The organism is Nostoc sp. DedVER02 (genome assembly GCF_034530675.2).
Classification (GTDB): Bacteria; Cyanobacteriota; Cyanobacteriia; order Cyanobacteriales; family Nostocaceae; genus Nostoc.
This window is the reverse complement of record NZ_JAVRCP020000006.1, coordinates 57672-115342: the sequence shown is the minus strand read 5'-3', so window position 1 is coordinate 115342 and position 57671 is coordinate 57672. Positions and strand designations below refer to the sequence as shown.

Genomic DNA, 57671 nt, shown 5'->3' with positions numbered 1-57671 from the left:
AATAATTTCTCTTGAGAGTATTCCACCCCTGCTTGACCACGACGGTCAAGATTCACGTAGCCCACTACGTCAGAAACCAAATCATCTGGCGGATAAAATCGGGAGTATTTTTGAACTAACTCCAAACCATTTAAGCGCAAAGAAGTCACGCGATCGATAATTTCTTCTGGTAGGGCTGGAGCAAGGATAATTCCGCTTCTTTTGCTTTGAAAAGTTTTCACCAAGTCAGCAGTATCTTTTGCCAATATTGGGGCAAGCCGCTCTGCCATCTCTTCATTAGACTTATCAAACAGCTTAGGATGAGCATACAAAGTATATACAGGACGGTCAATAGCCAACAGATTGTTATTACGATCTACCACTGGGCGACGGGGCATAAAAGGTCGCAAATTCACCATTTGCTGGTTTCGTGCCTGCTGAGTTAACTTTGACCCCTTGACAATTTGCAGGTTATACAAGTTGATACCCAACCCCAACCCTGCTGCCATTAATACGCCCCAAACTATAAACAGTCGGGAATTAGTGTTAGATGTTTGGTTTTGAATATTAGAGGCAAGTGCCCCTAAAAATCCTTGTTTAGAACCCTTGTGTTGCCTTTTGAATGCTGAATTCCGAAACTTTCTTGATTTTGTTCTGCTTGGTGACTTCTGCATTGGGTTTGACTCTTAGGGATTAGTATCCCAGTGGCGAGAGCGTTTGCTGTTGCGTTTGAGAACTTGGCGTTATGTTAGACGGTGCTGACTTAGGACTATGAGATGGTGGAGACAAGAAAATCATCCCTTCAGGAGTTGGTGATACTAGCCCTGCTGTTGATTGTTCCGCTTCCTTAGCCATTTTATTTGTCAGGGTGGCGTTGGTTGTCGTTAACATCCGCTCGTGACGTTGGAGGTTTTGCAGTCTGCGATATGACTTACCCCAAAGCTCTTGAGAATATACCGTCCAGCCATAAACGGCAAGTGTCGATGCTACTAACAAGAAAGCTAAAACTGTCGAATAACGATGAAAGGTGTACAAGCGCAACAACCATAAAGGTGCTGTTCCAGAATTAGCTATTTCGGGAAAGCGAAGAAAATCTACCCCCGATCTCTTCTGAATTGCATTGGACTTCTCATTGAGATTTGGCGCTTGTTGTCTACCCAACTTTTTTACCGATTTAGGTATAACTGCCTGATTTGTGGAAGAAGTCGCTAAATTTTTCGAGGAACGCTGTTGTGTTGGAGACGATAGCGGTGTAGCTGGGGTAGCTGGTGTAGCTGGTGTAGAAGCGCTCCTTGCAGCTGACTCCATAGCCTTAGAGCGTCGCCTCCCTAAAGAAAGGATAGAATTTCGCTGGAACCAATTACCTTTTGTAGAAATAGCAGATTTACGAGCAACTACCATAAATTTTTTTAGATGAAAAATACTGTACTTTAGATTGATTTTCTTGATTGTCTGTTTTTGCTAAAGTTATGAATTGTCTTATATGGGCAACAAGTACACATAGATAGACTACACCGTTTTAACTCTTCTAATAGCTAGCTCTACCAATGTTTGCAATCGGTGATTAGCAACTGGACAGCTTGCCCTTTAGGTATCGCACCTAAAGTATGGCAATCTAAGGCAGCAAGATGCAATACTCCATGAAAAAAATAAAATTTTTGCTATGATAGCTCGCTTTACTAGAAAATTTGGTAATTTCTGTTTGTTTTGCTCCTGAGTTAAGAGAAACTAATCAGATCGCTGGATGATAACTAACCTGTAAAAGAATACCCCAAAGGATTGTTTTTTTAAGTGTGTAATCTCCTAACATTTAAAAAAAAGCAATAAATACGGTATCGTATTCAACAGGCGAAAAATTGTTCTAGCCACAATTGGTGAAAGAGGAGTTATGAAAACAAAAATCTTTGGTTTTGCTCTAATGTTAAGTCTCGCTGCAATTCTCGGAGCCTGTGAAGGCGGTGGTAGTGGCGGTGGTACTAGTACTCCATCTGCTACAGGTGAACCAACTGATGCACCTGCTGGGTCTACACCTACTGCAACTACCCCAGCTACTCCTGCAACTACCCCCGCAGCAACTCCCAGTACTACCCCTAGTGCTACTCCTAAATAAGGCATTTTAAGCTTTAGTTTAAATCATGCCCAAAACAGCTTAGTAACAACGCTTATCACCATTAAAAACCTATATTTTTCTGTTGGTGTATCAGAGCGTAGAGTTTGCTCAAATATGAGCTAAATAGGGCAGTAAGTAAAGGGCACTGGTGATGAGGATTACCTCGTCAACCAAGTGTCCGTCTAAAATTCTCGCCTGACTGAACCTTATTCCAAGGAAAAAGGAGTAGAGTCCCTTGTATCTAAGCCATTTAGGGGTGAAATACTTTCCTGATTTAGTATTTGCAATCCCTTAGACTCCTAAATAAGTTTTGAGAGGACAAAATAATTCATTGCGATCGCTGGCAATTGCTCAAGAGCATTCCCTGTAGTCTATTCTGTATTAGAAGAGACATAGTGATATACCTTGATGTTGCCAGATTTTTATTGGAAATAGGGAATAGGGAATGGGGAATGGGGAATGGGGAAACAGATTTTCAGACTGCATTGTAGATGCAGTTCAGGAGATGGGGAGAGTTAAAGCGAGAAAGGCAGTAAAATTCCTGCGATTGATTGTGATTATTGCAACTTTTATTGTGTTAATTGGCAATTGGGAATCAATGGTTATAGCATTACCGCCACCAGAGGATACGCCAGAAGAAATATTAAGGACACAGATTATCATAGAAGCGCGATCGCCAATTGATGGAAGCTTGCTAACAGCTGCTGAATACATACAACTACAGGCGCAGCTTCAAGAAGTCCCACCACCAAAACTAGACCCAAAAATTCGGGATCAGATTTTCTTGCTTCGCCTACGTAAAACCTTACTTCAGTTTTTCCCATTTTTAAATTTTTGATAAATTTGTCAATCGTCATTAGTCATTAGTCATTAGTCCTCTGTGCAATGCCCGATGCCCAATTCCCAATTCCCAATTCCCAATTCCCAATTCTGATGTACGATAACGGTGGCGACAAAATGCAAATAAATGTAAAGAATATATATAGATATTAAAAAAGTAGATTTAGTCAATCACATTATTTTACTTAGGTAGCTTCATGTCCATGACCACGATCGCCCCTGAGCAGGTTAACAGTATCGTTTGGAATCAACATAACGATCCCTTTGAAATACTAGGTTCTCATCCCATAGAACAAGACGGCAAAACTGTCTGGGCTGTGCGTGCGTACTTACCAAATGCAAGTGCAGTATGGGTGGTTCTTCCTGAGCAACGGAAAGAATACCCGATGCAAACAGTCCACGATCCCCACTTTTTTGAATGCACAATTGATACTCCAGAACTGGCAAACTACCAGTTACGGATTAAAGAAGGGGAACACGAACGTGTCACTTATGACCCTTATGCCTTCCGTTCGCCCAACTTGACAGACTTTGATTTGCATTTGTTTAGTGAAGGAAACCATCACCGGATATACGAAAAACTGGGAGCGCATACCGCGGAAATAGGCGGCGTTAAGGGCGTTTATTTTGCAGTTTGGGCACCCAACGCTCGTAACGTTTCATTGTTGGGAGATTTCAACCTCTGGGATGGACGGAAACACCAAATGCGTAAAGGCCCCACCGGAGTTTGGGAATTGTTTATTCCTGAAATCGGTGTGGGAGAGCATTACAAATATGAAATCAAAAATTTTGAAGGACACATTTACGAAAAATCCGATCCCTACGGTTTCCAGCAGGAACCCCGCCCGAAAACGGCATCTATTGTCACTGATTTAGATGCTTATACTTGGGATGACAAAGACTGGATGGCAAAGCGGCGGCACACTGACCCCCTCACCCAGCCCGTCTCAGTTTATGAAGTGCATTTAGGTTCTTGGTTACACGCTTCGAGTGCCGAACCTGCTAAACTACCAAATGGTGAAACTGAACCAGTAGTTGTTGTTTCTGAACTTAAACCGGGCGCACGTTTTCTTACCTATCGGGAACTAGCCGAGCGACTCATTCCTTATGTCAAAGAATTGGGATACACGCATATAGAAATACTTCCCATTGCGGAGCATCCTTTTGATGGTTCTTGGGGTTATCAAGTAACTGGGTACTATGCCCCCACCTCCCGTTTTGGCAGCCCTGAAGATTTCATGTATTTTATTGATAAATGTCATCAAAATGATATAGGGGTAATTGTAGATTGGGTTCCCGGGCACTTCCCCAAAGATGGACATGGTTTAGCTTTCTTTGATGGTAGCCACCTCTACGAACACGCTGACCCCCGCAAAGGCGAACATAAAGGATGGGGTACTTTAGTGTTCAACTACGGTCGGCATGAAGTCAGTAATTTCTTAGCAGCAAATGCCCTCTTTTGGTTTGACAAGTATCATATTGACGGGATTCGTGTCGATGCTGTTGCCTCGATGCTCTATAACGACTATTGCCGCGAACCAGGAGAATGGCTGCCCAACCAGTATGGTGGTAGAGAAAACCTAGAAGCAGCAGATTTTCTGCGTCAGGTAAATCACATTATTTTTAGCTATTTCCCTGGCATTCTTTCAATTGCTGAAGAATCTACTTCTTGGCCAATGGTATCTTGGCCCACCTACACAGGCGGACTGGGCTTTAACTTGAAGTGGAATATGGGCTGGATGCACGATATGCTGGATTACTTCAGCATGGACCCTTGGTTCCGTCAGTTCCACCAAAACAATATCACCTTTAGTATGTGGTACAACCACAGTGAGAACTTTATGCTGGCTCTGTCTCACGATGAAGTGGTGCATGGCAAGAGTAATATCATCGGTAAAATGCCGGGTGATACATGGCAGAAGTTAGCTAATATACGTTGTTTATTTGCCTATATGTTTGCTCACCCAGGCAAGAAAACCATGTTTATGAGCATGGAGTTTGGGCAGTGGAGTGAGTGGAATGCTTGGGCAGATTTGGATTGGCATTTATTACAGCATGAGCCACACCAACAGTTAAAAACGTTTTTCCAGGAATTGAACCATCTCTACCGTTCTGAACCGATTTTATACACCCAAGATTTTGCTGAACCGGGGTTTGAGTGGATTGACTGTAGCGATAATCGCCATAGTGTAGTTTCCTTCATCCGTCGTGACAAAGATTCTGATGATTTTGCGATCGTGGTTTGCAATTTTACACCGCAACCTCATTCTCACTACCGCATCGGTGTACCGCAAAAGGGATTTTATACTGAGTTGTTCAATAGCGATGCACGTCAGTATGGCGGCAGCAATATGGGTAACTTAGGCGGTAAGTGGACAGATGATTGGTCTTTGCACAGTCGTCCCTATTCGCTAGATTTGTGTTTGCCACCTTTGGGAGTGTTGATTCTCAAGTTGGATAAGAAGAAGACTGCTGAGGTGATTGGATAACAATTTTGGGTGGGCATTGCCCACCCAAGACTATTTTTTGATGTTTTTATAGTAAGTTACGCGACAAAAGTATGATGTGTAGAAGGTGTAATGTCTAGCGGAATCTGATTACTCAAGCTGGGACACTCTCTACTAGATCCGCTTGTTTTATAGTTGCTTACAGGTTTGCGATCGCAACTGTTGCTAAAAACCATAATAAGCCAAATATATAATTAGTTACCAATCTAATATTGATAAGTTGCTTAATTAAAGCTAAATTTAATTTTTTTATTAGCTCGTTAACTACTACTATTTCTATTCGCTAATTTCCAAGTTACTTGACATATAGTTCCTTTGGGAGAAAGAGTTTCACGTTTAAAATCACCACTCAAGTTTTTGGCGATATTTTTTAATTGTTTTGTTCCTTTACTTTCCAAATATGAAATCAGCCCAGATCCATTATCTTGAATCTTAAGAGTATAGGAATCATTGTCTTTCTTCCCAATAGCTTCAATACATTTGACACCTTGAGCATGTTTACCTACGTTACATAAAGCTTCTTCCAGAAATAAACAAAGTTCCTGTTTATTCTCAACGCTTAAATACTTCTCATCTATTGGTTCAAAGCTACGGATTTTGACTTTGATATTCTTTAAGTATTCTAAATCCGATCTTTCTAGCGTACTAGAGTATACTACATAAAAAAGTTCATGAATTGGGCATTTTAAGTCAATTTTTAACCCGCTACCTAAACGGAGACTTTCATCTTGAGATAAAGCCTCCAGCTTTAAATATTCACCAATTTCTCGAATTTCATAATTTAGTTTTTCTAACTGCGATCTTAATTCCTCCTGTGACCAGTCTTGAGCCTGCATCTGTCTCAAAACATTTGCTAAAGTTTGTAGAGGCCCATTATGAATCACAGTAAATGCATGTTCAATTGTATGTTGGCGTTCGTTCATTTTAATTTTAAATACTTGGTTATTTTGATATAAAGCGAATGCGAATCCACTCAACCCTAACCCATTTACTGTTAAAGTCAATAAACTTGGTGCTATGGGAATCCACCAACCGTAGAAAAGAAGTAAATAACCAATGCCAAATAAGGCTAAAGCTACTACAACTACAGCTAATAAGTTCTTCCATAAAGATTGTGTTAACCAAAAAAGAATTATTGGATAACAACCCCAAACTATTATCCACAAATATTCCCACTCATCTGACCAAACTTTTAATAATGGTCGTCCGTTAATAACTGCATTAATTATTTGGGAACAAGCATGAGCATGAAATTCTATTCCATAGATTTGTCCCCAGATTTTTTGATGATTAATTGCAGAAGTATTTACAAAATCAGTAGCACTGCTAGCAACAATACCAATCAAAACTATCTTATCTTTAAGTAAATTGGGATTAAAATTACCATTCTTAATATCAGTCAATGAAAGAATATTAAATGGTTTTTTACTATTGCGGAAATTTATTAATATTTTTAATCCGCTATCATTTTCGTTGACATAGCCTCCAGAATTAGATGAAAAAGCAGGTATTTCTGTAGTTTTAAATCTGATTGTTGATTCGTCAATAATTCCATTCTCAATATTAATATTTTGGGCAGATAAATAAGCTTTTGCTAGTTGTATCCCAAAAGAATATTTATATTGTTTAGGATTTTTGGAATTTTTAGGTGCTAATGTTGAAAGTAGGTAACGACGATATTTATTATCTTTATCTACTACTATGTCAGAAAAACCTATTTGCTCCGGTGGTAATTGTGGCGGTGCTAAAATTGGATCTGGAGGCAATATTTTTTCAATGCCGATTAAATTTTTATAATCATGAAATACCTGGACTAATTCTTGATGACCAGGTTCAACAGGTAAATCTCGAACTATGTCAAGACCAATTGCAGTAGGTTTATATTTATGTATTTTTTTAATTAGTGTGGCAATTTCTCTATCTGGAATTGGATAGCTTCCTACACTGCGGATATCTTCTTCATTAATGCCAACAATTACAACTTTGCCGTCGGTTGCTTCTAGAGGACGCGATCGCAAAAATGTGTCCAGCATTATCAGTTCATAATCTTGCAATAAACCACATAACCGTGCAGTTATTATGATTATCAAAAATGCTGTGCCTGGAAGTGATGCTAGGAGCAAAATTTTGATTTCAGCTTGAATTGTCCTCCAATTAATCCATATCATAAGCATCAGACATGAATTGAGATTTCACTGGTTTATCGTTGAAAGTTCTATAGTTGATCGTAAATAACTAATCAATTAATCCTTCTTTTCTAGCGCGAATCTCTGTTTGAATCCGTATATTTTTCCCCTCTTTTTTGCAATCTTCTGGATAAAGTCCGAGAACATCTTGAATTTTTGTCCAGTATGTACGCACTGCACGTTCAGACCTAAACATCCGTTCGGATATTAGTTTATCTGTTAATCCTTCTTCAAATGCCAATTTTAAAACATCTAACCACTCTGGCTTTAGTTCCAAACCATTTTTGATGTCTTGTGTGTGGGTTGCACCTTGGATTGCTATATAGACACGAGTTAACATTTCTTGTTCTGATAATCCTTTATCAGCGATCGCAAATCCACCTTGATGCTCATCAATCTCGTATTTTATCCTGACTAATGCCTTGACATAACTACTTTGCACCAAAAAGTTTTGCTGGGGATATTTCTGAAGTAACTGTTGAAGTAAGTTGATACCTGTATCAATTTGGGCTGTCATTCCTATTTCTTCAGGTATTGATAAATCCATAAAAATTAGGTCAAAGGAAGAAGTAGCAATCTCTTCTCGCGCTTCAAATACTGTTTTTACCTTGACAATATCTGCTTGTGGATATTGCTGTTGAAGTAAATTAAAGGTTCCAGCTAGAATTAATTCATGGTCATCAATAAGTAGGATTCTCATTACTGGTAATTGTAGGTAAATATTAACTTCTCATAAAATATCAATATAAAACAACTTTTAACCATATATTTAACTTTTGTAGACACTAAAATACTCCATTTTGTGTAATGGAAGTTTAAGGCTATATCAACCAAGTCTGCGTAGACAGTTTTTGTTTGCATAGCGGCAATTATAAATCCCGGGATATTTTTTCCTTACGGTTCATCCGCCTCTAGTACCCGGATTTCTCACCACACCTCGAATGGAGGAGTAATGAGTAATGAGTAAGGAGTAAAGAGTAAGAATTTACAAGTTCTTGCACTGGTATTGCGCCTGTTGTTCTTTTACTTATTACTCATTACCCATTACTTATTACTCATCATCAATCGCTTTAGAGCTTGTGAGAAATGCGGGTAGTAGGCAGAATAAATCTAAAATTGCTTGACTGGTTTTAATATGTATTGCAATTTTGACAATACATCTGTCGAAATACAATACAGTTTTCTGCAATGTTGTATACAAGTCAATAACGCTTCTTTGCTCGAGATTAAACAGGTGCGATGGCGTACCCGCCCTTTGCAATGGCGATCGCCAAAATCTAAATGACTGATGCCGATATTTATGTTGTTGCCTAGTTAAGCAATTAGAGTGAGGTTATTCTCTAGGCTCAAATTCAACTTTATCATAAATATCTGATAGAGAAATTTGAAATTGAATAGAAGATAATTTTAGTATCCTGTTATCTTCTTCATACTCTGATAAAGTACATTTCTTGTCATCACTTTTAAAATCGCATAGTAGTCGCGTTTTTCTGGTAAGTAAGTGGATCAAATTAAATATAAAACCTCACCCTGTCTCCGGCTTCCCTCTCCGATACTTTGAAGAGGGATTGAGGGTGAGGTTTGATCTTATATTTAATTGCATCTGCCAAGGCTACTTAGGATTTTTGATTTTGAATGCTATTCGTTTTTAATCAAAAGGTTTACTAGGCTGGGTTCCAAGTGCCGTGGAAGCTGTGGGGTATGACACTGGGTAATCCTAGTTTGCAAACGGGTTCGGCATCCAAGCGATCGCTATCAAATACCCAAACTTCGCTACGATGACAATTACCATCATAGACAACCGTTAGCACCCAACTTTGCTCGGGGTTTTGGGTAGATTGGGCGTGGATGGGTTCTGAAGGATAACGGTTCTCTCCAAAATCTGCTTCAGCAAGGGTTTCGGTTTTGTAGTCAAAGCGGGCGATCGCATTTAATAATTCTTGGCTAATATCTGTTCCCGAACGGAATGTTGACATATATGTGTACCGCGAAGCTTGCCCTACATGTTGCTGTGGTACAGTCGGAAACTCACAATATTCGTTAAATAATTGTTGAATTGACGTAACTTTACCAGTTTGAGGATGAAGATGAACTTGTGTTAGTGTACTTTTCGCCGAGGTGTGAGTCTCACCTGTTGCGACTTCCTTGAGATATTGGTTAGTTTGAAAATCTTCATAACGAGCAATATCCACAATTACTGAACCACTAGCATCTACATAACCATTAGAAAAATGCCATTGAAACCAAGGTTCGGTTTCTCCACGACTCACCACAGATAAAGTTTCCCGATCGATAACTAAAATCTGAGTTCCTAATTGAGGTTGCCACTTTAGAGAATCACTGTAGTTGTTTATCCCTATTAGCAGGGCTAAAACATTCAACCGTACTGGCGGAATGAAAAATACAATATACTGTCCTGCTAAAACAAAATCATGCACCAATGGTATACCATCTAATTGGTATGCGGCTTGTTGAATAATCCGCCCAGTAGAATCACTTTTGTAAATATTCAGCGTCGCATTTTTTCCAGGGCTGATGCCAAAGTTAAAAATCTCCCCTGTTTGCTTGTCACGCTTATAATGTGCGGAATAGTTTAATCCTTTTGTTAATCCTCCTAAGTCATCTTCACCCAAAGTTTCTAAAGTTTGTAAATTGAGGGCGTGGGGTTTTCCACCTTCCCATAATGCCAAAAGTTTATCTGGAAGTGCTAGCACTGAGGTGTTGGCAGCATTCTTGATAGGCTTTTGCCATTGATTCCAAATTGGCCCTGGTGCAGTCATCCCATAATTGCCGTAGAGTAGTTTACCTGCTGCGGCTTCTTTTTGATAGCCAGAGGTTTGCACGTAGCGATAAACCCCAGTTGCAATTGCATCGGTAAAATTTACAGCCAGAATTGCCCCATCTCCATCAAACCAGTGTCCCATGCGAATGCCACCGCGTTCTAGTCGTGCGGGGCCATTGCGGTAAAGAGTGCCACGCAAACCTTCTGGAATTTTGCCAGAAATAATTGGTAGTTGCGTAGAGGGAAATTCTTTTACTGGTTCTGCGATCGCACCAGCCCACGCTTTTGTTGTTGAATTTGGAGTAAGAGTATGCATATTAAATAATTATAAATGTATACAACTGTATTCTACATTTTCATCATGAATTAGTTGTATATTCATGCGTTACGCTAAAGCCATAACTCTTCCCACTGGCTGACTGCTGACTTCTGAATTTTGGCTCCTGCTATATATGAGCTAGCTCATAGTAACTGCTAAAAATAAACAGTAAATTGAAATCAATCAACATTATAGTGGTTGAAAAACTATGGTTAGCCAAAAAACAATAGATATTGTTAAATCTACAGCACCTGTTTTGAAAAAGAACGGTGAGCAAATTACAACTCGGATGTATGAAATTATGTTTGAAAATCATCCAGAGATTAGAGAACAATTTAGTATGGCGGCTCAAGCAGATGGTTCTCAGCCTGCGAGATTAGCTACAGCAGTTTATAGCTATGCCAATCAAATTGATAATTTGGCTGCTTTAAAGTCGATGGTAGAAAAAATTGCCCATCGTCATGTGCAGACTCATGTTACACCAGAGCAATATCCTATTGTTGGAGAAAGTTTACTGCAAGCTATGAAAGATGTTTTAGGAAAAGCTGCTACAGAAGAAGTGATGACAGCTTGGACTGAAGCTTATCAAGCATTGTCTGAGGTGTTCATTCACAGAGAACATGACATATATATAGGTGAAGACAGAAAACAACAACTTGTGCATTCTTAACGACAAAACTTAGTGTCATAACAAAAGCATGAGTATTGGTTACGACAACTTCAACGTTACTAACGACAGCTTGAACATTTATAACAACAGCTTAAGTTGTCGTAGCAACAGTTTAAGTTTTTCTTATAGCAGCTTGAGTGTTTGTTACGACAACTTAAATTTTACTAACAAAAACTTTTAACGTAGTGACTTCAGCAAGCGGGAACTCTTCTAAATAAAGTTCCGTTGCTTCCCGCAAATTAGCGATCGCTTCTTCTATCGTCTCTCTTTGGCTGGCGGTTCCCACCTCTGGACATTCAGCTACATAAACATCCTCTTTCCAGTGCAAAATTGCTGTAAAGGTGCGAGTTTTTATATCTTTAGCCTGTTGTAATGAACTCATGGAGTATTATTTGGCTATCTTTTCAGTTTTCTATTGTTGCTTAATCACCTGGAACTAACAACATTTGCGCCTCAATCGCTTCCCAGGTTTGGGGCGACACCCGCACTGCTGCTTGTTTGCACTGGATGATGAGGTAATTAGCGTAGAGATAATCGCCGAGTGCTTTTATTTCTACCTCAGATAAGTTGACCATTTCTTGATTGAGATTGAAAGTACTGAGTAAGGTTTGTTCTAAATGTTTAGCAAATGCCAGACGCACTTTTGTTGGCTGTTTATCATCAGGAATTTTAGCTTTAAGTGCTTCTAGTTGGGCAAGCAGCACATTAAAGTTTAGGCTATTGAGGCTATTAAAGATTTTTAATTTTTTTAGTTCATCAGTATATTTGATGGCGTTGTCGATGGCGTTGTCGATGGCGTTGGCGTTGTCGATGGCCTTGTCGATAGTGTTGTCCATAGCGTTGGCGTAAGCGTAGGCAGTGGCGTAGGCGTAGGCGATAACGTTGGCGTTGGTAATGGCGTAGGCGTAGGCGATGGTGTTGGCGTAGGCGATGGTGTTGACGATGGTGTTGGAGTAGGTGATGGCGTTGGTAATGATGTTGGCGTTGTTGATGCAGATGGCTATAGTGTTGGTGATTGCAATGGAGATCGCGACTGCACGTTTACCTACAGGTTTATAATTTCCTTCAGATCTAACTGTTACTTGTTCTGCCCATTTGAGTAAAGTTTGCAATTTAGACATTGTGCGAAATATTTGCCATTTATTGTTTTGAATATATTTTTGTGCTGCTTTTTCCATCAACAATAGCAACTCATCTGCACCGCCACCCATTAAACCAGCTGCTAGTACAAACACTTCTTTCCAGCGTTCATCTACAAGATGTTCCGTAACTAATTTTTCAACTTGGCGATAGTCATGTATATATTGTGCTGTCAAATATTCTTGTAGTGTCAAATGCGAAAATGAATAGATATCCCTTGCCCGTTCTACTAAAATTCCTTGTTGAATAGCGATCGCATCTAAAACTGTTTCAGCGTCTAAATCCTTGGGTGCATTGTCGTTATTGTGGAGAAACTCTTTGATTTGACTCACAAGTTCTTGATGAGACAAGAATAACCGCTCTGATTTAAAACTGTGATATGCAATCTCAGCTAGCATGATTTTCTCTAAATCGATGCCAAGCTGACGATAAATAGGATCGGTTTGAATCCGTTTTTCCGCAGCCCATTTTTTGAGTAATATATCAAGAGCATTACCATAAAGCGTAGCTCGGTTTTTAGGCAAGTCTTGAGATTCGTCATACACTAAACAAAGAAAAGTTAGCAATACAGGAGTTCTAGCTAATTCTTTAGTTGGTTCTTGTGTTTTGATTAACTTCCAGCACTTGTCAGCAGTTCTCGCTTGTCTATCTACCTCTGAAGAAAACCAATTTTGAATAAACTGCTGAATTTGAGCATCTTCAAAATCTGCGATCGCAATTTCCATCAAATTCCTAAACTGCGATCGATAGGCAGCAGTCCGACAAGATATAATAAACCGATTATTTTTGTATTGATCGACAAAGCTTTGAATTTGCCTGATTGCTAAATTTGTATTTTCCGTTGGCACTTCATCTAAAGCATCCAGCAAAACTAATAACTTACCTTGTTGTAAGGCTTTAGTAGTAAATTCTTCAAAGAATGGTAAATGACATGATCGAAATGCTTCTCTAATTACTTCTTCAATATTGATTTCATTCTCCGTAAATAGTTTTAATTCAATAAAAACCGGAATACATTCATATTGCAATTCACCAGATTTGTCCTTGAGTGCTTCTAGTCCTATCTTCCGCAAAAATGTAGACTTACCTGCACCAGGTGCGCCGAGTACCATTAAATATTGCTGCTCATTGGCAACTTTAATACCTTCTTGTTTTCCAGCTTTTTCAACCTGAAACCCGCGTTTTCCTGTTTCGCTAAAAAGATTCTGTAAAGCTTCAATTGATTCAAATCGCCGGATATCATCTGACTGCAAACATTGCACAGCTATATAAATTGAATCCAAATCTACAGGCTGCTGCATACCCAGTATTTGCAGCTTGTTATGGCGTTTGTGGTAGTTAATAATATATTGCTCAGATGCTTGATAAATTAATTTTGTGGTCTTCTCATCTAAAGGGCGGTTAAGTGTGTTTATATAAATATCAGCAAAATGTTTAACTGCTGCATCTGGTACAATTTCCGGCAGTGCAATCAGTTGATCTAGGCTGACATGGTTAACTCCAGATAGTGCTAATGAGCGCAAAATTGCATCAGCCGAACCTTCTACAACCACAACGCGGCTAAGTCCACCTCCAAGAGTTTTCAAGGAAAGTTGCTGGAGTTGTTGGATAGTATCACCCAGTACTTCGGCAAGTTGGCTTTTTCGCCGATCGATCAATGCTTGTCGATAAGCCTCAGATGATGTAAATTGCTGAGGTTCCAAAGGGGAATTCCTAGCACTTAATTTGAGTTTATTTTCGTCACCTAAACTCATAATTGCCCGAATCACCTCATCTCCCTTAGCCCGCATTAGAACTTCTTCAAGCAGAGGATCAATTTTGGCAATTTGGCTTTCGTTAAGTTTCATAGGGCTGCGGTTACTTGAATTAAACCTTTACCTTGGCGTTCTTTGTCATGTCCCAAATCTTTACAACTTGTGAGCAGTACGTCAATTAAATCTAATACCGGAATTTGCTTACTATACTTCTCTAAGATTAACGCTGCTACATCAGAAACGATTGGGGTTGCCATTGAAGTGCCATCCCAAGCTTCATAACCACCACCTTGAACTGATGAATAAACACCTTGTCCAGGCGCAACCAAATAAGGAACGTCATAAGAATGATTATTAACAGATATTCTGCCACTACCACTAAAACTAGCAATTTTACTATTAAAGTTTGCCGCACCTACTGAAACTGAACTCCGACAGTTTGCTGGTGTTCTAGTATTATTACGTCCATCGTTACCAACAGCACAAACAGGGAGTATCCCAACTGCAAGTAGAGTATCAATGACATCGCTTATTTCATGAGCATACGCAGGAAGACCTGCTGAGATATTGGCAATATTCACGTCTACTCGAAGTGCTAGCCAGTCCAGCCACATGACAAAGTTTGCTAAGTTGCCAGTACCTCTTGGGATGAGTACGCCGTCAATCAATTTAGTTTCTGGGGCAACACCAACCTGTTGACCACAAATTAGTCCAGCTACGTGAGTACCATGACCATCAGTATCCTGTGAAACTGTTAACTGGATCTGCTTACTTCTGTCATTAAAACTATAAGATTCAGTTACCTTGCCTTGCAATTCTGGATGGGTTGAGTCAATACCCGTGTCAAGTACAGCAATGGTGATGCTTTTTCCAGTGCCTGTAAATCCATTTTGCCGGGCTATGTTGAGAGCGATCGCATCTAAATGCCACAATTCATCTATGCTGAGTTCATCTTTAGTATTTGCATTCCGTTGTGGCTCAATCAACTCAATTGGCTGATCGCGTAAAATTAAAGCATTAGGCAACTCCTCACGCATCCTTTGAGCTTGATCATCGGGCATTTCTACAATACTTGCCCCAGTAATTCCTGAGTAATCTGGGTGTTTTGAAACTTGGCTAGTTGAGTTTTGTGCATCTTTGAGCCAGCTTTCGATTTCTTGATGAACTGGGTTTTCCTGCCAAAAATTTACAACTTCTGCAACTTGCGCTGGACGGCTTTCTGGCGTAAATTTTTTAGATGCAAGTTTTAGCGATCGCGCTACTGATGTTGCTTTGGGTCGAATAATATAAACGCTCATCAAAGATTCCTTATTATAAAATAAGCAAGATGTCTGCTTGAGGAATACAATATTACAACAAAAAGTGAAACAGCTAATTCAGGATCTATTATGACAACTAGACCAAGTTTCAATTCCTGGATTATCTGTCCTCAACCAAATCCTCAAGCAAACTTGCGTTTATTTTGCTTCCCCTATGCTGGTGGTAGCACGGCAATTTTTCGCACTTGGCCTAATAATCTACCTAGTAATGTCGAAATCTGCACTGTGGAATATCAGGGACGGGGAAGACAGATGAAGTCAGCACCCTTGACGCGATTAGAACCTCTTGTTGAAGCGATCGCTCCAGTTTTGTTACCATACTTAGACAAACAATTTGCCTTGTTCGGTTACAACATGGGCGGATTAGTTAGCTTTGAGTGCTGCTGTATTTACTAGGAGTAATTCGAGGGTATGTGATTGCCCGGAAACCTCATACCAAGAGTTTTCTGTTATGAAAATCTTTTTTCACTTACTCCACTGCGGTCTTAATGATAAGTCTTTAACCAAATTCCCGTTATTGGTAACGGTGGTTGAGTCGATGGAGAGTTGGGAGTGGGGAATCTCACTTATTTAACAGAACTTACAACTCAGAACTGTTTTGCCCAATTCCCCATACCCAATTCCCTATAATCAATTAGACATTTACCGGCTGTTTATTATCGTTTGAATAAGTGTTGCGATCGCTAATTCCGAACTGCGTAAGTGATTCTTTCCCTGTAATTAATCTTGCTCCACGATTACGGGTAAAGTAATTCCATGCCCATTGAATCATTACTACTAATTTATTGTCAAATTCAATTAAGAAGTAGATGTGAATCACTAGCCAAAACAGCCATGCAAAGAAACCTGTCAGCTTGATAAAACCCAAATCTACCACAGCAGAATTGTGTCCAATCATGGCTAAACTACCGCGATCGACATAAGCAAAAGGTGGCAAACTTTTACCTGCAAGCCTTTTCTGGACTAATTCTGCGACATATTCACCTTCTTGCTTGGCTACAGGTGCAACACCAGGTAGCGGTTTACCATTTTGGTGAGAAAAATTTGCTAAGTCGCCAATTACAAAAATATTGGGATGTCCCTTAATACTTAAGTCAGGTTCAACAATAATCCGTCCAGCGCGATCGCACTCAGCACCTGTGCGTTCTGCTAGAACTTTTCCCATAGCCGAAGCTTTTACACCTGCTGCCCATAATACCGTTTTTGAGGCAATTTCTTTGACTTCATCGCCTTGTTTGATGGTAACAACATCATTTTCAATATTTGTTACCAGCGTTTTTGTCTGAACAACTACTCCCAACTGTGTCAGAGATGCTTCCGCTTCTTGTGATAACTCTGGTGCAAAAGGTGGCAAAATCCGATCCAACCCTTCTAACAGCAAAATCTTGGCTTCTGAGGTGTCAATGTTGCGGAAATCTTCTTTGAGGGTTTGATTTGCCAATTCTGCGATCGCACCTGCTAACTCTACACCAGTTGGGCCACCACCAACAATTACAAAGGTTAACCAAGCACGGCGTTTTTCTGGATCTATTTCTTTTTCTGCGGCTTCAAACGCTGTAAAAATCCGGCTACGCATTTCTATAGCATCTTCTACCGTTTTTAAACCTGGGGCGAATTCTTCCCAGTTATCTTTGCCAAAGTAGGAATGCTTCGCACCTGTAGCGACAATTAACGTGTCGTAAGGTATTGCTTCGTCGCCCACAGTCACTTGTCTTGCTTCTGAATCAATATTATTCACCTCTCCCAGCAGCACTTTCGTATTCTTGCTTTTGCTGAGAACAGAACGCAAAGGTGAAGAAATATCAGCAGGAGACAAAGCACCCGTAGCGACTTGATATAGGAGGGGTTGAAATAGATGAAAGTTACGTTTATCGATTAGAGTAACGTTTACTGCTGCCTTAGCGAGTGTTTTTGCCGCATACAGTCCACCAAAACCACCGCCAATAATAACTACTTTATGGGGTGGATTATTGTCAAGTGAATTTACCATAAGAAATATTATCCAGTATTCCGACTATTGTAACTATTCTTAACAAATTTGTATCAAAATTGTCATCATATATTTTGTATTGTTTTTTACATTTGAATGAAGATTAAAGTAATCAAAACGACAGGATAAATAGAACCTTTAAACATAGAGGCTTAGACAATAAGATTTGACAATATTTGAATTAGTTTTTGCTTATGTAAATCTATCAACGCTAGATGTAGGATTTATGCAAGCTCACTCAGAACTAGTTGATTCTGGCGTTTGTGTCAAACGTGGTGAATGAGTTCGCCGCCAACGGTTAAAGCCATAAATAAGAGCAGCAAAAATTAACAAATATGGGCTGTAAACAATTAACCAAATACCAAGCTTGAGTAAGCCAACAGAAAATGCGCTCAAAGAGTGGGTAGAATTGTTCCAAGTTTCCTGAACTTGCAAACCAAAGGCAGGTTGTGGACTGGTGCTAGAAACTGCTGCTTCCAGGTTCAGCGTAATTGTGGAATATGCAACTTGATTTTGTAGGCTTTTGAGTTGGGCATCAATTTGTTCTATCGTTTGTCTGACATTACTTAATTCTTGAGCAACACTAAGCACATCTCTGACAGAACCAGCCCGATCCATAATTTTTTGCAAATTGGCTTCAGTCTTCTTTAAATTGGTTAATCTAGCTTGGAAATCAACCAAGCGATCGCCCACATCTTCGGCAGTGATATTACGACTTTCAACAGTGCCCAATTTAGCTAGCTCTTCCAAGGTAGGCTCTAGCCGATTCTCTGGTATCCGCAATTGAATTGTTGCTGCGTAACGTGGGTTGTCGCTTCTGGGTTGTTGTTGTTTCAACCCGATTAAATCCCCTTGCTGTTGATTGATAATTTGCGAAACAGCATCAATAGTCTTATCTACAGAGTTGACAGTCAAAGAAATTGCGGCTTTTTTAATGAGTTGAGGACGAGAACGAGTTACTGGTGCAGCTTCCGCCTGTTGGGAAACACTGCTTTCACGAGCAGCTAATTGATTTACCGCGCCACCGCCTGCACTTGGAGGTAAAGCCTTATTTGCTGACTGAGGGGAAGAAGCGCAACTAGTGAAAATCAATCCTCCTAACAATGCACTCACAAATAAAGCAGATGTGCGGGGCAATTGAGTCGAAGCAGACATAATCTATCCTCAGATGGATGAAGCTAACCTCAGTATTACTGATAGAAAGCTCAAAGCCTGTATTGTTGCGATTTATGTAACGGGATTGGGAATTGGGAATTGGGCATTGGACATTGGGAAAACTAATCTCCCTGCCCCCTGCCCTCTGCCCTCTGCTCCCCCTGCCTCTTCATTCAAAGGGAATAAATTCAATGGCTCATAATTAATCTGTGGTGACTCAATTTGAGGTACAATCTTAAACCTGCCAATTAATGATTATGCTTGCTGACAGGAGATGCTTCTATGGCCCGGATGTACTATGACGAAGATGCCAATTTAGACCTTTTGGCTGGAAAAACTATTGCGATCATCGGCTATGGTTCTCAAGGTCATGCCCACGCTCTCAATCTCAAAGATAGTGGTTTGAATGTGATTGTGGGACTATATCCGGGTAGTAAGTCAGTAGCAAAAGCTGAAGCGGCTGGTTTAACTGTGAAAAATGTTGCAGATGCTGCTAATGCTGCTGATTTCATCATGATTTTGTTACCTGATGAAGTCCAAAAAACGATTTACAAAAATGAGATTGAACCAAATCTCGAAGAAGGGAATGTATTAGCTTTTGCCCACGGCTTCAATATCCACTTTGGGCAAGTTGTACCACCGGATAATGTAGATGTGGTGATGGTAGCACCGAAAGGCCCGGGGCATTTGGTACGGCGGACTTATGAAGGTGGAGAAGGCGTACCAGCGCTGTTTGCAGTTTATCAAGATGCCAGTGGTCAGGCACGCGATCGCGCCATGTCTTACGCTAAAGGTATCGGTGGTACTCGTGCAGGTGTTCTCGAAACAACTTTCCGTGAAGAAACCGAAACAGATTTATTTGGTGAACAAGCTGTATTGTGCGGTGGTTTGAGTGCTTTAATCAAAGCCGGATTTGAAACTTTGGTAGAAGCTGGTTATCAACCAGAATTGGCTTATTTTGAATGTCTGCATGAAGTCAAGCTAATTGTTGACTTGGTTGTAGAAGGCGGTTTAGCTAAAATGCGCGATAGCATTTCTAACACAGCAGAATATGGCGATTATACTCGTGGGCCACGGATTGTTACCCAACAAACCAAAGCTGAAATGCAGAAAATTCTCAGCGAAATTCAATCTGGACAATTTGCACGAGAATTCGTTCTCGAAAACCAATCTGGTAAACCAGGGTTTACTGCCATGCGTCGTAAAGAAGCTGAACACAAAATTGAAGAAGTTGGTAAAGATTTACGGGCTATGTTTAGCTGGTTGAAAAAAGCTTAAGCAGAACAACGAGTACATTTTTAATCTTGGAGGAGTGTGGGCAATCTTGCCCGCTACTACAAAAGGGGAGCAAGCTGCTCCCGCTACTTTTAAAAACTATAGTTTTCAAAATAAATGATGTTTGGTAATGTATGTATCTATGCATTACCAAGCATTATTTTATTTGAGTTTTGAGATAATCTGCAATATACTCTCCATAGCGATCGCGCAATATTTGTTCCCGAAATTTGAATCCTAATGTTTTCCCTCGACAGAATAGAGATTTGCACAAGCACCGAGAGACAGCAATTGATTCATATTCAGTGGTTTCGTAGTCCCAGGTAATTTCCTCACCTGCTTCGATATCGCCCAAAGCAACGAAATCATATCCCCCAAACTGATTGTTCCTAACACCAGTATTTGGATCGCAAGAATGATTAATGACGACAGCAGGCTCATCTAGGTTGACATACAAATTAAAATCCATCTGAAAGGAATAAATTGTTCGTTGAGGAATTTCTTCAATTGGGATACCCACTACAACTGTTTCCCCTTTGACAAATTTTTTCGTAGCAAATACTCCTCGTCCTTTTGCTGTTTCCTGAATCGTGACATGAAAATTGAGCTTTACAGCTGAAATTGACTCTATTCTATTCATAGATAAAAACCCACTATGTTTAAATTTCTGGCTTCCAAGTTCCAAACTTGGTTTAGTTAAATTTCACTTTTGAGGTAAAAGCTAGTTAACTACTCTGTACCTCAACTTTTGCTTCCGGCTCAATCTTTTCAGGGCTTTGACTTAGAAGCAGAGCAATTAACACCAGAATCGCGCCAATTAAACCGCGTATTCCTAGATGCTCTCCCAGTAGCCAAAATGAGAAAATTGTGGCGAACAATGGCTCAAGTGTATAAAGTAAAGCCGTTTCTTCCGCTGAAACCCATCGCTGTGCTAATGTTTGAAGCCAAATGACAGCAGCTGTTGCCAATAACCCTAAGTAGAGAATCACTCCCCAGTGCTGATGAATTACCTCAAATTGGTTCAGAATTTGCGTGTTATTCCAAAGCATCCCTAGCACTGCAATGAACAAAAGTTGAACACTGGTAAGTGTTAAGGTGGGGTGACGGGACGCAACTCGGTCTAGGAAAATTATGTAACCTGCGTAGACAAAAGCATCAACGAACATCAATACATCGCCGATTCCTAGTTCTCCCCCTTCCCAAAACATCACGCCAATACCAATCACAGCTAATCCAGCAGCTAAGAAAGTTCTCAACGGTACGCGCTGACCACTCAGCCATCCTAGTAGCGGTACAATGAGTGCGTTCAAACTGCCAATGAATGCAGCCCGGTTTGCTGGAATTGTCTTAAGTGCTATTGTTTCTATAGCTAAGAAAACGAAAAGGAAAAGCGCTAGTACTATACCATCACGAAATAAAAGTGCGTTAATATTACGTAAATTGACAGTAAATACTACTGCTGCTATGACAAAACGTGTAGCAATCAAAGCGCTTGGTGGAAGGCTACTAACGATGTCTTTAGTCAATGGAAAAGTTGTTGCGCTAATCACATTAACAAGGATAAGCAGCATTATTCCTTTGAAACGCAACGTATTTTTAATTTGCATCAAATCTAATTGCTTGAATAATGTTTTTTACATCCATAAAAAGTGCGATCGCATAGAGAATGTTGATTTTCTTGCGTCCAATCAGTACCTTCTGAATTTAGAATTTTTACTTGGGGAAATTGTATTAATCTGATTTTCGTAATTTCATGTCTTTTTCAAAATTGCAATTAATAGGTAATTCGGTTTAATCCAATCCAAATTCTATCATTCACTGTGTTATCTTTAGAATTTTTATTGATTAAAAATTTCGTATCCAAAAATTCTGTAAGTAATTAAGTAGCGAAAAAATAATTGCAAATGTCAGTAGACCAAAATTTTTGCGCTCTTCTCTGTAATGGATAAATAGGGAAGTCGGCGTTAAAAAACCAAGCTATGTGACGAGAGGTAAAATCAGCAAATAGCTAATAAATTGGTCATTTTATAGTTTTTACAAAACTAAATATACATGAGTCTTATCATGCCAACTTACTTAAGCTGAATGTAGGTAAAGCTTTCCCGTAAAGGAGACGCGATCGCTCGCAATGACTGTAAATATTTTTGTTTATCTACTTACCTGCAAATCTGATTATTTGTAAAAAACTGTATTATCAATGAAGGGACGAGAGGGAGGATAGCAGACAGAGGTCATTTTTTCGGCAATAAATATATGTGGTTACAATAACTGAACTGTATTAGGAGATAATTTTGTTTTTCAGCCAATATTTCCTAGAAATTCTTCTCCGCACTGGGGAACATTTAATATTAGTTGTAATTGCAATGATGGTCGCCATCGCCATCGGCATTCCTTTAGGCATTTTCATCACGCGCCAGCCGAAACTCGCACAACCTATTATCGGTCTAACTAACACCATTCAAACTACTCCCAGTTTAGCTATATTTGGCTTTTTGATTTCTGTACCATTTATCGGAGGAATTGGTAAAATTCCTGCTATTATTGCCTTAATTCTCTATGCTTTGCTTCCAGTAATTCGTAACACTTACATTGGTATTAATAGTATCGATCCAGCGATTCGAGAGGCTGGGCGAGGGATGGGGATGACAGATAACCAACTGCTATTGCAAGTAGAAATTCCCTTAGCTTTAGGCGTAATTTTGGCAGGAGTTAGGGTAGCAACAGTTATTTCTGTGGGAATTGCTACCATTGCCTCAGCTATTGGCGGCGGGGGTTTGGGAGTGTTTATTTTTCGGGGGATTTCTACCCTGAATAATCAGCTAATTTTAGCTGGAGCAATACCAGCTGCATTGATTGCATTGGGTGCAGATTTATCCTTGGGATGGTTAGAAAAAAATCTGACACAGCGAAGCGAGAAAAGTCTAAAAATTAATCGTAAAACTGCTGTTTATTTAGCTATTTTAACATTACTCATTGGGGGATTAATTGGCTTTAGTTTTTGGCTAACACCACCAACAATTGTTATCGGCTCTAAAAATTTCACTGAACAAGTTATTTTAGGAGAATTACTGGCTCAACAAATTGAATCTCATACTAAATTAAGGGTTGATAGACGTTTAAATTTAGGCGGCACTTTTATATGCCATGAAGCTGTAAAAATAGGGCAAATTGCTGGCTATGTAGAATACACTGGAACAAGTTTTACATCGGTTTTGAAACAGAACCCTATTAGTAATCCTCAACTTGTCTACGAAAAAGTTAAACAAGATTACAGTCAAAAATTCCAATTAGAAGTCATGCCGAGTTTAGGATTTAACAACACCTTTGCAATGATTATCAGGGGTGAAGATGCTAAACGGTGGCAGATTAAAACCCTTTCGCAAGCTGCTAAATATACACCTCAAATGCAAGCAGGATTTGGTTATGAGTTTCTGGAAAGACAAGATGGTTATCCAGGATTAGCTAAAACCTATGGTTTAAAATTTACCAAACCTCCCCGACAAATGGAATTAGGATTGATGTATCAAGCTTTAAAAGAAAAGAAAGTAGATTTAATAGCGGCTAATTCTACAGATGGCTTGATTCCTATTTTGAATTTAGTCATTTTAGAAGATGACAAGAAATACTTTCCACCTTATGAAGCTGTCCCTATCTTCAATAAAGCAATTTTGGCAAAATATCCAGAGTTACGAAAAGTTATTAATCAATTAGCTGGGTTAATTTCTAATGAAGAAATGCAAAAAATGAATTATCAAGTTGATAATCAATCTCGCCCAGTTGAAGAAGTTGTCCGTGAGTGGCTAAAGTCTAAGAAACTATAAAAATTTGATATGTCAGACTCTAAATTTACTACTCCTGTGGCTCAAGAATCCCTGCACTCAGAATTGTCTGAACGATCGCCAGTTCCTAATCTGCGCGAGAAGATTCTCGCAATCCGCAACAGTCTACGCCCTGGACAACAACAAATGGCTGACTGGGGATCTGGGCCTTTGGCTATTTCTGCCGTACCTGGTGCAGGCAAATCTACTGGGATGGCAGCGGCAGCAGCGATCGCGATCGCTCGTCAATATGAACGTTATGCCCAGTCACGCCCATCTTCGCGTCGTCATCTGGTGGTTGTTACTTTTACTCGTTCTGCTGCTGCCAATATTAAAGCAAAGATTCGCAAATTCTTGCGAGATGATTTATCTCTCCCTCAGACTGGATTCTTTGTTTATACCCTACATGGTCTAGCGTTGAATATTGCCAGTCGCCATTCTGATTTATCGGGTTTGCAACTAGAAAATGTCACATTAATTACACCAACCCAAAGTCACCGTTTTATCCGAACAGCCGTAGAGCAATGGATTGCAAATAATCCAGGAATATATTTGCGGTTATTAGAAGGTCATCAATTTGACGGAGAAGAGACAGAAAGATTGCGTCGTCAATCGGTGCTGCGAACAGAAGTATTGCCAGAATTGGCTAATACAGTAATTCATGAAGCAAAAAGTTCTGGGATATCACCAGAAAAATTGCGGGAGTGGAGTAAACAAACCACAGACGAATATGCAATTTTGAGCGTAGCGGCGGGATTGTATGAGCAATATCAAAACTTAATGCGATCGCGTGATTTCATCGATTACGACGATATGATTTTAGCCGCACTGCGCGTTTTAGAAAACGACAGCGCCCGCCGCATCGAGCAAAATCAAGTTTTCGCCGTCTTTGAAGACGAAGCCCAAGATTCTAGCCCCCTTCAAACGCAGTTATTAGAAATATTGGCAAGTGATGGGGAATATGGGGCAGGGGGCAGGGAGCAGGGGGCAGGGGGACTCGGGGCCTCCTCTGGGGATAGGGGGAAGAGGGGGCAGGGGGCAGGGGGCAGGGAGAGAATAATAACTCCTCAATCATCAGTCATCAGTCATCAGTCAACACTCAACTTGGTACGAGTCGGCGATCCTAACCAAGCGATTAACTCTACCTTTACTCCAGCCGATCCGATTTATTTTCGGCAATTTTGCGAAGAGTGCGATCGCATCGAACGATTGGCAACGATGGATCAAGCTGGTCGCAGTACTAGAATTATCATTGAAGCGGCGAACTTTGCCCTCAAATGGATTAATAATCAGTCCTTAGCAAAAACGAATAACGGACAACAGACTCCTGACAACCGACAAGTACCGTTTCGCTTCCAGACAATTCGCCCTGTTGAAACTGGAGATCCGCAAAAGAATGCCAACCCAGCACCAATCGGACAGGGATTAGAACTTTATACCCCGCGTGACATTCATCACACCGTTGAATTGTTATCTCAAAGAATAGTCGAGTTATTTGGCGAAGATCCAACACAACATAGTGCAGCGATTTTAGTGCGAGAAAATCGTCAAGGAAGATGGTTAGGAGAGGCTTTAGCACCTGTGTGCAAAGAGCATAATATTACACTTTACGATGTGGGAGAACGCGATCGCCGTTCCCATGTTCCCCAAGAGATTTTAGCATTACTGCAATTTTGCGATCGCCCCCACTCCCCCGATTACCTCAAAGCCGCCCTAGAAGCATTAGTACAGCGCCAGTTAATTCCTACTCAAGACCTCAACGCCCTTGCGAGTCTCCCAGAAGAATTTTTGTATCCTGGCCCTTTAGCAGAACCCCAGGCAGAAACAGTCCAAAAAGCTGCACGTTTGTGTCGCAATTTACTTCGCGCCCGCTTGGAATTGCCACTGTACCAGCTAATTTCCTTTCTCGCCTTGACCTTAAATTACGATCAGGCAGAATTGGCAACTGCTGACAAACTTGCAGAACGGGTAAACCAGCAGATAGCCGGCAATAGTTCGATGAGTGGAATGCTGTCAGCTTTAAGTGAAATCGTCAGTTCCGAACGGTTTGAACCAGTAGAAACCGAAGATTCGGAAGAACGTTACACTCGTCGCGGTCAACTGACCATTATTACTATGCACAAAGCCAAAGGGCTAGATTGGGACTATGTGTTTCTTCCCTTTCTCCACGAAAACTTAATTCCTGGTAGATTTTGGGTTCCTCCCCAAAGCCAATTCTTAGGGGATTTTACCTTATCAGAAGTAGCCCGCGCCCAAATTCGTGCTGCTCTCCACGGAGAATCTACCATACCAGATGTTACACAAGCATGGGAACAAGCAAAGCATTTGAAAATATCTGAGGAGTATCGTTTACTCTACGTTGCCATGACACGAGCCAAGCGTCTGGTGTGGATGTCAGCAGCGCAGAAAGCCCCCTTTACTTGGAGTAAACCGGAGAATTTGCAAGAACAAGCACCTTGTCCAGTTTTCCCAGCATTAAAGCGGCAATTTCCTGAATGTGTGGCGAATTTAGCGGTAATGGCTAAATAAGTGCGATCGCAATTTTTAAGCTGGCTCAGAGATTTAACTTGCACAACTAGGATGCTCATGTTGCCATTAGTGTCAACTTAACGTAAAACCCTTGTATAAAACTGGATATTGAGTTCACTTACCATCATACGATCCGTGTTACTCCACCCTAACCCTCCCCTTATAAAGGCTACCGTGTACACACAAGTCCTCAAAACCTCACCCTGTCCTATCTTTAATCCCTCTCCTTACTAAGGAGAGGGACAGGTTTTGCATCGCAAAACCAGGGTGAGGTATCTCAGGGACTATGAGACTTAACCGTAAATGCACTCACAAAAGATTTGTGTGTACACCGTAGCCTTTACAAGGGGGGATTAAGGGGGGTAAAACGGCTGTGGGACAAAGCTTTAAGCTTAAGTTGACACCAATGGCAAGATACCCACCCCACAAGAGATTCTTTTTTTTGCTTTTGACTTTTATTAATTACTCCGTAAACCCTGCTCGATAGTAGAAACTTTCACTGCAAAATTGGTGATATCTTGTCCAGTGCGGAGATTTTTGGCTTCACCATTATTCAGAGCCACAATATAAGGGTCGCCATTAATTACACCGATAATGGGGCCACCAGAAGAACCCCCAGCAGTGGCGCAATCATGTAATAAAAAACCTTCTTCTTCTGCGACAATACTACATTTTTCCTCAAAACTAGCTGTCCATCCTGGCCCAGCACTGAAATATTTCTGATAGCTATCATTAGGGAAATCACCAGAATAGCCCACGAAAAAGAAAGCTTTTTGATTGCGAATCAAAGTAGCCGAAGATAGAGACTTCCATCCCAAATAACCATATTTGCGACCCAGAGGTTGGTTAAGTTTTAAAATTGCCCAGTCATTAGGATTCAACTCACTACTTTTTTTGAAATCTGTACCGTAATAAACTTGCTCAACTTGCGCTACATCTTCGTAATTTTTATCAATGACATTTGGGAAAAATAAAATTCTGGTGCTTAATTTGCCAGTATTGGGGTCAATAACACAGTGAGCATTAGTTAAAACTAAATTAGTCTCAATTAAGGTTCCCGTGCAATGATAACCATCGCCATCGGCTGTAGTTCCTTGAACTCGACCAATTGCCGACCAAGGATATTTTCTACTAGTCATGGGGATACGGTTATCTATACCTGTAGGAATTCCTCTAGAGCCGCCTTCATTAGGTTTAGCAGCCCGTCCCAAACCAGGAGGGATAAAAGGTTTGCCATCACTTTGTAACTTAAGTTGACCCGCTTGTTGAGAACTGATAAATTTAGGCGTGATACTTTGCTGTGGTTTTACCTGTGTTTGAGCTTGCACCGATACCCAACCACCCAAAGTTATAGCACTAAGAATTCCAGCAAAAAAGAGAGCGAAAAATTGTTTGTAGATAGGCTTCTTAGACATCGATAAAACTCCTGAATAAAAATTTGGTCGTTCAGACGCGATGAATCGCGTCTCTACATGAAGGCTTTCGGGTTTATCTGAACGGTTGGCTTTTATAATTTTCTGCTGTGGCCATAAATTAAATTACGAATTACGAATTACGAATTAATTTCTCCACTCGCCTTGCAAAGTGAAAGCCGCCCAATAATAGGGATTTTGCCATGCTTTTTGTTGCCACAGTTTCAGCTGTGACTCTCGTAGGGCAATTGTAGGAGATACCTTTTGCTGCAACATCGTCGTATAAAATTGGGGCATCAACTTTGATGTAGCGGTGTCGTTAACTTGCCACAAAGAAACTACAGCAGTTCTCGCCCCGGCATACATCAATCCTCTTGTCAAGCCCATCAAGCCTTCACCTTGGACATCTTTACCTAAACCTGTTTCGCAGGCACTCAATACAACTACATCTGCATTCCAGTCCAAGTTAAAAATGTCGCCAAGGCGTAGGATACCTGGAGTTTGCGGTTTGCCTTGTTTGTCTATCTGAGAAAGAATAATTCCTGATAATTCTGGGTTGAGGGGGTCAGCAAAGCCGTGGGTAGCAAAGAGGATAAATCGATACTGTTTGAGTTTTTCACTAGTTGCCCAATTGTAATTAGCATCAAAATCAAAAGCTTTTAGGCTTTGGTCAGGTGATACAAGTTTTAAGATTTGATTGGCTTCTGTAAGTGTGCCTGGTAGCCGTCCCCATTCTCCACGCTTGAGATTTTTGGCGGATCGTTGCAGGCTAGACCGTTGGAGGCTGAGTTCAGGGCCGGGGCTTTCGCTTTCGGGTTTACCTGTAAATCGCTGGTCATTAGCTGCAAATACAGGGTCAGCAAGGACAGCTAAGGTTTTGGGTGCTGGTTGGCGTTGTTTCAAATCTTGTCTGTGGATGGCTATGGCAGTGACAGAAGGTAAATTGACAATTTCGTGGTTGACTAACAGAGGTTGATAATTAGATTTCTGATTTGGTTCTGATAACGCAGCAAAGGGAATTTCTTGCAATGCGCCATCTGCAACTATGACTAAGCGTTTTTTCCCCAACTTTTCGGCAACGGGTGCAAGGACAAGTTTACTAAGTTGGGTTGCAGCTTGGCTAATTTCTTGTAAATCTTTGGCTTTTTGGTCTTCGGGTAAATCCTGACATTTAACGTATTGACATTTTTTCAATAGTTCCTGGAATCTTCCTGCTGATTTTTCTATGGCTTCTTTTCCAGGGAGTTCGTATGTATTGAGAGAATTGGGAGTGACAGCCCAAAGATAGCTGCGTTCTTCACCCAAGGAATATTGCAACAGCAGGGTATCTTGATCTAGTTGTTGCTGAATTTGAGGTAATTTCAGAGGGTCGGGATATTTTAGGGCTGCATATTTGGGGCTAGTTGTACGGATTTTGGTTTGCAGTTCTCGGTATTGGTTTAGGAGATTAGCAGATTCTTGTTCGAGTTTTTGGATGACGGTTGTTGGTGCTTTTTGAGTTGGTAACTCTTGACGCAGTTTAGCTGTGGCATCAATTTTCTGCCGCAAGTCTTGTTCTTCTGCTAATAGTTGGGGGTCAACGCCTTTACGGATATTGGCATTGGCTTCTGTTAACAGTTCTAAAAGACCCCTGGCGCGAGAACGTTCACTGATGTGCAGTGCTAAAGCATCGTATCCTTTTGATGGGTCTTTTTTGTGCAACTGCATCAGCAAGTCGATGTAGAATTTGTAAACGCCTTGCTGTGATGCAAAATAAGAAGCACGCAACTCTTGGCTATCAACTTTGGTGCGTAAATCTTCAATAATTTTGATTGCTGCTTCAACTTGGGTTAGGGCTTGTTGGAGGTTGCCGCGATCGCGTTCTAGGGAAGCTATGTTTCCGAGGGTAGCGGCTTCCCCTTCTTTGTCACCCACTGCACGGTTTATGGGTAAAGCTTGGTTGTAGTATTTGAGCGCTTCTTGTTTTTCTTCTAATGAGTTGTAGACAGCGCCAATATTGTTGAGGGTGGTGGCTTCCCCTCCCCTATCTCCCACTGCACGACGTATGGGTAAAGCTAGGTTGTAATATTTGAGCGCTTCTTGCTTTTCTCCTAATGAGTAGTAGACATTGCCAATACTGTTGAGAGTGGTGGCTTCCCCTCCCTTGTCCCCCACTGCACGGCGTATGGGTAAAGCTTGGTTTAGGTATTTGAGCGCTTCTTGCTTTTCTCCCAAATCGTTATAAAAACCGCCAATATTGCTGAGGGTGGTGGCTTCCCCTCGTCTGTCCCCCACTGCACGACGTATGGGTAAAGCTTGGTTGTAGTATTTGAGCGCTTCTTGATTTTCTCCTAATGAGTCGTAGACTAAGCCAATATTGCTGAGGGTGCTAGCTTCCCCTCGCCTGTCCCCCACTGCACGGTGTATGGGTAAAGCTTGGTTGTAGTATTTGAGCGCTTCTTGCTTTTCTCCTAAATCGTCGTAGACACCGCCAATATTGCTGAGGATGGTGGCTTCCCGTCGCCTGTCCCCCACTGCACGGAGTATGGGTAAAGCTTGGTTTAGGTATTTGAGCGCTTCTTGCTTTTCTCCTGATGAGTTGTAGACTAAGCCAATATTGCTAAGGGTGGTGGCTTCCCCTCCCTTGTCCCCCACTGCACGGCGTATGGGCAAAGCTTGGTTGTAGTATTTGAGCGCTTCTTGCTTTTCTCCTAATGAGTCGTAGACTAAGCCAATATTGCTGAGGGTGCTAGCTTCCCCTCCTTTGTCCCCCACTGCACGGTGTATGGGTAAAGCTTGATTGTAATATTTGAGCGCTTCTTGGTTTTCTCCCAAATTGTTATAAACACCGCCAATGCAAACGAGGATGCCGGCTTCCCCTTCCCTGTTCCCCACTGCACGCAATATGGGTAAAGCTTGGTTGTAGTATTTGAGCGCTTCTTGGTTTTCTCCTAATAAGTCGTAGACAGCGCCAATGCCAACGAGGGTAGCGGCTTCCCAGTGTTTATCATCAACTTGTTGCCAAAGCTTCAGTGCTTCTTGGTATTTTGCGATCGCCTGTCGCAGTGATTCTGCTGTCTCTTGTTGAAAAAGCTGCATCCCCTCTTGAGAAAGCCGTTCCGCAGCAGCGCGAGTGGTATTTTGTTGAGTGGTTTCTGGCTGCTGTGCTATCTGCAACCCTCGACTTTTCGGTGTCGCCCCCACAGCATCAGCAAGCATTACTACACTCAGCGATAAAATTAAACCATAGCGGGTAAAATTCGGTAGCAAGCACCAAAAAGCCCACTGAGACTTTTCACACCTGTTCATCCTTAAGCCTCATTATTTGTGACAGCGAGAATCCACGGCAAGTCAATGCTGCCATTAGATAATTATTATTCAGTTGTCGTCAGAAATATTACTGAATATTGATTTTGATTTTATGGGTGTAGTCTCGCGGATGAAGTTCTGGTTTCTGTTTTTGCAACGAACTTTCTGGGCAAAGTCTGATTTTCTCGTTCTCGCGCTTTCTAACCTACTCTGCACACAAGGAATTTCCAAGATGTAGGTTGGGTTTTGTTCCTCAACCAAACCTACATCTGCATCAGATTTCTTAGTGAAATGGTATAACTCGCTTAAATTTCAAAACTAGTTGCCAAAATTGAAGCGTTTGCAACAATAGTTGCGTCATGTATAAGAAACGTTTAAGTATTTCTAAGAAACATATAAGCAATTGCTGGAATTGTTACATACTTTGCAACAATTACTGCGTTATGTATAAGAAACACTTAAGTCTTTCTAAGAAACATATAAGCAGTTGCTGGAATTGTTACATACTTTGCAACAATCGCTGCGTCATATATAAGAAACGTTTAAATCATTGCAGCATTCGTTGTAACTAACTTATGAGTTGCTTTTCTCCCCATTTTGGAGAAAGCAATCCGCAAGCACATTGATAAAGCTCTTAGACGAATCAATACTACTAGGTTAAGAACATTTGTAGGTTGGGTTGAGAAACCCAACATTGCCGGGGCTTTGTTGGGTTTCACTTCGTTCAACCCAACCTACGAAATTTAAGCTTTTAAGCAAAACCTACGTAGTATTGTTAGACGAATAGCTATTTCGTCTTGTTGAGTTAGCATATCCTGTATATATTTTTATAATCAGTATTTAAATAAATATAGTTTGTTCAAAATATCTATTATCTTGCAAAAATAAACTTATTGTAGAAGCCGGTTAAAAAGCAAAAGGGGAATCCCATATCCGCTTTGTAAGAATGGAATTCCCCTGAAATTTTGATTTTAATCTCTAACAAAAGATACAGATGTCGAGTTTAAATTGACTCAATTGCCACCAGACACAACAGCTTTATCGTGTATAGCAGTGTCTTCAGGCTTTCTTTGCCATTTGCCATCGTTGCCTGGTTCGTATTCATTCTTTACACTATTCCAAGCAATCTCATTCGCACCCTCTTCACTCAAACCATTACCTTGAGCAGCGTTTAATGCTGCAACAAAAATCTGCTGTGCGTGTTCAGGCAACTGTTCTCTAATTTCACCAGACAATTCGTTTATTGTTTTATCAGACATAAATTTACTCTGCTCATCTCAAATTAAGTTCATGTTAAAAAATTGGCAATACAATTTCCTCTTTCTCAAAGTAGAGAAGTAAATAATCATACTTTTGGCTGAGTCAAGCAATTTTTAAATCAGCGATGCAATGATATTGATACTCATCGCTAAAATTGTGGTATTGAAAAAGAAGGATAATATGCTATGTAACAGAGTCAAGCGTCTCATAGCGGGTGATGTCGTCTGCACATCTGAAACTTGACTAGTCATGCCAACTACAAATGAATAATATAAAAACTCCCAATAGTCAGGATAGTCGTTATTAGGAAAATCTAAACCTTTGGTGATTTCTTCACTATTATTATGATTAATATATTTGTAATAGCTGTGTGCATATTGCACTGCAAACATCGTATGCACTAATAACCAAGAACCTACAATGGTTATAATTGCAAGTATGACATGTAAGGTAAGCAGGATTGTTGAGGAGCCTTTTTTATCAGTTAGCAAAAACCCGATCGCTAAAACACTAGCACAAGCCGCAGCTATCACCAGCATAAATATAGCTAAATGTCCTTCATATTCATTCTCAGCATAACGGCGAATTTTTTCTGGGGTAGCTTTGCTCATCTTCCACCAGGTTACGGCTAAGAAAAAGTCAGCGCCGGAGTTCCAGGCGCAAAGAATGCGAGTCGGTAAATGCAGCCAAGACGGAAGAATTATTGAAATTAATCCAGCGAGTCCGACAGCAATTATCAGTCTGGGGCGGGGGTCAAAGTTTTTAAATAAGTTAAGTTTCACAAATATTGCGATCGCAGATAAGTAGGTAGGCGTAATTAAATATAAGAGCAAACCTCACCCTCAATACCTCTCTTTGTTAAGGAGAGGGAAGCCGGAGGCAGGGTGAGATTTTATATTCAATTTGACCCACTTAGTTATTATCCAGCCAGATTTAATTAATTCATCATTCGTAATCGCGCTCTCTATATAATACTCTTGCTAGCTAGCTTCTCTGTAAGAGTACGCAAACTTACTACCGCTACGCTAGCGTAATTATAAAATTGGTGGTATTCAAGTTAATCATTATTCAGATTGCGTATGCTAAATACTCAACTAATTACGAATTACGAATTACGAATTACGAATTACGAATTATTTCAACTTGGCTCTAATCGTCTCTATTCGTTGGCGATTGACACCTAAATCGCTTTGACCTAAGCGTGAGGCTGAACGCACTTGGATCGCATTAGCATTCCGGTCGAGATAGAATTCTACATCATCCACAAATCCCAGTAAAGCACTTTTGAATTCTGCATATAAATAATCTTGGCTTTCATTAATGATTTTAGTTCTTGGTAAGGACTGAATAATTTGTTTAAGATTAGCGACCGCTTCTTCTGGAGTAGATGTAAAAGTCAGTGGTGCAATTTTGTGGGTTGCATCTGTACTCTGACTAGAAACGCAGTTAGGGGAATTAGGGCAAGGTGCTAATTTACCGTTGCTAACACCTAAATTATTCGGTCGTTTGCCAGCAAAAACCATAATTATGTATCCAGCTAAGGGAATAAATATACTCTCGCACATTTGTTTGAATCAATATAATACTTTGGCGTAATTGCATCTTCTGGCAAATGACAGATTCATTAAAACATCGGTGATGCGTTCGCTCTATGATTCGGTAAGTATGGTCTAGACAAACACAGATTATGACGCAAACAATTTCAATCAACGACTCTGGACGGTTGCAACTTACACCGCTAGAAATCCCATCCCGTCTACTATTGGGGCCTGGGCCCTCCAATACCCATCCCACAGTTCTCCAGGCGATGAATACCTCACCAGTTGGGCATCTTGACCCTGCTTTTCTCGCCCTCATGGATGAAATTCAGTCGTTGCTACGCTACGTATGGCAGACAGAAAACCCGCTTACCATTGCAGTCAGTGGTACGGGAACAGCCGCAATGGAAGCAACGATCGCTAATGCTGTTGAACCTGGTGATATAGTTTTGATTGGTGTAGCTGGTTATTTTGGTAATCGCCTCGTGGATATGGCTGGACGTTATGGTGCTGATGTGCGAACCATTACCAAACCTTGGGGACAAGTCTTCAAGCTTGATGAACTCAAAACTGCCCTAGAAACTCATCGTCCGGCTATTTTAGCTCTAGTTCATGCCGAAACTTCTACTGGTGCAAGGCAACCTTTGGAAGGAGTTGCTGATTTGTGTCGTGAATTTGGTACTTTGCTGCTGGTGGATAGTGTGACAAGTTTGGGTGGTGTCCCCTTGTTTTTGGATGCTTGGGGAGTTGACTTAGCTTATAGTTGTAGCCAAAAAGGGTTGGGTTGTCCCCCTGGTGCTTCGCCTTTTACGATGAGTGCGCGTGCAGTTGAGAAATTGCAACAGCGCCAAACAAAGGTTGCAAACTGGTATTTGGATATGTTGTTACTGGGTAAATATTGGGGCGCGGAACGCACCTATCACCATACAGCACCCATTAATTTATATTATGCATTGCGGGAAGCATTACGTTTGCTCTCAGAAGAGGGATTAGCAAATTCTTGGCAGCGTCATCAAAAAAACGTAGAGTATCTCTGGGAAGGCTTGGAGAATTTAGGATTGAGTATGCACGTTGAGCAAGAGTATAGATTACCAACGCTTACCACTGTCTGTATTCCAGCAGGGGTAGATGGAAAAGCGATCGCACGGCAGTTACTCAATGAGCATAATATTGAAATTGGCGGTGGTCTTGGCGAACTAGCTGGTAAGGTCTGGCGCGTAGGGCTAATGGGCTTTAATAGTCGAAAGGAAAGTGTTGACCAGCTTTTAGCAGCACTGCGACAGGTTTTACCTAAGTAGTTTTTGGGGGAAAATAGTGCGTTAATAGTAGCTTAACGCACTCAATCTGGCACTACAATCATTACCAATTACAAGAAGCAACTAAGCTAGCTACTATTTCAACTAGTTCGTCTGGATCGACGGGTTTAGATACATGAGTGTCAAAGCCACCTTCCAAAGCACGGATACGAGCGTCAGGATCAGCATAAGCTGTTAAAGCAATAGCTGGGACTCGTCCACACTTCTTTGATTTGAGCGCACGAAATTTGCGGATGAAAGTGTAGCCATCTTCTCCTGGCAACCCAATATCAGAAATTAAAACATCAGGCTCCAATTCGGATAATACTTGGCGTGCCGCATCTGCTGATATTACTGGTATAACTTTTGCTCCATCCATTTCCAACACAGTAGTGATGAAAAAGCGAGTATCATTATCATCCTCAACTACCAGAATATCTAAACCAGCAAGAGTTCCAGAAGTTTCCATAAATGAAATCTTATCGTAAATTAAAGGATTTAAATCCCTTTTTTGCAAATGTCTTTATGGTCTTTCACAGATGCCGGGAAAAGTCAGATCCTATCCCTAACGTAATTAACAATTCGTAATTACAAATTACGAATTGTTAACTAACTCCTCACCGAAGAGGCAGAGTGTTGGGAACTCTTAGCTGGAGGAGCAAGTCTACGAGAAGCATTGCAGAACATGGGTATGAAGCCCCGTCTCTCTCCTTTTCAGGACGCTTGAATGCAAGCCGCGAGTAACAAGCTCCGTCTCAGTCCCTCCCCCTGCTCCCTGCTCCCTGCTCGCCTGCCTCTTTTGACTTGTCTAAAGTTCTTACACTCAGGACTTGGGGAGGTGTCGAATCTGGCGGATAAATCACATCTACCAGTACTATCCGCTTAGTGGAAGGTGGAAGTACAACTTGTAGCAATGGTTCTAATACTTGTCCAGTTCTGTGCCATAGATGTATGTAGCGCGTTTTTTGTTGACCTTGGTCATCAAAGTAACGTAATCGTACTGTACCACGGAAGAAGGGAAAATCTAGGGATGGTTTCCTGAAACGTACACCACCTTGGGATAATTTATCTTCCTTCAAAGGCGTTTCTAAAGTAATGGTAACGGTTTGATTTTGGTTGGTATTGTTGCTCAAAGGTAAGGTAAGTTTATATTCCACCCCATAATTACCATGTGCTTCATAAGCCGTATCTGGATAACGTACCAGCATTTTGGCCGTTTGGATCTGTTCAGTACCCAATCGACCACTCCGTAATGTGTCTAAGGCGTAAGAAATAGCTTTGCCACGCTGGGGAATAGTCAGATTTGTGCTTTGAGGATTATCCAGCAACTTTGCTTGCCACTGGGAACCTTGTGAAACACCAGCTACACGCCCATAAATCAGTGCGCCACTGGTAGCATTTGGAGGAGTCGGGGTTTTATCTCGCGGCCCGGCGAAGTTCCCGTTATCTAGTAAAGCTTGCCATTCTCCAAGAGTCGGTGGGCGTTCTGTATTATCAGAATTTTTTTTGGCAAACATTGCTAAACTTGCGGCATAAACTCGATCGCTACTACGCAATCGCATAAAGCTAGAACGACCATTTACAGGCTTTTCTAGATTTCGTACAGGAATAGGATGATTTAGCAACATCCGGCTTTGTCCTGGTGGAATTATCAGCTTTGCGGGAAAATCAGCTTGTCGAACACCTCGGAGTACATCACCAACAGCGCGATCGCCTGGCCCAGAATAAGCTTTACCATCGTTATTTTCTACGTAGGGTGGTAAAGTAACAAAGGGCGCATCCTGCATCAAATAACTTGCCGCTTGCAACATATCTACTGTTACAGGTTTTTTACCAGGGTTATGCACAATTACACCCAGGTATAACGTTTGTAAATCCTTGGGAGTGTGGCTGTAGTGGTGGGCAAATAAATCAAAGCGTCCCTGAAAAGGAAAATTGAGGTGCGCTGCTGGTACTTTTTTACCGTTTGTAGGAAAAGTAGAAAGTAAAATCCCCTCAGTTTTAACCCACTCTGGGCTATTGCTGTTAAAAACGGGTATTGTATCCAACTTACCTGGTAGAGGCCGAACTTCTCCTGGTTGAACAATTTCTTGGGGTACTGGCTTTGGTGAAGTTTGAGCGATCGCTGAATTCTTTTTATCTACTGTGCATCCAAAGGTTTGAGTTATGGCAAGTCCTAATAGAAGTGTGAATACAGGTAATGGTAATTTAGCTAGCATCAATTTGATCGTAAATCAAGGTGTAGTTATAATTACAAGTTACTCTCAGCAAATTTCTAAGAATGCGATCGCAATCTTATTTGAGTTGTAGAAATTCTCGTAGACGCGCCAAGCTTCCTTCAAGATGCCTACGGTGTACACAAAGTATGACCAGTATAGGTTTCAACTCTTTTAGTAGTTTCGTAGGGTGCGTTATAGACACGCCGAAATAACAAATGGGTACGCCGAAATAACAAATGAGTATGCCGAAATAACAAATGGGTACTCCGAAATAACAAATGAGTACTCCGAAATAACAAATGGGTACGCCGAAATAACAAATGGGTACTCCGAAATAACAAATGGGTACGCCGAAATAACAAATGAGTACTCCGAAATAACAAATGGGTACTCCGAAATAACAAATGGGTACGCCGAAATAACAAATGGGTACGCCGAAATAACAAATGGGTACGCTGAAATAACAAATGGGTACGCTGAAATAACAAATGGGTTTTAGCTTTGTCACGCCAACGTAACGCACCCTTTGAGTTCAGCAGTCGCTTGCGGAGGTAAACCCTCCCGTAGCGCTGCTTCACCGCAAATCTTTGGTGGATGAAGTTTTCCCGACTTGTGCTTACACCGTTGCCCAAGAAGCAGAGAAAAAGGAAAGAATTTCAGGAATCATTTATGCTATATACCAACACAATTCAGATAATACCAAAACAGTTGTAGAGACGGCGATTTATCGCGTCTCTGATTTATCGCGTCTCTCTCGAAAACCCCAAATTTTTACCAGTAGCGATTCAGAAAATTGGATTAAGATAACACGGCAAAACAAATCCGACTCATTCGCATTTCACAAACACGTCGGGAAAATATATATCTGTACTAGCTCACTGCGAGAAAAAACCAACAAATAGTAGAGGCAAGAGTATTAGTAGGGAAACAATTAATACGAGGGTTGCTGGCTCGATTTTAATCAGGTTCTTTTGTGGATCGCGCATTTTGCACTCTCTCGAACAATAAGTATATTAACTCAGCCTAAAGGATGTTTATCCTTTATTCCAAGCCCAATCAGGTTGAAAAATGTAAATTTTTTGCAACTTTATCGTCCTATCAGCTTATTTCTTCCAAGGTAATTTAGTTCCCATTTCAGTCAATGCTGAGAAGATGAGATAGAGGACAAGTAACCCAGCACCCGCTAAGAAAGCTAGTAAATCGTTATCCATAAATGCTATTTGCTAAAACTTCGCTAATCATACCGAAATCTACTAATATTTAGCATTTTTTTGAGTCTGCAATCTTTGGTCTTCTGGATGCAAACTGAACCAGCCATACCAGTGGCGAACTGCTAGCCAAACGGCTGAAAGCAAACCCGCTAGGCTGAGGGTGAGGCCGCTAAATGGTATTAATAATCCAAAGATGGGTAATACTGCTCCAGCAATAGTGCAGATAATAGCAGCCAGGGAAGCACTGCGACTGGCTCCCAATCCCCATGTTAAAAACAATAAGACGATGGAAATTAAAGTCCAAGCCAACTGAGCATTGATAACACGAGCCAGATAAGTCAAAATCAATAGACAAGCAAAGAAAATACTACCAGCGATCGCAACATTTCTAAAACTCATTGGTAGTGATAAATATAACAGCAAAATCCACCACAAAAATATTGCTGGTGCTAGCAATAAAAGACGCGGAATCACTCCAGTATTACGAATCGGTTCGGTGTTAGTAAACACTCCAAATGGATTTTTGACTGAAACATTCTCGTCAAATTTCCAAGTAAATTGCGTACTGCGTCCGTCAGATTTAATCTCATCAGGTTCAATACCACTAGCAAAATTAGCTGGAGCAAAGTTAGCATTTGCTACAAGACGGAAGTTAGATAGTAGCTGCCCCTCTGCACTATAAACCCAGCGAGGCCCGCCTCTAGCCTGATAGGTAACTCGAAAAGTGGTTTCTTCCCCTGGTTGCAGCTGAAAGGGAAAACCATAGTCTCCCGGATTGGTTTGTTGTAACCTTGTGCCGTCACGCTCGATTTTGTAGCTAGAAAGAAGTGTGTAGCCGTTTGGTGGCGGTGCTTCAAAGAAAAAATTATTAATATCCTTGAGTTGGTTAACTACTTTATAATCGGCAGTATAATCTGCCCGATAAATTGAGCTACGACCTGGAACATCTACGCTTTGGTCAAGCTTGACTTGAATTTGCGAACCAGCCAAAGTCAAGAAGCGGTTAATTTGTCTTGTCTCATTTACCTTGACTATTTTGTTACCGACTTGAGTGTTATATGAGTATGGCTCTTGGATGGTGTAGCGCACTTGCGGGGCAACTTGTTCGAGCTTTTCACCTGCAACACTTTCAGCCACTTGAGCCACCTTTGCCTGTTCCCAATAGTGGTAGCGATTGCTTAAAGTTGAACAGAGAAAAAATCCTGGTACTAAGAGAATTAATACTAGAGTTAAATGCTGTAATCCGCGCAATAGTTGAGAATAACCAACAGCCCATTCGCCGATGAATATGATTTGTTCCGGCTGACTGCGACGAAGAGAAAAACTTATGAGTGCGATCGCAACTCCTAAAGCTACAATCAAAAACACTAATAACAATGAAGCTTTGAGCGCCTGGGTTCCAAATTGAACAAGCTCAATCGGATGCGTCAAATCGGGTAATCCGGGAATACCTTGAGCAGAAGATGACATTGGTTGAATTTTTGCAGAATTTGGAGAACCAGACCGATAAATTCTCTTAAAAGTTTCTGCAAAGCGGTATAAATTATTATCCTAATTAGGTGACAGTTCTGAATCCCCAGTCCCCAATCCCCAATCCCCAATCCCCAATTCAACTTTGTGTTTTCAGAATTTCCTTTAGTTTTTTCTCATAGAAAAATTCCTTTTCTCCCATCGCTGGAACTAAATCAGTTAACCAGGTTGCTTTCTCGTCATAACGTGCAAAGAAAGGACGTTTACACCAATTAGGATCGCGTCCTTGCAAAAACGAAAGTACAAATACTTTCTCGCCATAAATCTCAGTTACGCCATCTACAGCAACTTTACCTGGTAGTGCTGACATGATTGGGCCGCGAGCCGTGCGAGCTAACCCAGACACTTTTTGTATTGCTGTTTGATAAATTTCCCAAGCTCGAATAATTGGCACTTCAAAGTAATGTTTGGCTCCAGTATCTCGTTCCATAAACATATAATATGGAATGCAACCAAGGCGAACTTGTTCTTGCCACATCTTTATCCATACTTGCGGACAATCATTAATTCCCCGCATAAGTGGCCCTTGAGCGCGAATCTGTGCGCCTGTACTACGAATGCGTTGGAGCGCTGTTTGAGCAATTTCAGTTTTGATTTCTGTCCAGTGATCGTAGTGTGCCATTATGGACAAATGTTTGCCTGAATTCGTTACTTTCTCAAACAAACGTAAGAGATCGTCAGCATCTTCATCTGTGACAAAGCGATAAGGCCAGTAAGCTACAGATTTAGTACCAATGCGAATTGTCTGAATATGTTCAAAACCGGAATTTAGCAGTGGTTCAATATATAAAGCCAGATGTTTCGCTTTCATTGTCATGGGATCTCCACCAGTAATTAAAACATCTGTTACTTCTTGATGTTGGCGGAGATACTCTTGAAAAAGTCCTGATTCACGGGTAGCAAATTTCATTCCGTCCATCTTTACAAACTGTGGCCAACGGAAACAAAATGTGCAATATGCGTGACAAGTTTGGCCGGCTGTCGGAAAAATTAAGACTGTTTCGGGATATTTGTGTTGAATTCCTGGTACTTGTATGCCATCTAGAGTAGGAATATTATATTCTGCTTGTCCGGCTGGATGGGGGTTAAGTTGCGATCGCACTGTATTTACTACTTGACGTAGTTCTTCTGGCGGGGAATTTTGCAAATGCCAAATAACTTTGTCAAGAGACTCAGGAGCCAGCATTTCTTTTTGAGGAAATGTGAGGCGAAAGATGGGATCGTCAGGAATTTTATCCCAGTCAATTAGTTCTTCTACTACATAATTATTGACACGGAACGGCAATACTTGGGCAACTGCTTTCATTGCCAAGCGATCTGCTGTTGAAAGTTTTTGCAGTTGAGGCAGCCGATCTATATCTTTAATTTCATATAACTCAATTTTTTTAGGGTTAATTTGCGACATTTCATTATTATTTTAATTTATATAAAAGATACTCGAAGTATCTGGAAAATATAGTATAGTCCAGTTCATTTAAAGCTTAATCTTGGTCAAATTCAATTTTTTTAACGTAGACGCTTCGGCTTGCCGCAGGCTACCACAGAGGCGCAGAGAACGCGGAGAAAGAATGCTTAACTGAACTGCATTGAAATCTAGTGACACTTTCGCACTAGGAAGAGTAAGTTTGTTTTGAGAAATTATCTGAGCGCTATAATTTGGCATAATGGTAATCCACAAACGAGATATAATCATATTCAACAATAAAAAACTAAAACACGTTTTTAAGAGTGCAACTCAAGAGCATAATTCTTATTTTTAATTCATCGGTTAATCTTCAATAGCACCCAATTCTTTAAGGGTATTTTTTTGCTCTTCACCTAGACCGGAAACACCTTTGATATTCATTGCCTCATAAGGTCTTTTTGGCATAAGCGTTTTAATACACTCTCCAGTTTTAACATTCCATTGCTTAATAGCTCCATCCTGGGAACCACTAAACAAAGTTCCATCAGAACTAAAGGTAACAGAACGAACCCAATTATTATGTCCTTGCAAAATCCTCAGACGTTCACCTGTGTCAACATCCCAAATTTCTACAGTGTTATTAACACAAGCACAGCCAATAATTTTACCATCAGGACTAAAAGCAACAGAACGTATCCAATTATCATTGACTAAAGTTTTGCAACATTCGCCAGTTTGAACATCCCACAGCCGTACTGTTTTATCATCACCGCCACTAGCTAATAGCCCTCCAAGTTGCCCTTGTGAAGAGAGGATCGGGCTAAAAGCAACAGACCATATTCGCATAGTATGTCCTTCCAAAACCCGAATACATTCCCCTGTATGAACATTCCACAACCGCAATGTTTGATCGTCACTTCCACTAGCGATAATTTCACCATCAGGACTAAAACTAATAGATTGCACCCAGTTTGTATGCCCTTTTAATATTTCAAAGGGTTGCCCAGTTCTAACATTCCATAGGTTAATATTGCAATCAATACTACTACTAGCCAGAATTTGCCCATCATGACTAAAAGCAATAGAGCGGATGCGATCACTATTTTGCAAAACTTTCACGCACTGTCCACTCACAATATCCCAAAAGCGGATGGTTTGGTCATCACCACCGCTAGCTAATAGTCCCCCAGGAAGAGGACTAAAAGCAACAGACCAAAGGCGGCCAGCATGTCCTTCTAAAGTGCTGATACATTCGTCAGTCTCAACATTCCACAGCCTAACGGTTTTATCATCATTGCTACTAGCAATTATCTTTCCATCTGGACTAAGTGCTAAATCGTGTACCCAATTGGTGTATCCCTGCAAGATTTGAATACATTGAAAAGTCTCGATGTCCCAGAACCGAACGGTCTTATCATAGCCACCACTAGCAAGTGTTTTCCCATCAGAACTAAATGCAACAGACAGAATAGAATTACTGTGTCCTTCTAAAGTTTTTAATAATTTCCCTGTTTGAAGATCCCAAAGTTTTACAGTTTTGTCATCGCTACAACTAGCAATAATTCCTCCTTTTTTTAAAGAGGAGATTGGACTCAAGGCTATAGAATGAATTAAATTAGTATGTCCTTCTAAAGTTGTTAATAACTTCCCCATTTGTACATCCCAGAGTTTCACTGTTTTGTCATCACTACAACTGGCAAGTATTTCACCATCAGAACTAAAAACTACAGATTGGACTAATTTGTTATGTCCCTCAAGAGTGTTCAAACATTTACCTGTTTTGATATCCCACAACTTCACAGTTTGGTCAGCACTACCACTAGCGAGTATTTTACCATCAGGACTAAAGGCAACAGAACGAACAAAGTTGTTATGTCCCTCAAAAACTTTGCAGCATCGCTGAGTATCAATATCCCAGAGTCGAATAGTTTTATCACTACTAGCACTGGCGACAATTTTACCATCAGGACTAAAGGCAACAGACCTAACCCAGCTAGTATGTTCTTCAAAAGTCATCAAATGTTTTTGGCTTTCAACATCCCATAGTTTTACAGTATGGTCATCACTACAACTGACTAAAGTTTTACCATCAGGGCTAAAAGCAACAGTTCTTACCCAATTAGAGTGTGCCTTCCAATGAAATAGTTGCTCACCATAAGTAGATTGCCAAAAGCTAATCCGGCCATCAGCGTCACCTGTAGCAACAATTTCTCCATTTACAGGATTAAATGCCACTGATAAAATACTATCAAATATTCCTGTAAATACAGACTTAGATAAGTCAGAATTAGTAAAGTTGACATTATGTAAGTTCACACTGATTAGGTATGCTTGCCATATCTTTAAATTTGAAAAATCACATCCACTTAAATCAATTTCTAGATGAGAAAGTAGGTTAATAATATTTCCACCTGCATAACCAGATGTTAAAGGAATATTGACTTTCAACAATTCTATTATTTTTAATAGATGTTCTTTGATCCGATCTTTATTACCAAATACATTAATTATCTTTTCAATAATTGGTTCTAAAATTAAACGAATTTGAGCATTTCTAACCTTGCCTTGTGTTTGTGCTTTGACTAAAGCATGGCTTTTTAATAAAGAAATATTTTCTAGATTAATTTCAGAAACTATTTCTTCACAAACCTGGTTAACAAATTGGCTAATGATATATTCCATAACTACAGCTTGGAGCATAAATTTCGCCAAACCCTTCTCATTAAAAATTAGCGATCGCCGCCGTAGCGATTCTAAAGCTTCAATCAATTCTGGTTGTGATGTAGTTGAAATAATATCTGCTTGTAGTTCGACAAAAGAAGTAGGTTTGCAATTAATTCCTAACCAATACAAAATTTCTTTTTCTAAACTTGATAGCCGATTAAACTGTTGTTCTAAGAGATTGCGAATATCTCCAAAAAGTACAGAAATATCACAACTAATGAACTCTGATATATTGCTGCCAAAAACTTCTTGAATTGTACTACAAACTATTTTTAATGCTAAAGGATTTCCTGCATATTGATTAATTAATTTTTTCCAATCTTTCTCTGAAGCAAAAAAATCACCTTTGCTCACAAATATATTTTTTGCAGCAATATTTTCTAACCCACTTAACTGCAAAGATTTAACTTTAAAATTGTTTCCTTCTAAGGTGACAATTTCTTTAGGGCTTTCACGACTGGTTAAAACTAAACAGCTTTGATGAGGAACTTCCCCAACTTGTCGGAAAAGTTCTCCATATTCTTCATATCCTTCTCGATATTGCCCGACATAATCACCTCCAAGCAGGACTGACTCTACATTATCGAGTACCAATAAACAACGATGTTTCCGTAAATAGGCAATCAATTGCGAAATTCCTACTTCTTTAGGCTCATTCTTTTTAGAGAAAAACTCAATCAAGTCTGCAAAAATCTCCTTAACAGAGGGTGCATGACGTAGCGATCGCCAGATAACATACTCAAACTGTCCCTGAATTTTCTGCGCCAGCTTGATAGATAAGGCTGTTTTGCCAATTCCCCCCATACCAAATATTCCTACCAGTCGGCAACGATCTTTATTTACCCATTGCTCTAAAACCTCTAACTCCGACTCACGCCCAAAGAAAACGGGGACATCTGGCGCTTCGCCAAAATCATAACAGGATGAGGCATTAACTACTGTTGATAACTGATATCTTTCCTGGATGATATTTCTGATCGCCTCCAATTTCCCAGGAGTACTCCCAGCGATGTCAAACTTTTGGTAAACCGAACCAAGCCGTTTCCGTACTGCTGCTGCACTAATTTCGAGAGTGGTTGCAATAGACTCTGCCGTTTGGCCAGCTAAAGCTAGAAGTAAGGCACTTACCTCAGCCTCAGATACATTGTGTTCGGCTGTAACCGCTCTCAAGAAACTTTCAGGAATTTGCGTCATGAAGTAAATTTCTCCAGCCAAAACTATTTATCGATATGTGAGGTAGATGTGAGGTATATTTCTACTTATTTATACCCAAATCTTCTCCTTTTATCAGTCATCTCTGGGCAGATAGCACGGGACAGTAGCATTTATGAGGTTAGTCCTGTGCGTTAGCATAGCCCGTTGTAGACACAGCCTAGCATCTGGTAGAGAACTGCACTGATAAGACACTACTAACTATACTCTAACTTATCAAATTGTCAATTTGAATTATCAACCTTATTGACAAGTTAACAAAATAAATATAAAGTTGATAACAAATAGGATTAGGTGTGAACCGCGAGGATAGCTGAAGTAAGTAGCACTGAGGTACCCCAAACTATGCCAACACCTGACGTTTCAAATTCTGTCCAGAAATTATTTGAGTTGCTTGAGAAAGACATTCTTGCCTGTCATACTTGCAAGGATGGAATGATTGAAGTGACTATCCGCAAGATCGGAACCGAAGAGTTTGAACTGCGTGTCATCTCTTTCCGAGGTTCTTTTCGTTGCGTTCATGCGGATTTACATAGGTATTTAGAGGAGTTACCGACAGATACGCAGAGTCAGGTATCTATCTATAGCGATCGCTTTCGAGTGGGGTTGAGGAGATTGTTAGATAAGGGGTTTGGACTACTCAAACTAGACTTTTCTCGATGCAAGAAGGGAAATACCGCGCCGATATTTGGCTGGATGGTATCTGAATTATTGGATAGGGATTGAGTTTGGTTGTTTTTTGTTAATTATTCTCAGCAATTGCTAAAAGCCACTAATTTCACCTCAAGGTTTAGAGAAACAGTAAAAAATTGTTTTCGTTATTGAGGTTAACAAGTGAATAGTTTTCCAGCCCAAGAGAGTCTAGAAAAAGGCTACAGCAGGGTTGATATAGCGCTTATTAGTGCTACATCAACCCTGTTGTTTTTTTATTCATTTATTAGGAGAGCAATATGACTACGAATCGTCAAAGCTTATTAATTCGGTTGACTTCCAAGTTCATTAAATACTTTTTGTTGGCATTATTTGGGCTTGCGATCGCTTACGTTATGTCAGCTATTTTTGGAGGTTCACATATTGCGATGAGTCTACTACCCTTTGTTTTATATTGGATCGTTTTCCGATGTGGGCTTATTCTCCTCTGTTTAATATTGGTTACAGTGATTTTTGAGTCTGTTCGTTAATATCTAAAAAACAAAGATTCGACTTTCACATACTGACTGCGCTCACTCCAAACATGCTGTTAACCTAAAAAACATCTAATTTGCATAACTAAACTAAATATAACTCTTGTGGGTTAGGTAACATGAGCGCCCAGTATATGCAATTTAAATGTGAAACAGCTTAGTTAGTGTGAAAGTCTGAATTCCTTTACGAAGCTTTTTAGAGCCGGGGAAAATTTCATCTCTAACTATATTTAGAATGTGCTAGAAGATTTTACAAATCTAACACATTAATTTTTTGTCAAATATCAGCTAGTAAATCATAAATTGGGGACGGAATAATGACAAAAAAACATAATAATTTCTCTGGACAAGAACAGCTTAATCCCATCTTAATTATCTTAGTAGCAGGTTCGCTCTCTTTAGCAATTGTTGATCGGGACAATCGCCCTGCATACTTTGATATTGTGAAAATTGCAGTTGTTTATTTCTTTGGCACAACAAAATCTCAAGGAAATATTAATAAGTCTAACAACATAGATGATTCAGAAAAGCCAGACAATTCAAACACTACAAAATCTGACAATAGTCATGACAAGGCTAAATGAAGAATTGAACTAGGCAAAAAAAGAAGAAAATAGAATTAAAATCAAAAACCCGGTCTTAATGACCGGGTTTTTGAATGAAAAGAATGGGGCTATATTCCCCGTAGGTTAGTTATAAGAAGTTCAGTATAATCTCGATGTTCTAATAAGGGATACTACTCTTCTGTTATCGATTTCGGAAAATTAGCTAAAAATTTTCGACTAGTACAGCAGGGCATAAGTAAACTACCCTTATGGAATGTCTAAAACCCTTATGCAATAGTAATTACAAATTACGAAAGTAGCCTTTATCTTCCAAAATACAGCAACAAACTGGTAGCTTCAGAGTGTAGGATTGAGAAATATTAATTTTTTGGCTTTTGCTGATGAATAATGCAGGTAGCTGGCAAGAATGGCTAACAGTATTCGCCTATCTAGGTTTTACGGTCTTTATTATCTGGCGCGTCTTTACCGCCGAGAAGAATTAAAAAAGCTGCATATCATCTCACCAGGGTCTTTTTGCTCAAAGGGGAAAACAGCCCCACCTTTTTGAACCCTGACTCGTTCACGGCAATTGTAAACCTCGGTGGGTCTTTTGACTCCATCTACACTAACGGCTGCCTTGTATTCCCAGTAATTTTTAGCACTTCGGTTGATGCTGAGAATGCAAATCTGGTGTTGGTGTAGCCGATCGTAGTCATCGTAATTGCGGCATACAGATGCAAAAGCCGGATGTGCTACGGAGAAATTTAGTATCAATAGCAACAAAAAAACTCCTGTTTTTATTCTGTTCATAAAAAATCATTTAATATTAGTGACTGACGTAAAAATAAAATACCAGCTATGGCAGTCCGTTTTGATTTCTGAATTTATTTAGGCAAGAGCAAAGAAGGCTCTTTGAGTTTTACTGAGTTTTTTCACGCCTAAAACTTACGCAAAACCAAGCACTATAAGGGCAATTTATGAATTGCCCTAAGAATAAAATCTTTCTTTTTGGCTATTGTTTGTTTGCGTAAGTCTTGACGTAACCAAATATAAGTCTTATGAACAGACAATTTGTATTTAGCAGAAAAGTCTCAAATTTGATTGCGTTCATGTACCATACGCTAATACCAATTCGTAATATCCTGCGGGAAGCCGGATTTCGTGCGTCTACGTAATTGAGAAAGTCAGATTACATCTGGCTGGGTTCCCACCATTTGTATCTGTAGTCTTATTTTGGAGAATTGATATAAAAATATTTACAAAAAAAAAGCCAGTCTTAAGGACAATAAAATTGCGACTAAAAACAAATTTTGATCAATCTCATATTGCACGTTGTTGTGCAGCATTACTGCTTTTCGGTCAGGTATGGCTACATTTACTCCAGGGAAAAACTTACTACCGCAAAATTATGCAACATCTGGTGACTGCTGGGCCTGGTTCTATATCGCCAGTTCTCCTTGTTAGCGGTTTTGCAGGAATGATTTTTACTATTCAGACAGCAAGAGAATTAGTCAAATTTGGGGCTGTCAATGCTGTGGGAGGTGCTTTTGCCTTAGCTTTTTGTAGAGAATTGGCTCCAATTTTGACTGCTAGTATTATGGCGGGACAAGTAGGCTCTGCTTTTGCAGCAGAAATAGGTGCAATGCAGGTAACGGAACAAATTGATGCACTTTATATGCTCAAAACCGATCCCATTGATTATTTAGTACTTCCGAGAATAATTGCTTGTTGTCTGATGGTGCCTTTGATGACGATTTTGGCTTTAGTTACTGGCATTATTGGCGGAGTTTTTGCCGGCTCATACTTTTACCAAATTCTTCCTGAAACATTTTTAGAATCAGTCAGAAATTTTTTAGAACCATCAGATTTGTTTATTATTTTGCTAAAAGGATTTATTTTTGGACTGCTGGTTGCTGTCATTGGTTGTAGTTGGGGCTTAACTACTAAGGGAGGAGCCAAGGAAGTAGGAGAATCGGCAACAAAAGCAGTTGTTACTAGTTGGGTATCCATTTTTATCATGGATTTTTTCCTTTCTATACTGCTATTTGACCAGCCTGCATTTTGAACCAAGCAAGTATTAAAAAAGATTCCTGACTTTTTAAACAAGTTGGGAATTTTAACTAAAAATCAATTTTTATATATAGAAATCATATTTAATTTTTGAACGAAATTAGGTATTGTATAATGTGTTAGAACGAAGTTTGTAACGTACTATTATTTAGGATTTGATGCGTTACGCTATCGCTAACACATCCTACAGATATTTTCAGAAATCAAACCGGATTCCTATATTTAAGATGTGCCAAGCTTTAAGTATAAATAAAAGAAACTAATTGAGAAAGATGTAAAGAAATAATAGTCAAAGAAATTTAATGTAGTCCATAGCTTGTATCGTTAGTTTTTGAGTACAGTTCAGAACTTTAAGCTAATTTAAGAATATATTAACTTGTAAATTAGTCCACCCAAAGCTAAACCTGTCAATGAAAAAATAGATGTAGTCCAAAAAGCTAGCCCTTCTCTAAGACCTGCTCTTTGAAAGTCTATTCTGACTAATATAGTTGCTGAAATAATGAGTAAAGTATCGAGAAATACTCGAAACCAGGCAATCATAACAAAAAACAAGAAAGCTGCTATAACAGCAATGCCGAAAGACCTAGTATTTGATTTAAACAAAGTATTCAAATAATATGTCATTTTCGCTCCAGGAATGGTTAAGGTTACTATTAAAAGCAAGATACCAACTATAGTCACTAACCATACAAACGGAGGGGCATGTGTTTCAGATATTACCCAGCCCAAAGTACTGTAACTAAGCAGTACTAGCGCTAGAGATATCCAAGGAACTGTTTTCAAAATTGGCATAGGTTAATATTCCTAATACAAGGTCAAGGTATAGCAGTTTCCAATTGTGTGGAATACAGATAATTTGTAGGGGCGCACAGTTGTACGCCCCTAATCATTAAAATGAAAATCGCTATATTATTCCATTATTAAATTTTATATAGGAATGCGCTTTGATTTCTAAAATTACTCGACTTAAGAGGCAAAAGACAATGTAAAAGCAGGCATTTTGAGTTTTTCACCCAATAAAATATGATTCCTATAGAAGGCAGATTGTTACAACTATTGACTAATAGCTAAACAATCATTTTCTGCCCACCAAGCGTAGATAGGGGTGTCGCGGTCTGGTAAAGCGCCAAAAGTATTAGGTTGCAACACATTTATCCTAATGCCATTTGTTAATTCCACAATGTAATTAACGTGTGTACCCAAGTACATAACATTGAAAAGCCGTCCTTCAAAGCAGTTAGTTGGCAAATTAGGTGGATAAAGAGAAAGCTGTATTTTTTCTGGGCGCACACTCACTACTACCGCTTGTGATAATTGAAATGCTGTATCTTCTGCGCGGCTACTGATAATTGAGAGTCCGGTTTTGGTTGAAATTTGAACACTAGATGAGTCTACCGCTACTATTTCACCACTAAATAAATTAGTATCACCAATAAAATCAGCTACAAAAGATGTCTGGGGACGTTCGTAAATTTGGCTGGGAGTGCCAACTTGTTCAATTTTGCCTTGGTTCATTACGGCAATGCGATCGCTCAAAGATAATGCTTCTTCTTGGTCGTGTGTCACCATCACAAAGGTTACTCCCAAATCTTTGTGCAAATTTGATAACTCAACCTGCATCTCTTTACGTAGTTTTAAATCTAACGCCCCTAAAGGTTCATCCAGTAATACGACGGTGGGACGGTTGACCAAAGCCCTTGCTAAGGCGACTCGCTGCTGTTGACCACCTGAAAGTTGACTGGGAAAGCGCGATCGCAAACTTTCCATTTTCACTAGCTTTAAAGCGTCTTGGACTCTAATTTCAATTTCCGATTTGCGGATTTTTTTTAACCGTAGTCCAAAAGCGATGTTATCCCAGACATTCAAGTGATTGAATAGAGCGTAACTTTGAAATACAGTATTGACGGGTCGGCGGTAAGGCGGCACATTAGTCATAGACTGACCCTGAATCAACACTTTGCCAGCATCAGCGATTTCAAAGCCAGCAATTAAGCGTAGTGTTGTTGTTTTACCACAACCGGAGGGGCCTAAAATACTAAAAAATTCTCCCTGTCTGACATCCAAATCTATTCCATGTACTGCTGGTTCTTGGTTAAAAAACTTGAACACGTTACGCAGTTCAACGTCAAGTGGCTGAAAATTTGTTATCCCCCTCTGATTCTGCATGACAATTTGAGCCATAGTCCTTAGTAGAATGCCGCGATCTTACGTAATTTTGTCAGTAGTCTATTGGGCAGACTATATTTGACACTTTGGTTTATTGTATCCGCCAAAAACAATTGTTCAAGAATATACTTGCCTAATTATTTCATACCCAGTCTTGGGGATGAGTTTAGGGTAATTGTATACAGATAATACCGTTATTAGAATCATTATTTGTCTTATGTCCTTATTCCCACCAATTGGCAGCAAAAAAGATACACGTACAGTTGGACGTGGTTTCCAATCAATATTTTTAATCGTATTTACCCTATTAATGGCCACTGGCATTGAGGCTCGTTTGGCTTATTTGCAAATTGTTGAAGGGCCAAAACTCCGAGAACGAGCCGAAGCAAACCGGATTCGAATGATTGCTAAACAACCGGAACGGGGTAATATTTTTGACCGCAATGGTAAACTTTTAGCCAGTACTCGCTATCCTAGCTCTGTCTATTTGTGGCCGATGGCACATACTAAGCCTTCCTGGTCTGTGGTCGGGCCGCGTCTAGCGCAAATTCTCAATATTCCACAAGATGAAATGGAAAAGAAATTAGAACAAGCAGGTGCTAATTCTTCTTCACTCATCCGAATTGCTCGCGATCTCAATGAAGCAGAAATCACAGCACTAAAGGAGTATAAAAATGAACTCCCAGAAGTAGAAATTAATACAGATTCTGTACGTTATTATCCCCACGGTAAAGAATTAGCTCATGTATTAGGTTATACGCGAGAATTGACCGCCGACCAGTTAAAGGATAAGAAGCAGGAAGGCTATCGATTGGGAGATGTCATCGGTCAGATGGGGGTGGAAAGAGCTTATGAGAAAGCTCTACGGGGCGAATGGGGCGGTCAGCAAGTGGAAGTGGATGGTGCGGGTAGACCAATCCGGGTTATCGGGGAAAAACAGGCAAAAGCTGGTAACGATTTGCACCTGACTATAGATTTGGATGTGCAAAAGGCAGCAGAAAAAGCTTTGGGAAATCAAAAAGGTGCGATCGCCGCACTCGATCCGAATAATGGTGCTGTTTTAGCGCTGGTATCTTACCCCACCTTTGATCCAAATATTTTTTCCAAACAAAAACTTTCCCAGAAAGATTGGCAAAGCGTGCAAGGTAAAGATCATCCCTTGGTCAATCGAGCTTTAAGTGCCTTTCCACCCGCCAGTACTTTCAAAATTGTCACCACCACAGCCGGATTGGAATCAGGTGAATTCTCTCCTGATTCAATATTACAGACCTTTGGTTCTCTTACCGTTGGTGGGGTGACTTTTGGTGAGTGGAACCACGCCGGATTCGGGCCATTAGGATTTCCCAGAGCGATCGCTATGAGTAGTGATACTTTCTTCTATCAAGTTGGCAGAAAAGTTGGTGGCCCAACTTTAATCAAATGGAGCCGCAAATACGGATTTGGCCAAAAAACTGGCATTGAATTTCCCAACGAAGAATCAATAGGTTTGGTTCCAGATGAAACATGGAAGCAGAAAACTTGGAAGATACCTTGGACTGTAGGCGACACCATTAATATGTCAATTGGTCAAGGCGCTTTGCAAGTGACACCCCTACAATCCGCGATTATGTTTTCTGTCCCTGCTAATGGCGGGTATCGAGTTCAGCCGCATTTACTCAAAGACAACGAACAAGCAAAAAGTTGGCGAGAATCTTTAAATATGAAGCCGGAAACTATCAAAGTTCTCCGCGATGGACTGCGGAGGGTGGTAAGTGAGGGCACTGGTAAGCGCTTGGATGTGCCGACAATTGCCCCAGCTTCTGGAAAGAGTGGCACTGCTGAAGCCGGTGCAGGTCGCCCAAATCATACTTGGTTTGGTGCTTATGCGCCTAGTAATAAGCCAGAAATTGTAGTTGTGGCCTTTGGTGAAAACTCCGGCGAACATGGCGGTACTGTTTGCGGGCCAATGGTTTTACAAGTGTTAGAAGCTTATTTTCAGCACAAGTATCCAGGTAAGTATAAAAAACCTCTGCCCGATCCATCAGAAGCTAAAACTCAGGGTTCAGGACATAGTACTGGAGATTGAGACTAGTAGGGGCGCACAGCTATGCGTCCCTAAAATGGAATATTTTTTCACTAGAATTCCTTTAGTATGAAAAATTAAAAATGCCTTATTTCTAGTTTTTTGAAGCATTTTCAATAATATCTTTATTTCCGCCGTGCTGTACTAGCGTGCAAAATTCAAAATTCAAAAACCCTTTGGGCGAAGTAATGTAAGAGATGAGCTTATGGTATCAATCGAAAACAATTAATCACTGCCTATTAGTTTGCAGTTAAATACCTGTTAAGAATTTAGCAGAGTTGTTTACAAATAATCTTAATTTTTAAATCCTCTTTATCTTATGACTATCTTAAAACCATCTCCATTTGGCAGAAAACAAAATACACGTACAGTTGGACAAAGTTTCCAGCCAATATTTTTAATTATATTTACTTTATTGATGCTGACTGGAATCAGCGTTCGTTTGGCATATTTGCAAATTACTGAAGGAGCGAACCACCGGAAACGAGCCGAGTCAAATCGAATTCGGATGATTCCTAAGCAACCAGAACGGGGTAATATATTTGATCGCAATGGTAAACTTTTAGCCAGCACTCGCTATCCTCGTTCTGTATACTTGTGGCCGATGGCACATACAAAGCCTGCATGGTCGATTGTGGGAACACGTCTATCTCAAATTCTCGAAGTTCCTCAAGAAGAGATGGAAAAGAAATTAGAAGAGGCAGGTGCTAACTCTTCTTCACTTATACGGATCGCTCGTGACTTGAACGAAGCGCAAATCACAGCATTGAAGGAGTATCAAACGGAACTTAAAGACGTAGAAATTCATACAGAAGCCGTTCGCTACTATCCCCACGGCAAGGAACTAGCACATGTATTAGGTTATACGCGAGAATTGACAGCCGATCAGTTAAAAGATAAGAAGCAGTCAGGCTACCGACTAGGTGATGTGATTGGTCAAATGGGAATTGAAAAAGCTTATGAGAAAAGTTTGCGGGGCGAATGGGGCGGTCAGCAGGTAGAAGTGGATGGTGCAGGTCGACCACTCCGGGTTTTGGGGGAGAAACAGGCGAAACCTGGTAAAGATTTGCATCTGACCCTAGATTTAAATATGCAAAAGACAGCAGAAAAAGCTTTAGGCGATCGCAATGGTGCGATCGTGGCACTTGATCCAAAGAATGGTGCTGTTCTAGCAATGGTATCTCACCCCACCTTTGACCCTAATATTTTCTCAAAGCAGAAACTCAGTCAAAAAGATTGGAAAACTGTCCAAGGTGCGGATCATCCTTTGGTCAATCGCGCCCTCAGCGCCTTTCCACCCGCTAGCACCTTCAAAATTGTCACTACCACAGCCGGTCTGGAATCAGGTAAATTTTCTCCTAGCACAATCTTGCAAACCTACGGTTCCTTAAGTTTTGGCGGTACTCGATTCGGTGAATGGAATCACGCCGGATTTGGCCCGTTGGGTTTTGTCGGTGCATTACAGTGGAGTAGTGATACCTTCTTCTATCAAATTGGTCGTGGAGTCGGCGGCCCAACTTTAATTGAATGGACTCGCAAATATGGATTTGGTAAAAAAACTGGCTTTGAATTTGCCGACGAAGAGGCAAAAGGTTTAGTCCCAGATGAGACATGGAAGCAGAAAGCTTGGAAGATACCTTGGACTGTAGGCGACAGCATTAATATGTCAATTGGTCAAGGTGCTTTACAAACTACACCTTTACAAGTTGCCATCATGTTTGCCGTGCCCGCTAATGGTGGCTATCGAGTCCAGCCGCATTTGCTCAAAGACAATGAAGAGGCCAAAAGCTGGCGAGAATCATTAAATATGAAGCCAACAACTATAAGTGTTCTGCGTCAAGGACTGCGGAAAGTAGTAGCTGAAGGTACTGGTAAGGCTTTGAAGCAGCCAACAGTTCCTCCAGTCGCTGGTAAGAGTGGCACTGCTGAAGCCTGGAAGGGTCGTATTAAGCAAAATCATGCTTGGTTTGGTGCTTATGCACCTGCTGAACAACCAGAAGTTGCGATCGTGGCATTTGCTGAACATTCTGGTGGCGGCGGTGGTAGCATTGCTGCACCGATGATTTTACAAATTATGGAAGAATATTTTCAGCGCAAGTATCCAGGTAAGTATCAGAAACCAGCGCCTGAGAAACCATGAAATTGGGGATTGGGTATGATTATTCTCTTACCCGGTTCCCAATCCCTTTTACAACACTCAGTGCTGAGTAATGAGTAATGAGTAATGAGTAATGAGTAATGAGTAGCAAGAAGATTACGGGCTAAACGCCCCGCTTCCGCTAACAGTACTTCCGCACTATGGTAAAAGTGCCGCCCGCAAGTAGTGCGGAGTCTTTTTATATGGTGTTGGTTGATACCCGCGCATAGTGTGGGCGGTCTTTTAACTCAGCACGGGCTAAACCTTAGCTTTCCGCTAACTGAACTCTAAGCCGAGGCACTTTTCATTTATTCATCAATCTGCCAGGAATCCTTAGTTAATTCTTCATCTAAAATTTTCTTAGGACGCACAATGATAATAATTTGTCCTAGTAAGGGAATTTCTGGCTCAGTTTCAAACCACTGAAACTCTAATTCACCACCATTTTCAACCACAAAATAGCTTGAGGCATCCCATTCTCGTTTGGCACGATCTACTACAACGACAACAGGCCCCAGTTGGTTTTGGTTTTGTATGGGGAAGCGATCGCTATTCGCTAAAATCACTACTGGATCTTCTGCGGCTAACAGCACTTGCCAACCTGGTAAGGGAACCCAAGCTTGCTCTCCAGAAAATTTAACTAGGCGAAATGGTTCAATTTCGGTCAAAATCGGCACAGCTTGCAAATCTTGTCGTGATAATGGCAACTCGCCTACCACGGGCAAAATTCGGGGTAATTGTTCTTCAAATTCCAGGCGGTAAAAGGGTAAAATTGGCGCTGGACGCTGGGGAACGGTAGTAAAATCAGTTAGTAGCTGTTCGATTTTTTGCCTTGCTGCTGGCGTGTGAGCAAAGCGTAAACCTTTGGCTATCAGGCGCGATCGCTGTTGTAAATCTGCATTTTGGCGTGCCAGTTTCCAAACTTGGTGAGCAACGGCATCTCCAGGATGAGCAGAAAACCCTTCTGGCAAAGTGCGGAAATAGGAGAACTCTTTAATTGCTTTTGCGACTTCCTTCACCTCATCAGCGTCGATTTTGTGAAAGAAGATCAGTTCGGCGGCGGCGGCGCGTTCTTCTTGGGTGAGCAAACGCAGTTCGTATAAAACATCACTGCCGCGTGTGGCATAGTGCGATCGCGTTTCTTCCGCTACTCCAAACTTTTCCAAAGAATTATAAACTTGAGAACCAACAACCACCTGATTTTGTTGAATTGGCTCAAATCCAGTTGCCTCAAAAATTTCTTGGGGATTGTAACCGATTTTTAGCAACGAGGCGATCGCTGTTCCCCATTCCACCCAGTTGCCTTGTTTTTGCCTCAGCCTTCGCAGTAACTCTTGTGCTACATCGTTGGTAGCATTTTCTTCGGGATTCTGAGCGTTGGGTGGTAGATCAGTCATAAGAAAGAATACGCAGTATGGAAGAAACTCAGCGTCTTTAAACCTGAGAGGGAAGCGACACAAACGGTTTTAACCGCAGTTAATTTTAGGACTTACGCGAAACAGATGCTGTAAGGGCAATTTATCAATTACCTCTAAGAAGAAAATCTTTCTTTTCGGCTATTGTTTGCGTAAGCCCTGAATTTGAGAAGTGGATTAACACTTCATCAGCAAGTTTAATTCTAATCTAATGCAATTAGTCATTAGTACCAATGACTAATGACTAATGACCAACTATAGTTTTGTATTCACAAATACATAGCTAAAAAATAAATCTTAGGATAGATTTACATTACATTTTTTCTGTGAAACTTTACTTCCTTTGTCGGAAACTGGTTATAATTATTTTCCATCTCTTTCAGAAATCAAATTCTCATATACACACACAGTATTTATATGGATTTATATGGGACGTGTTCGTTCTAAATCTGACCTACCTACAAAAATCTGTCCGGTATGTCAACGTCCTTTCACATGGCGTAAAAAGTGGCAAGATTGCTGGGACGATGTGAAATATTGCTCAGAACGTTGTCGTCGTCGCCGTTCTGAAGCTCAAAATGAAACTAACCGCAATACAGACGCAAATAGCGCAGGGGATTAATGG

The 57671-nt window shown here is 40.5% G+C and carries 44 protein-coding genes and 1 pseudogene (2 of these 45 cut by a window edge); 17 read left to right on the top strand and 28 right to left on the bottom strand.

What is annotated here, in order from left to right:
* A protein-coding gene (locus RMZ41_RS09640; protein ID WP_322640091.1) for a penicillin-binding protein 2 crosses the window boundary here: on the bottom strand, positions 1-653 show its beginning. 1186 nt of this gene lie to the left of the window's left edge; the window shows 653 of its 1839 coding nt (coding positions 1-653); the start codon lies at positions 651-653; its stop codon lies off the left edge, out of view.
* A gap of 19 nt (positions 654-672) precedes the next feature.
* On the bottom strand, positions 673-1380 hold the full coding sequence (locus RMZ41_RS09635) for a hypothetical protein (RefSeq protein WP_322640090.1): 708 nt from the start codon (positions 1378-1380) through the stop codon (positions 673-675).
* A gap of 487 nt (positions 1381-1867) precedes the next feature.
* Here RMZ41_RS09635 and RMZ41_RS09630 point away from each other — a divergent pair, with 487 nt between their 5' ends.
* The 3 genes from RMZ41_RS09630 to glgB all read left to right on the top strand — a co-directional run bounded on the left by RMZ41_RS09630 (position 1868) and on the right by glgB (position 5418).
* Positions 1868-2089 carry a hypothetical protein gene (locus tag RMZ41_RS09630; protein ID WP_322640089.1) on the top strand — a complete coding sequence of 74 codons (222 nt, stop codon included), beginning with the start codon at positions 1868-1870 and terminating at the stop codon, positions 2087-2089.
* Between the two features lie 505 nt (positions 2090-2594).
* Positions 2595-2927 carry a hypothetical protein gene (locus RMZ41_RS09625; protein ID WP_322640196.1) on the top strand — a complete coding sequence of 111 codons (333 nt, stop codon included), beginning with the start codon at positions 2595-2597 and terminating at the stop codon, positions 2925-2927.
* Positions 2928-3126: 199 nt separating this feature from the next.
* Positions 3127-5418: a 1,4-alpha-glucan branching enzyme gene (gene glgB / locus RMZ41_RS09620; RefSeq protein ID WP_322640088.1), complete on the top strand. Its 2292-nt coding sequence runs from the start codon at positions 3127-3129 to the stop codon at positions 5416-5418.
* 278 nt (positions 5419-5696) lie between these two features.
* Here glgB and RMZ41_RS09615 read toward each other — a convergent pair whose 3' ends face one another.
* The 3 genes from RMZ41_RS09615 to RMZ41_RS09605 form a co-directional block, all read right to left on the bottom strand.
* On the bottom strand, positions 5697-7490 hold the full coding sequence (locus tag RMZ41_RS09615) for a CHASE2 domain-containing protein (RefSeq protein ID WP_409875032.1): 1794 nt from the start codon (positions 7488-7490) through the stop codon (positions 5697-5699).
* Positions 7491-7671: 181 nt separating this feature from the next.
* The gene (locus tag RMZ41_RS09610) at positions 7672-8322 is read right to left on the bottom strand and encodes a response regulator transcription factor (protein ID WP_322640086.1); all 651 of its coding nucleotides are present in this window, start codon (positions 8320-8322) and stop codon (positions 7672-7674) included.
* Positions 8323-9286: 964 nt separating this feature from the next.
* Complete coding sequence (locus RMZ41_RS09605; RefSeq protein WP_322640085.1) at positions 9287-10720, bottom strand: carotenoid oxygenase family protein; 1434 nt, start codon at positions 10718-10720, stop codon at positions 9287-9289.
* A gap of 211 nt (positions 10721-10931) precedes the next feature.
* Here RMZ41_RS09605 and RMZ41_RS09600 point away from each other — a divergent pair, with 211 nt between their 5' ends.
* Positions 10932-11393: a globin domain-containing protein gene (locus RMZ41_RS09600; protein ID WP_322640084.1), complete on the top strand. Its 462-nt coding sequence runs from the start codon at positions 10932-10934 to the stop codon at positions 11391-11393.
* Between the two features lie 154 nt (positions 11394-11547).
* Here RMZ41_RS09600 and RMZ41_RS09595 read toward each other — a convergent pair whose 3' ends face one another.
* From RMZ41_RS09595 to RMZ41_RS09585, 3 genes are read right to left on the bottom strand one after another with little or no spacing between them, the layout of a single operon-like run.
* Entirely contained in the window at positions 11548-11775 is a 228-nt protein-coding gene (locus RMZ41_RS09595) for a type II toxin-antitoxin system HicB family antitoxin (RefSeq protein WP_322640083.1), read from the bottom strand.
* 40 nt (positions 11776-11815) lie between these two features.
* Positions 11816-14380 (bottom strand): NACHT domain-containing protein, encoded by a 2565-nt coding sequence (locus RMZ41_RS09590; protein WP_322640082.1) that lies wholly within the window; start codon positions 14378-14380, stop codon positions 11816-11818.
* Entirely contained in the window at positions 14377-15585 is a 1209-nt protein-coding gene (locus RMZ41_RS09585) for a S8 family peptidase (protein ID WP_322640081.1), read from the bottom strand. The genes RMZ41_RS09590 and RMZ41_RS09585 overlap by 4 nt, the downstream gene beginning before the upstream one ends.
* A gap of 90 nt (positions 15586-15675) precedes the next feature.
* Between RMZ41_RS09585 and RMZ41_RS09580 the strand changes: the two are divergent.
* Positions 15676-15984 (top strand): annotated as a pseudogene (locus RMZ41_RS09580) (thioesterase II family protein); the annotation flags it as partial.
* A gap of 256 nt (positions 15985-16240) precedes the next feature.
* Here RMZ41_RS09580 and RMZ41_RS09575 read toward each other — a convergent pair.
* Both RMZ41_RS09575 and RMZ41_RS09570 read right to left on the bottom strand, forming a co-directional pair.
* Positions 16241-17596 (bottom strand): NAD(P)/FAD-dependent oxidoreductase, encoded by a 1356-nt coding sequence (locus tag RMZ41_RS09575; RefSeq protein WP_322640080.1) that lies wholly within the window; start codon positions 17594-17596, stop codon positions 16241-16243.
* Between the two features lie 234 nt (positions 17597-17830).
* On the bottom strand, positions 17831-18751 hold the full coding sequence (locus RMZ41_RS09570; protein WP_322640079.1) for a DUF4349 domain-containing protein: 921 nt from the start codon (positions 18749-18751) through the stop codon (positions 17831-17833).
* Positions 18752-19033: 282 nt separating this feature from the next.
* On the opposite strand from RMZ41_RS09570, the gene ilvC reads away from it, so the two are divergent.
* On the top strand, positions 19034-20029 hold the full coding sequence (gene ilvC / locus RMZ41_RS09565; protein WP_322640078.1) for a ketol-acid reductoisomerase: 996 nt from the start codon (positions 19034-19036) through the stop codon (positions 20027-20029).
* 154 nt (positions 20030-20183) lie between these two features.
* Here the strand turns inward: ilvC and RMZ41_RS09560 are convergent, their stop codons facing one another.
* On the bottom strand, positions 20184-20666 hold the full coding sequence (locus RMZ41_RS09560; RefSeq protein ID WP_322640077.1) for an SET domain-containing methyltransferase: 483 nt from the start codon (positions 20664-20666) through the stop codon (positions 20184-20186).
* 85 nt (positions 20667-20751) lie between these two features.
* Positions 20752-21597, bottom strand: a complete 846-nt coding sequence (locus RMZ41_RS09555; RefSeq protein ID WP_322640076.1) for a DMT family transporter — start codon at positions 21595-21597, stop codon at positions 20752-20754.
* A gap of 720 nt (positions 21598-22317) precedes the next feature.
* On the opposite strand from RMZ41_RS09555, the gene RMZ41_RS09550 reads away from it, so the two are divergent.
* A complete protein-coding gene (locus RMZ41_RS09550; RefSeq protein ID WP_322640075.1) occupies positions 22318-23847 on the top strand; it encodes a glycine betaine ABC transporter substrate-binding protein in 1530 nt (509 codons plus the stop codon).
* Between the two features lie 9 nt (positions 23848-23856).
* Positions 23857-26373, top strand: a complete 2517-nt coding sequence (locus tag RMZ41_RS09545) for an ATP-dependent helicase (protein ID WP_322640074.1) — start codon at positions 23857-23859, stop codon at positions 26371-26373.
* Positions 26374-26831: 458 nt separating this feature from the next.
* Here the strand turns inward: RMZ41_RS09545 and RMZ41_RS09540 are convergent, their stop codons facing one another.
* The 5 genes from RMZ41_RS09540 to RMZ41_RS09520 form a co-directional block, all read right to left on the bottom strand.
* Positions 26832-27788: a trypsin-like serine peptidase gene (locus tag RMZ41_RS09540; protein WP_322640073.1), complete on the bottom strand. Its 957-nt coding sequence runs from the start codon at positions 27786-27788 to the stop codon at positions 26832-26834.
* A gap of 144 nt (positions 27789-27932) precedes the next feature.
* Positions 27933-31073 (bottom strand): CHAT domain-containing tetratricopeptide repeat protein, encoded by a 3141-nt coding sequence (locus RMZ41_RS09535; protein ID WP_322734359.1) that lies wholly within the window; start codon positions 31071-31073, stop codon positions 27933-27935.
* Positions 31074-32086: 1013 nt separating this feature from the next.
* Positions 32087-32332, bottom strand: a complete 246-nt coding sequence (locus RMZ41_RS09530) for a ChaB family protein (RefSeq protein ID WP_322640071.1) — start codon at positions 32330-32332, stop codon at positions 32087-32089.
* A 114-nt stretch (positions 32333-32446) separates the two neighbouring features.
* On the bottom strand, positions 32447-33166 hold the full coding sequence (locus tag RMZ41_RS09525; RefSeq protein WP_322640070.1) for a DUF1345 domain-containing protein: 720 nt from the start codon (positions 33164-33166) through the stop codon (positions 32447-32449).
* 300 nt (positions 33167-33466) lie between these two features.
* On the bottom strand, positions 33467-33856 hold the full coding sequence (locus RMZ41_RS09520) for a DUF1499 domain-containing protein (RefSeq protein ID WP_322640195.1): 390 nt from the start codon (positions 33854-33856) through the stop codon (positions 33467-33469).
* A 164-nt stretch (positions 33857-34020) separates the two neighbouring features.
* Here RMZ41_RS09520 and RMZ41_RS09515 point away from each other — a divergent pair, with 164 nt between their 5' ends.
* Positions 34021-35169 (top strand): alanine--glyoxylate aminotransferase family protein, encoded by a 1149-nt coding sequence (locus tag RMZ41_RS09515; RefSeq protein WP_322640069.1) that lies wholly within the window; start codon positions 34021-34023, stop codon positions 35167-35169.
* Positions 35170-35230: 61 nt separating this feature from the next.
* Here the strand turns inward: RMZ41_RS09515 and RMZ41_RS09510 are convergent, their stop codons facing one another.
* From RMZ41_RS09510 to RMZ41_RS09500, 3 genes are all read right to left on the bottom strand, one after another.
* Positions 35231-35635, bottom strand: coding sequence for a response regulator (locus RMZ41_RS09510; protein WP_322640068.1), 405 nt, complete (start codon positions 35633-35635; stop codon positions 35231-35233).
* A 286-nt stretch (positions 35636-35921) separates the two neighbouring features.
* A complete protein-coding gene (locus RMZ41_RS09505; RefSeq protein WP_322640067.1) occupies positions 35922-37385 on the bottom strand; it encodes a DUF3370 domain-containing protein in 1464 nt (487 codons plus the stop codon).
* A gap of 128 nt (positions 37386-37513) precedes the next feature.
* Positions 37514-37963, bottom strand: a complete 450-nt coding sequence (locus RMZ41_RS09500) for a hypothetical protein (RefSeq protein WP_409875024.1) — start codon at positions 37961-37963, stop codon at positions 37514-37516.
* Positions 37964-37975: 12 nt separating this feature from the next.
* On the opposite strand from RMZ41_RS09500, the gene RMZ41_RS09495 reads away from it, so the two are divergent.
* On the top strand, positions 37976-38287 hold the full coding sequence (locus RMZ41_RS09495; protein ID WP_322640066.1) for a hypothetical protein: 312 nt from the start codon (positions 37976-37978) through the stop codon (positions 38285-38287).
* A gap of 351 nt (positions 38288-38638) precedes the next feature.
* Here the strand turns inward: RMZ41_RS09495 and RMZ41_RS09490 are convergent, their stop codons facing one another.
* From RMZ41_RS09490 to RMZ41_RS09475, 4 genes are all read right to left on the bottom strand, one after another.
* Positions 38639-40066 carry a hypothetical protein gene (locus RMZ41_RS09490; protein WP_322640065.1) on the bottom strand — a complete coding sequence of 476 codons (1428 nt, stop codon included), beginning with the start codon at positions 40064-40066 and terminating at the stop codon, positions 38639-38641.
* A gap of 139 nt (positions 40067-40205) precedes the next feature.
* A complete protein-coding gene (locus RMZ41_RS09485; RefSeq protein ID WP_322640064.1) occupies positions 40206-41531 on the bottom strand; it encodes a hypothetical protein in 1326 nt (441 codons plus the stop codon).
* Between the two features lie 69 nt (positions 41532-41600).
* Positions 41601-41789, bottom strand: a complete 189-nt coding sequence (locus RMZ41_RS09480) for a hypothetical protein (RefSeq protein WP_322640063.1) — start codon at positions 41787-41789, stop codon at positions 41601-41603.
* Positions 41790-41894: 105 nt separating this feature from the next.
* Complete coding sequence (locus RMZ41_RS09475; protein WP_322640062.1) at positions 41895-45449, bottom strand: NB-ARC domain-containing protein; 3555 nt, start codon at positions 45447-45449, stop codon at positions 41895-41897.
* A 363-nt stretch (positions 45450-45812) separates the two neighbouring features.
* Between RMZ41_RS09475 and RMZ41_RS09470 the strand changes: the two genes are divergently transcribed.
* Both RMZ41_RS09470 and RMZ41_RS09465 read left to right on the top strand, forming a co-directional pair.
* Positions 45813-46193, top strand: a complete 381-nt coding sequence (locus RMZ41_RS09470; protein ID WP_322640061.1) for a hypothetical protein — start codon at positions 45813-45815, stop codon at positions 46191-46193.
* 775 nt (positions 46194-46968) lie between these two features.
* The gene (locus RMZ41_RS09465) at positions 46969-47235 is read left to right on the top strand and encodes a hypothetical protein (protein WP_322640060.1); all 267 of its coding nucleotides are present in this window, start codon (positions 46969-46971) and stop codon (positions 47233-47235) included.
* 444 nt (positions 47236-47679) lie between these two features.
* Here the strand turns inward: RMZ41_RS09465 and RMZ41_RS09460 are convergent, their stop codons facing one another.
* On the bottom strand, positions 47680-48006 hold the full coding sequence (locus RMZ41_RS09460) for a hypothetical protein (protein WP_322640059.1): 327 nt from the start codon (positions 48004-48006) through the stop codon (positions 47680-47682).
* Between the two features lie 481 nt (positions 48007-48487).
* On the opposite strand from RMZ41_RS09460, the gene RMZ41_RS09455 reads away from it, so the two are divergent.
* Positions 48488-49261, top strand: a complete 774-nt coding sequence (locus RMZ41_RS09455; RefSeq protein WP_322640058.1) for an MlaE family lipid ABC transporter permease subunit — start codon at positions 48488-48490, stop codon at positions 49259-49261.
* A gap of 365 nt (positions 49262-49626) precedes the next feature.
* Here the strand turns inward: RMZ41_RS09455 and RMZ41_RS09450 are convergent, their stop codons facing one another.
* Both RMZ41_RS09450 and RMZ41_RS09445 read right to left on the bottom strand, forming a co-directional pair.
* Positions 49627-50058, bottom strand: coding sequence for a hypothetical protein (locus tag RMZ41_RS09450; protein ID WP_322640057.1), 432 nt, complete (start codon positions 50056-50058; stop codon positions 49627-49629).
* 261 nt (positions 50059-50319) lie between these two features.
* Complete coding sequence (locus RMZ41_RS09445) at positions 50320-51447, bottom strand: ABC transporter ATP-binding protein (RefSeq protein ID WP_322640056.1); 1128 nt, start codon at positions 51445-51447, stop codon at positions 50320-50322.
* Between the two features lie 202 nt (positions 51448-51649).
* Between RMZ41_RS09445 and mrdA (RMZ41_RS09440) the strand changes: the two genes are divergently transcribed.
* Both mrdA (RMZ41_RS09440) and mrdA (RMZ41_RS09435) read left to right on the top strand, forming a co-directional pair.
* Positions 51650-53497 (top strand): penicillin-binding protein 2, encoded by a 1848-nt coding sequence (gene mrdA / locus RMZ41_RS09440; protein WP_322640055.1) that lies wholly within the window; start codon positions 51650-51652, stop codon positions 53495-53497.
* 316 nt (positions 53498-53813) lie between these two features.
* Positions 53814-55634 (top strand): penicillin-binding protein 2, encoded by a 1821-nt coding sequence (gene mrdA / locus RMZ41_RS09435; RefSeq protein WP_322640054.1) that lies wholly within the window; start codon positions 53814-53816, stop codon positions 55632-55634.
* Positions 55635-55939: 305 nt separating this feature from the next.
* Here the strand turns inward: mrdA (RMZ41_RS09435) and RMZ41_RS09430 are convergent, their stop codons facing one another.
* Positions 55940-57028, bottom strand: a complete 1089-nt coding sequence (locus RMZ41_RS09430) for a RuBisCO accumulation factor 1 (RefSeq protein WP_322641693.1) — start codon at positions 57026-57028, stop codon at positions 55940-55942.
* A 445-nt stretch (positions 57029-57473) separates the two neighbouring features.
* Between RMZ41_RS09430 and RMZ41_RS09425 the strand changes: the two genes are divergently transcribed.
* Together RMZ41_RS09425 and RMZ41_RS09420 are read left to right on the top strand one after the other, a co-directional pair.
* Positions 57474-57668, top strand: a complete 195-nt coding sequence (locus tag RMZ41_RS09425) for a DUF2256 domain-containing protein (protein ID WP_012407669.1) — start codon at positions 57474-57476, stop codon at positions 57666-57668.
* Positions 57668-57671: the 5' portion of an isoaspartyl peptidase/L-asparaginase gene (locus RMZ41_RS09420; RefSeq protein WP_322641694.1), read on the top strand. The gene runs 950 nt beyond the window's last position; only the first 4 of its 954 coding nucleotides appear in the window; it begins with the start codon at positions 57668-57670; its stop codon lies off the right edge, out of view. Before RMZ41_RS09425 ends, RMZ41_RS09420 begins: the two co-directional genes overlap by 1 nt.

Bases quoted from the DNA above. Each gene is read 5' to 3' on its own strand.
- mrdA (WP_322640054.1), top strand. From the start codon at position 53,814: ATGACTATCTTAAAACCATCTCCATTTGGCAGAAAACAAAATACACGT.
- RMZ41_RS09535 (WP_322734359.1), bottom strand. From the start codon at position 31,073: ATGAACAGGTGTGAAAAGTCTCAGTGGGCTTTTTGGTGCTTGCTACCG.
- RMZ41_RS09610 (WP_322640086.1), bottom strand. From the start codon at position 8,322: ATGAGAATCCTACTTATTGATGACCATGAATTAATTCTAGCTGGAACC.
- RMZ41_RS09425 (WP_012407669.1), top strand. From the start codon at position 57,474: ATGGGACGTGTTCGTTCTAAATCTGACCTACCTACAAAAATCTGTCCG.
- RMZ41_RS09600 (WP_322640084.1), top strand. From the start codon at position 10,932: ATGGTTAGCCAAAAAACAATAGATATTGTTAAATCTACAGCACCTGTT.
- RMZ41_RS09630 (WP_322640089.1), top strand. From the start codon at position 1,868: ATGAAAACAAAAATCTTTGGTTTTGCTCTAATGTTAAGTCTCGCTGCA.
- RMZ41_RS09555 (WP_322640076.1), bottom strand. From the start codon at position 21,597: ATGCTGCTTATCCTTGTTAATGTGATTAGCGCAACAACTTTTCCATTG.
- RMZ41_RS09510 (WP_322640068.1), bottom strand. From the start codon at position 35,635: ATGGAAACTTCTGGAACTCTTGCTGGTTTAGATATTCTGGTAGTTGAG.
- RMZ41_RS09595 (WP_322640083.1), bottom strand. From the start codon at position 11,775: ATGAGTTCATTACAACAGGCTAAAGATATAAAAACTCGCACCTTTACA.
- ilvC (WP_322640078.1), top strand. From the start codon at position 19,034: ATGGCCCGGATGTACTATGACGAAGATGCCAATTTAGACCTTTTGGCT.
- RMZ41_RS09515 (WP_322640069.1), top strand. From the start codon at position 34,021: ATGACGCAAACAATTTCAATCAACGACTCTGGACGGTTGCAACTTACA.
- RMZ41_RS09470 (WP_322640061.1), top strand. From the start codon at position 45,813: ATGCCAACACCTGACGTTTCAAATTCTGTCCAGAAATTATTTGAGTTG.
- RMZ41_RS09450 (WP_322640057.1), bottom strand. From the start codon at position 50,058: ATGCCAATTTTGAAAACAGTTCCTTGGATATCTCTAGCGCTAGTACTG.
- RMZ41_RS09540 (WP_322640073.1), bottom strand. From the start codon at position 27,788: ATGTCTAAGAAGCCTATCTACAAACAATTTTTCGCTCTCTTTTTTGCT.
- RMZ41_RS09605 (WP_322640085.1), bottom strand. From the start codon at position 10,720: ATGCATACTCTTACTCCAAATTCAACAACAAAAGCGTGGGCTGGTGCG.
- RMZ41_RS09485 (WP_322640064.1), bottom strand. From the start codon at position 41,531: ATGTCGCAAATTAACCCTAAAAAAATTGAGTTATATGAAATTAAAGAT.
- RMZ41_RS09490 (WP_322640065.1), bottom strand. From the start codon at position 40,066: ATGTCATCTTCTGCTCAAGGTATTCCCGGATTACCCGATTTGACGCAT.
- RMZ41_RS09480 (WP_322640063.1), bottom strand. From the start codon at position 41,789: ATGCCAAATTATAGCGCTCAGATAATTTCTCAAAACAAACTTACTCTT.
- RMZ41_RS09530 (WP_322640071.1), bottom strand. From the start codon at position 32,332: ATGTCTGATAAAACAATAAACGAATTGTCTGGTGAAATTAGAGAACAG.
- mrdA (WP_322640055.1), top strand. From the start codon at position 51,650: ATGTCCTTATTCCCACCAATTGGCAGCAAAAAAGATACACGTACAGTT.
- RMZ41_RS09505 (WP_322640067.1), bottom strand. From the start codon at position 37,385: ATGCTAGCTAAATTACCATTACCTGTATTCACACTTCTATTAGGACTT.
- RMZ41_RS09635 (WP_322640090.1), bottom strand. From the start codon at position 1,380: ATGGTAGTTGCTCGTAAATCTGCTATTTCTACAAAAGGTAATTGGTTC.
- glgB (WP_322640088.1), top strand. From the start codon at position 3,127: ATGTCCATGACCACGATCGCCCCTGAGCAGGTTAACAGTATCGTTTGG.
- RMZ41_RS09590 (WP_322640082.1), bottom strand. From the start codon at position 14,380: ATGAAACTTAACGAAAGCCAAATTGCCAAAATTGATCCTCTGCTTGAA.
- RMZ41_RS09575 (WP_322640080.1), bottom strand. From the start codon at position 17,596: ATGGTAAATTCACTTGACAATAATCCACCCCATAAAGTAGTTATTATT.
- RMZ41_RS09570 (WP_322640079.1), bottom strand. From the start codon at position 18,751: ATGTCTGCTTCGACTCAATTGCCCCGCACATCTGCTTTATTTGTGAGT.
- RMZ41_RS09430 (WP_322641693.1), bottom strand. From the start codon at position 57,028: ATGACTGATCTACCACCCAACGCTCAGAATCCCGAAGAAAATGCTACC.
- RMZ41_RS09475 (WP_322640062.1), bottom strand. From the start codon at position 45,449: ATGACGCAAATTCCTGAAAGTTTCTTGAGAGCGGTTACAGCCGAACAC.
- RMZ41_RS09520 (WP_322640195.1), bottom strand. From the start codon at position 33,856: ATGGTTTTTGCTGGCAAACGACCGAATAATTTAGGTGTTAGCAACGGT.
- RMZ41_RS09465 (WP_322640060.1), top strand. From the start codon at position 46,969: ATGACAAAAAAACATAATAATTTCTCTGGACAAGAACAGCTTAATCCC.
- RMZ41_RS09625 (WP_322640196.1), top strand. From the start codon at position 2,595: ATGGGGAGAGTTAAAGCGAGAAAGGCAGTAAAATTCCTGCGATTGATT.
- RMZ41_RS09445 (WP_322640056.1), bottom strand. From the start codon at position 51,447: ATGGCTCAAATTGTCATGCAGAATCAGAGGGGGATAACAAATTTTCAG.
- RMZ41_RS09460 (WP_322640059.1), bottom strand. From the start codon at position 48,006: ATGAACAGAATAAAAACAGGAGTTTTTTTGTTGCTATTGATACTAAAT.
- RMZ41_RS09585 (WP_322640081.1), bottom strand. From the start codon at position 15,585: ATGAGCGTTTATATTATTCGACCCAAAGCAACATCAGTAGCGCGATCG.
- RMZ41_RS09560 (WP_322640077.1), bottom strand. From the start codon at position 20,666: ATGAATAGAATAGAGTCAATTTCAGCTGTAAAGCTCAATTTTCATGTC.
- RMZ41_RS09545 (WP_322640074.1), top strand. From the start codon at position 23,857: ATGTCAGACTCTAAATTTACTACTCCTGTGGCTCAAGAATCCCTGCAC.